At 44.6% G+C, this 57,523-nt stretch carries 55 protein-coding genes, 1 pseudogene, 1 riboswitch and 1 other annotated feature (2 of these 58 only partly in view); of the genes and pseudogenes, 25 read left to right on the top strand and 31 right to left on the bottom strand.

Annotated features, from left to right (window positions below; all coding sequences use genetic code 11):
* Both hcp and R7Z49_RS05725 read left to right on the top strand, forming a co-directional pair.
* A protein-coding gene (hcp, locus tag R7Z49_RS05730; protein WP_064353815.1) for a hydroxylamine reductase crosses the window boundary here: on the top strand, positions 1-281 show its 3' portion. Its footprint begins 1,381 nt before the window's first position; the window shows 281 of its 1,662 coding nt (coding positions 1,382-1,662); its start codon lies off the left edge, out of view; it ends in the stop codon at positions 279-281.
* 81 nt (positions 282-362) lie between these two features.
* Positions 363-1,418: a hybrid-cluster NAD(P)-dependent oxidoreductase gene (locus tag R7Z49_RS05725; RefSeq protein WP_064353814.1), complete on the top strand. Its 1,056-nt coding sequence runs from the start codon at positions 363-365 to the stop codon at positions 1,416-1,418.
* A 213-nt stretch (positions 1,419-1,631) separates the two neighbouring features.
* Here R7Z49_RS05725 and R7Z49_RS05720 read toward each other — a convergent pair whose 3' ends face one another.
* From R7Z49_RS05720 to R7Z49_RS05710, 3 genes are all read right to left on the bottom strand, one after another.
* Positions 1,632-2,573 (bottom strand): class I SAM-dependent methyltransferase, encoded by a 942-nt coding sequence (locus tag R7Z49_RS05720; RefSeq protein ID WP_258489346.1) that lies wholly within the window; start codon positions 2,571-2,573, stop codon positions 1,632-1,634.
* A gap of 31 nt (positions 2,574-2,604) precedes the next feature.
* Positions 2,605-3,297, bottom strand: a complete 693-nt coding sequence (locus R7Z49_RS05715) for a TIGR01621 family pseudouridine synthase (protein ID WP_318111443.1) — start codon at positions 3,295-3,297, stop codon at positions 2,605-2,607.
* Between the two features lie 81 nt (positions 3,298-3,378).
* Complete coding sequence (locus tag R7Z49_RS05710) at positions 3,379-4,749, bottom strand: sodium-dependent transporter (RefSeq protein WP_042522154.1); 1,371 nt, start codon at positions 4,747-4,749, stop codon at positions 3,379-3,381.
* A gap of 430 nt (positions 4,750-5,179) precedes the next feature.
* Here R7Z49_RS05710 and cls point away from each other — a divergent pair, with 430 nt between their 5' ends.
* The 4 genes from cls to R7Z49_RS05690 all read left to right on the top strand — a co-directional run bounded on the left by cls (position 5,180) and on the right by R7Z49_RS05690 (position 10,078).
* On the top strand, positions 5,180-6,634 hold the full coding sequence (gene cls, locus R7Z49_RS05705) for a cardiolipin synthase (protein WP_047100754.1): 1,455 nt from the start codon (positions 5,180-5,182) through the stop codon (positions 6,632-6,634).
* Positions 6,635-6,845: 211 nt separating this feature from the next.
* Entirely contained in the window at positions 6,846-8,051 is a 1,206-nt protein-coding gene (locus R7Z49_RS05700) for a cystathionine beta-lyase (RefSeq protein ID WP_047100757.1), read from the top strand.
* Positions 8,052-8,299: 248 nt separating this feature from the next.
* A complete protein-coding gene (locus tag R7Z49_RS05695) occupies positions 8,300-9,205 on the top strand; it encodes an esterase/lipase family protein (protein ID WP_258489358.1) in 906 nt (301 codons plus the stop codon).
* Between the two features lie 12 nt (positions 9,206-9,217).
* Positions 9,218-10,078 (top strand): lipase secretion chaperone, encoded by an 861-nt coding sequence (locus R7Z49_RS05690; RefSeq protein WP_258489347.1) that lies wholly within the window; start codon positions 9,218-9,220, stop codon positions 10,076-10,078.
* A 24-nt stretch (positions 10,079-10,102) separates the two neighbouring features.
* Here the strand turns inward: R7Z49_RS05690 and R7Z49_RS05685 are convergent, their stop codons facing one another.
* From R7Z49_RS05685 to pspA, 7 genes and pseudogenes are all read right to left on the bottom strand, one after another.
* A complete protein-coding gene (locus tag R7Z49_RS05685; protein ID WP_005378109.1) occupies positions 10,103-10,669 on the bottom strand; it encodes a DNA-3-methyladenine glycosylase I in 567 nt (188 codons plus the stop codon).
* 72 nt (positions 10,670-10,741) lie between these two features.
* Complete coding sequence (gene vmeI / locus R7Z49_RS05680; protein ID WP_258489348.1) at positions 10,742-13,852, bottom strand: efflux RND transporter permease subunit VmeI; 3,111 nt, start codon at positions 13,850-13,852, stop codon at positions 10,742-10,744.
* Positions 13,849-14,953: pseudogene (locus R7Z49_RS05675) on the bottom strand (efflux RND transporter periplasmic adaptor subunit). The gene vmeI and the pseudogene R7Z49_RS05675 overlap by 4 nt, the downstream one beginning before the upstream one ends.
* 1 nt (position 14,954) lies before the next feature.
* Positions 14,955-15,986, bottom strand: a complete 1,032-nt coding sequence (locus R7Z49_RS05670) for an efflux RND transporter periplasmic adaptor subunit (RefSeq protein ID WP_054577943.1) — start codon at positions 15,984-15,986, stop codon at positions 14,955-14,957.
* Positions 15,987-16,147: 161 nt separating this feature from the next.
* The gene (pspC, locus tag R7Z49_RS05665; RefSeq protein WP_025766867.1) at positions 16,148-16,537 is read right to left on the bottom strand and encodes an envelope stress response membrane protein PspC; all 390 of its coding nucleotides are present in this window, start codon (positions 16,535-16,537) and stop codon (positions 16,148-16,150) included.
* Positions 16,530-16,763, bottom strand: a complete 234-nt coding sequence (gene pspB, locus R7Z49_RS05660) for an envelope stress response membrane protein PspB (protein ID WP_005378117.1) — start codon at positions 16,761-16,763, stop codon at positions 16,530-16,532. Before pspB ends, pspC begins: the two co-directional genes overlap by 8 nt.
* 14 nt (positions 16,764-16,777) lie before the next feature.
* Positions 16,778-17,449 carry a phage shock protein PspA gene (gene pspA / locus R7Z49_RS05655; RefSeq protein ID WP_005378119.1) on the bottom strand — a complete coding sequence of 224 codons (672 nt, stop codon included), beginning with the start codon at positions 17,447-17,449 and terminating at the stop codon, positions 16,778-16,780.
* Positions 17,450-17,681: 232 nt separating this feature from the next.
* Between pspA and pspF the strand changes: the two genes are divergently transcribed.
* The 6 genes from pspF to R7Z49_RS05625 all read left to right on the top strand — a co-directional run bounded on the left by pspF (position 17,682) and on the right by R7Z49_RS05625 (position 24,133).
* The gene (gene pspF / locus R7Z49_RS05650; RefSeq protein WP_017820869.1) at positions 17,682-18,689 is read left to right on the top strand and encodes a phage shock protein operon transcriptional activator; all 1,008 of its coding nucleotides are present in this window, start codon (positions 17,682-17,684) and stop codon (positions 18,687-18,689) included.
* Positions 18,690-18,894: 205 nt separating this feature from the next.
* A complete protein-coding gene (locus R7Z49_RS05645) occupies positions 18,895-20,514 on the top strand; it encodes an ABC transporter substrate-binding protein (protein ID WP_258489349.1) in 1,620 nt (539 codons plus the stop codon).
* Entirely contained in the window at positions 20,514-21,476 is a 963-nt protein-coding gene (locus tag R7Z49_RS05640; protein WP_005378122.1) for an ABC transporter permease, read from the top strand. Before R7Z49_RS05645 ends, R7Z49_RS05640 begins: the two co-directional genes overlap by 1 nt.
* Positions 21,463-22,350 carry an ABC transporter permease subunit gene (locus tag R7Z49_RS05635; protein WP_005378123.1) on the top strand — a complete coding sequence of 296 codons (888 nt, stop codon included), beginning with the start codon at positions 21,463-21,465 and terminating at the stop codon, positions 22,348-22,350. Before R7Z49_RS05640 ends, R7Z49_RS05635 begins: the two co-directional genes overlap by 14 nt.
* Positions 22,350-23,345 (top strand): oligopeptide/dipeptide ABC transporter ATP-binding protein, encoded by a 996-nt coding sequence (locus R7Z49_RS05630; protein ID WP_005378126.1) that lies wholly within the window; start codon positions 22,350-22,352, stop codon positions 23,343-23,345. The genes R7Z49_RS05635 and R7Z49_RS05630 overlap by 1 nt, the downstream gene beginning before the upstream one ends.
* The gene (locus R7Z49_RS05625) at positions 23,342-24,133 is read left to right on the top strand and encodes an ATP-binding cassette domain-containing protein (RefSeq protein ID WP_005393308.1); all 792 of its coding nucleotides are present in this window, start codon (positions 23,342-23,344) and stop codon (positions 24,131-24,133) included. Before R7Z49_RS05630 ends, R7Z49_RS05625 begins: the two co-directional genes overlap by 4 nt.
* 79 nt (positions 24,134-24,212) lie before the next feature.
* Here the strand turns inward: R7Z49_RS05625 and R7Z49_RS05620 are convergent, their stop codons facing one another.
* Entirely contained in the window at positions 24,213-24,602 is a 390-nt protein-coding gene (locus tag R7Z49_RS05620; RefSeq protein ID WP_005378129.1) for a DUF2750 domain-containing protein, read from the bottom strand.
* Positions 24,603-24,670: 68 nt separating this feature from the next.
* Positions 24,671-25,576 (bottom strand): manganese-dependent inorganic pyrophosphatase, encoded by a 906-nt coding sequence (locus tag R7Z49_RS05615; protein WP_017634678.1) that lies wholly within the window; start codon positions 25,574-25,576, stop codon positions 24,671-24,673.
* 186 nt (positions 25,577-25,762) lie between these two features.
* Between R7Z49_RS05615 and R7Z49_RS05610 the strand changes: the two genes are divergently transcribed.
* The gene (locus R7Z49_RS05610) at positions 25,763-26,977 is read left to right on the top strand and encodes a putative manganese transporter (RefSeq protein ID WP_318111440.1); all 1,215 of its coding nucleotides are present in this window, start codon (positions 25,763-25,765) and stop codon (positions 26,975-26,977) included.
* Between the two features lie 77 nt (positions 26,978-27,054).
* On the opposite strand, the gene R7Z49_RS05605 is transcribed toward R7Z49_RS05610, so the two are convergent.
* The 4 genes from R7Z49_RS05605 to torE form a co-directional block, all read right to left on the bottom strand.
* Complete coding sequence (locus R7Z49_RS05605) at positions 27,055-28,794, bottom strand: glycoside hydrolase family 36 protein (RefSeq protein ID WP_318111439.1); 1,740 nt, start codon at positions 28,792-28,794, stop codon at positions 27,055-27,057.
* A gap of 199 nt (positions 28,795-28,993) precedes the next feature.
* Positions 28,994-31,456, bottom strand: coding sequence for a trimethylamine-N-oxide reductase TorA (gene torA / locus R7Z49_RS05600; RefSeq protein ID WP_041156583.1), 2,463 nt, complete (start codon positions 31,454-31,456; stop codon positions 28,994-28,996).
* A 25-nt stretch (positions 31,457-31,481) separates the two neighbouring features.
* Positions 31,482-32,666: a pentaheme c-type cytochrome TorC gene (gene torC / locus R7Z49_RS05595; RefSeq protein WP_064368035.1), complete on the bottom strand. Its 1,185-nt coding sequence runs from the start codon at positions 32,664-32,666 to the stop codon at positions 31,482-31,484.
* 50 nt (positions 32,667-32,716) lie between these two features.
* Positions 32,717-32,896 (bottom strand): trimethylamine N-oxide reductase system protein TorE, encoded by a 180-nt coding sequence (torE, locus tag R7Z49_RS05590; RefSeq protein WP_005378141.1) that lies wholly within the window; start codon positions 32,894-32,896, stop codon positions 32,717-32,719.
* A gap of 462 nt (positions 32,897-33,358) precedes the next feature.
* On the opposite strand from torE, the gene R7Z49_RS05585 reads away from it, so the two are divergent.
* Complete coding sequence (locus tag R7Z49_RS05585; RefSeq protein ID WP_318111437.1) at positions 33,359-34,171, top strand: ABC transporter permease; 813 nt, start codon at positions 33,359-33,361, stop codon at positions 34,169-34,171.
* A 354-nt stretch (positions 34,172-34,525) separates the two neighbouring features.
* The gene (locus R7Z49_RS05580) at positions 34,526-34,663 is read left to right on the top strand and encodes a hypothetical protein (protein WP_005378145.1); all 138 of its coding nucleotides are present in this window, start codon (positions 34,526-34,528) and stop codon (positions 34,661-34,663) included.
* Between the two features lie 85 nt (positions 34,664-34,748).
* On the opposite strand, the gene focA is transcribed toward R7Z49_RS05580, so the two are convergent.
* Entirely contained in the window at positions 34,749-35,609 is an 861-nt protein-coding gene (gene focA, locus R7Z49_RS05575) for a formate transporter FocA (protein ID WP_005378146.1), read from the bottom strand.
* 299 nt (positions 35,610-35,908) lie between these two features.
* On the opposite strand from focA, the gene R7Z49_RS05570 reads away from it, so the two are divergent.
* Complete coding sequence (locus tag R7Z49_RS05570; RefSeq protein WP_005378148.1) at positions 35,909-36,142, top strand: TIGR02647 family protein; 234 nt, start codon at positions 35,909-35,911, stop codon at positions 36,140-36,142.
* Between the two features lie 43 nt (positions 36,143-36,185).
* Here the strand turns inward: R7Z49_RS05570 and R7Z49_RS05565 are convergent, their stop codons facing one another.
* Positions 36,186-36,632: a PACE efflux transporter gene (locus tag R7Z49_RS05565; RefSeq protein ID WP_005378150.1), complete on the bottom strand. Its 447-nt coding sequence runs from the start codon at positions 36,630-36,632 to the stop codon at positions 36,186-36,188.
* 89 nt (positions 36,633-36,721) lie between these two features.
* Here R7Z49_RS05565 and R7Z49_RS05560 point away from each other — a divergent pair, with 89 nt between their 5' ends.
* The 3 genes from R7Z49_RS05560 to R7Z49_RS05550 are packed head-to-tail and all read left to right on the top strand — an operon-like array spanning position 36,722 to position 39,081.
* Positions 36,722-37,600, top strand: coding sequence for a LysR family transcriptional regulator (locus R7Z49_RS05560; protein ID WP_025766872.1), 879 nt, complete (start codon positions 36,722-36,724; stop codon positions 37,598-37,600).
* A gap of 18 nt (positions 37,601-37,618) precedes the next feature.
* Positions 37,619-38,446: an NAD-dependent epimerase/dehydratase family protein gene (locus R7Z49_RS05555; protein ID WP_025766873.1), complete on the top strand. Its 828-nt coding sequence runs from the start codon at positions 37,619-37,621 to the stop codon at positions 38,444-38,446.
* A complete protein-coding gene (locus R7Z49_RS05550; RefSeq protein WP_042522048.1) occupies positions 38,443-39,081 on the top strand; it encodes a YdcF family protein in 639 nt (212 codons plus the stop codon). Before R7Z49_RS05555 ends, R7Z49_RS05550 begins: the two co-directional genes overlap by 4 nt.
* 61 nt (positions 39,082-39,142) lie before the next feature.
* Here the strand turns inward: R7Z49_RS05550 and R7Z49_RS05545 are convergent, their stop codons facing one another.
* Positions 39,143-39,721 (bottom strand): thymidine kinase, encoded by a 579-nt coding sequence (locus tag R7Z49_RS05545; RefSeq protein WP_042522050.1) that lies wholly within the window; start codon positions 39,719-39,721, stop codon positions 39,143-39,145.
* 87 nt (positions 39,722-39,808) lie between these two features.
* On the bottom strand, positions 39,809-41,191 hold the full coding sequence (gene cysS / locus R7Z49_RS05540; protein ID WP_005378155.1) for a cysteine--tRNA ligase: 1,383 nt from the start codon (positions 41,189-41,191) through the stop codon (positions 39,809-39,811).
* 202 nt (positions 41,192-41,393) lie between these two features.
* Between cysS and R7Z49_RS05535 the strand changes: the two genes are divergently transcribed.
* The 4 genes from R7Z49_RS05535 to R7Z49_RS05520 all read left to right on the top strand — a co-directional run bounded on the left by R7Z49_RS05535 (position 41,394) and on the right by R7Z49_RS05520 (position 44,602).
* Positions 41,394-41,888 carry a peptidylprolyl isomerase gene (locus tag R7Z49_RS05535; RefSeq protein WP_005378156.1) on the top strand — a complete coding sequence of 165 codons (495 nt, stop codon included), beginning with the start codon at positions 41,394-41,396 and terminating at the stop codon, positions 41,886-41,888.
* Positions 41,889-41,948: 60 nt separating this feature from the next.
* Entirely contained in the window at positions 41,949-42,686 is a 738-nt protein-coding gene (gene lpxH / locus R7Z49_RS05530) for a UDP-2,3-diacylglucosamine diphosphatase (protein WP_005378157.1), read from the top strand.
* Positions 42,687-42,784: 98 nt separating this feature from the next.
* On the top strand, positions 42,785-43,999 hold the full coding sequence (locus tag R7Z49_RS05525; protein WP_017821720.1) for an EAL and HDOD domain-containing protein: 1,215 nt from the start codon (positions 42,785-42,787) through the stop codon (positions 43,997-43,999).
* Positions 44,000-44,086: 87 nt separating this feature from the next.
* Positions 44,087-44,602 carry a YchJ family protein gene (locus R7Z49_RS05520; RefSeq protein ID WP_031812834.1) on the top strand — a complete coding sequence of 172 codons (516 nt, stop codon included), beginning with the start codon at positions 44,087-44,089 and terminating at the stop codon, positions 44,600-44,602.
* A gap of 275 nt (positions 44,603-44,877) precedes the next feature.
* Here the strand turns inward: R7Z49_RS05520 and hisIE are convergent, their stop codons facing one another.
* From hisIE to tet(35), 9 genes are all read right to left on the bottom strand, one after another.
* On the bottom strand, positions 44,878-45,513 hold the full coding sequence (gene hisIE, locus R7Z49_RS05515; protein ID WP_053307441.1) for a bifunctional phosphoribosyl-AMP cyclohydrolase/phosphoribosyl-ATP diphosphatase HisIE: 636 nt from the start codon (positions 45,511-45,513) through the stop codon (positions 44,878-44,880).
* Positions 45,510-46,283: an imidazole glycerol phosphate synthase subunit HisF gene (gene hisF, locus R7Z49_RS05510; RefSeq protein WP_004749837.1), complete on the bottom strand. Its 774-nt coding sequence runs from the start codon at positions 46,281-46,283 to the stop codon at positions 45,510-45,512. The genes hisIE and hisF overlap by 4 nt, the downstream gene beginning before the upstream one ends.
* On the bottom strand, positions 46,265-47,002 hold the full coding sequence (hisA, locus tag R7Z49_RS05505; protein ID WP_053307442.1) for a 1-(5-phosphoribosyl)-5-[(5-phosphoribosylamino)methylideneamino]imidazole-4-carboxamide isomerase: 738 nt from the start codon (positions 47,000-47,002) through the stop codon (positions 46,265-46,267). The genes hisF and hisA overlap by 19 nt, the downstream gene beginning before the upstream one ends.
* 12 nt (positions 47,003-47,014) lie before the next feature.
* Entirely contained in the window at positions 47,015-47,629 is a 615-nt protein-coding gene (hisH, locus tag R7Z49_RS05500; protein ID WP_017821716.1) for an imidazole glycerol phosphate synthase subunit HisH, read from the bottom strand.
* A gap of 26 nt (positions 47,630-47,655) precedes the next feature.
* A complete protein-coding gene (gene hisB, locus R7Z49_RS05495; protein ID WP_005389832.1) occupies positions 47,656-48,729 on the bottom strand; it encodes a bifunctional histidinol-phosphatase/imidazoleglycerol-phosphate dehydratase HisB in 1,074 nt (357 codons plus the stop codon).
* Between the two features lie 69 nt (positions 48,730-48,798).
* On the bottom strand, positions 48,799-49,839 hold the full coding sequence (gene hisC / locus R7Z49_RS05490; RefSeq protein WP_086046628.1) for a histidinol-phosphate transaminase: 1,041 nt from the start codon (positions 49,837-49,839) through the stop codon (positions 48,799-48,801).
* Positions 49,840-49,857: 18 nt separating this feature from the next.
* Positions 49,858-51,150 carry a histidinol dehydrogenase gene (hisD, locus tag R7Z49_RS05485; RefSeq protein ID WP_054577956.1) on the bottom strand — a complete coding sequence of 431 codons (1,293 nt, stop codon included), beginning with the start codon at positions 51,148-51,150 and terminating at the stop codon, positions 49,858-49,860.
* A gap of 5 nt (positions 51,151-51,155) precedes the next feature.
* Positions 51,156-52,052 carry an ATP phosphoribosyltransferase gene (gene hisG, locus R7Z49_RS05480; RefSeq protein ID WP_005378180.1) on the bottom strand — a complete coding sequence of 299 codons (897 nt, stop codon included), beginning with the start codon at positions 52,050-52,052 and terminating at the stop codon, positions 51,156-51,158.
* Positions 52,053-52,105: 53 nt separating this feature from the next.
* Positions 52,106-52,243 (bottom strand) — a sequence feature (His leader region).
* A 180-nt stretch (positions 52,244-52,423) separates the two neighbouring features.
* Entirely contained in the window at positions 52,424-54,025 is a 1,602-nt protein-coding gene (tet(35), locus tag R7Z49_RS05475) for a tetracycline efflux Na+/H+ antiporter family transporter Tet(35) (RefSeq protein ID WP_318111434.1), read from the bottom strand.
* Positions 54,026-54,134: 109 nt separating this feature from the next.
* Positions 54,135-54,317, bottom strand: a riboswitch (Lysine riboswitch).
* 582 nt (positions 54,318-54,899) lie between these two features.
* Here tet(35) and R7Z49_RS05470 point away from each other — a divergent pair.
* On the top strand, positions 54,900-55,307 hold the full coding sequence (locus tag R7Z49_RS05470; RefSeq protein WP_005378185.1) for an H-NS family nucleoid-associated regulatory protein: 408 nt from the start codon (positions 54,900-54,902) through the stop codon (positions 55,305-55,307).
* 128 nt (positions 55,308-55,435) lie between these two features.
* Here the strand turns inward: R7Z49_RS05470 and R7Z49_RS05465 are convergent, their stop codons facing one another.
* Positions 55,436-56,740, bottom strand: coding sequence for an inosine/guanosine kinase (locus tag R7Z49_RS05465; protein WP_005378187.1), 1,305 nt, complete (start codon positions 56,738-56,740; stop codon positions 55,436-55,438).
* A gap of 117 nt (positions 56,741-56,857) precedes the next feature.
* Entirely contained in the window at positions 56,858-57,127 is a 270-nt protein-coding gene (locus R7Z49_RS05460) for a hypothetical protein (protein ID WP_005378190.1), read from the bottom strand.
* Between the two features lie 188 nt (positions 57,128-57,315).
* Here R7Z49_RS05460 and mnmA point away from each other — a divergent pair, with 188 nt between their 5' ends.
* On the top strand, positions 57,316-57,523 hold the 5' end (the start) of the coding sequence (gene mnmA / locus R7Z49_RS05455) for a tRNA 2-thiouridine(34) synthase MnmA (RefSeq protein WP_054576398.1). Its footprint extends 917 nt past the window's final position; only the first 208 of its 1,125 coding nucleotides appear in the window; it begins with the start codon at positions 57,316-57,318; its stop codon lies beyond the right edge, outside the window.

Here is a 57,523-nt window from a genome sequence, read left to right as displayed (position 1 = left end):
GTAACGATGCTTACTCTGCAATCCAGCTTGCACTTGCACTGGCGAAAGAGTTTGACTGTGACATCAATGAACTGCCACTCACGCTTGTGCTTTCTTGGTTCGAGCAAAAAGCGATCGTTATCTTGCTTACGCTATTTGCATTGGGCGTGAAAGGCATTTACACAGGCCCTACTGCACCAGCATTCCTAACGCCAAACCTAATCGCCATCATCCAAGAGAAGTTCGATATGCGCAGTATTGGCAATGTTCAGGATGATCTAAAAGCCATCCTAGCAGCCTAATAAACCTGCTTGTTACGCGCCTCCTTACGCGGAGGCGCTATCTATTTCGAACCAAAAATAGCCACAACCAAAGAGATCGTTATGTTTTTTGAATGGCAAGGTAACCAACCCGTCACACTCCGTTGCATCGACAAATACTTCGAAACACACGACACCGTCAGCATCAAATTGGCCGAACTAACCGAATCACTTCTGTTTCAGTTTAAGCCTGGCCAGTTTATTAACTTGGGCGTCGAAATTGATGGAAAAATGGAGTTTCGTTCCTATTCAATCAGCTCGATCAATGAAGACGATCACCTTCAACTCACCATCAAACGAGTATCTGGCGGTAAAGTATCGAACTACATCGTTGACTCGCTGCTGCTCGGTGATACTGTTCAAGCATTACCACCAGCAGGCGAATTTAACTGCATCGACCATCCACCCGTGTTACGTGATGGCGAAACAAAAGCCTTGCTTATCAGTGCAGGTTGCGGCGTCACGCCCGTATTTTCGATGGCAAAACACTGGCTGAGTAATCAAGATGAAAACGAAAACGATGTGGACATCGCATTTCTTCATATCGCACGCAGCCCAGAAGAGACGATTTACTACGATCAGCTAGAAACGTTAGACGCCGTATATCCCAACTTCCATTTAAAGCTGTTGCTGAAAAACCGTGAAGGAACGTCACACCCACAAGGTCGTTTGAATGCCGACTGGATTAAAGAGCTTGTTCCTGATTTCAAGCAACGCACCGTTTACCTGTGTGGTCCAAGCCAGTTTATGCAAGATGTTCACGGCTATTTGAATGATCTTGGTTTTGACATGACGAACTTCTACCAAGAGAGTTTTACGCCAGCGACTGGCGCAGAATCATCGGTCTCCGATGAGACGGTTAACGTTTTTGTTCCTGATTTTGCTCAAAGCATCGATGCGCAAAAAGGTCAGGTACTGGCCGATGTGCTCGAAGGCGCAGGTTTACCATTAATCGTCGCTTGTCGAAGCGGAATTTGTGGCTCGTGCAAATGCAAGGTTCGTAAAGGCAACGTTTCTTCCACTAGCCTAGAAACATTGACGCCAGAAGAAATTGAACAAGGCTATGTGCTCGCCTGCTCATCAATCATCGAAGCGGATCTTGAAGTGCAGATCGGTTAATGCTGCTGGTATCGATCTTTTATTGTTTCCCGTCATTCCGACGAGCCTAGGCGAGGTCAGGAATCTAATATCAGCGTGTTAGGAATAACTCACTCTGATAATAGACTCTGAATCACACTCGCGTCTCGCTATTCAGATTAACGGGGTATCGTGGAAATGCCAGCCGTACTCAAACGGCTGGTATTATAGATAGGCACAACTTTCGTTTCGTCGTCATTGCTTCTCGCTAAACAGCAACACTTTCAATGCTGCTTCGCTGTCTACGTCCATAAACTCTGGTGGGTTATCCAGACGCTCACGGAATGTCAACTCTGGCGCTTCTTCTTTCATGCTTTCAATCAAGAAGTCGCTTGTCACAGATGGTGAGTTCACACATGCCATCACTTGACCGCCTTCTGCCAACAAATCCGGCAATCGACGTAGAATCTTTTTGTAGTCTTTAGTCAGCGCAAAGCTGCCTTTCTGGAATGAAGGCGGATCGATAATGATCAAGTCATACTGACCAGATTTCTTAATCTTACCCCACGATTTAAAGATATCGTGCCCCATAAAGCTTACCTGGTTGATGTTATGACCATTTAGCTTGTGGTTCTCACGACCTTTAGACAGCGACGCTTTTGCCATGTCGACGTTAACCACTTTATCTGCGCCACCCGCAATGGCAGCGACAGAAAAGCCACAGGTGTAAGCAAACAAGTTAAGCACGTTTTTATGCTTCGCATTTTCCCGTACCCAATCGCGACCGTAGCGCATGTCCAAAAACAGACCGAAGTTTTGATTGCGGCCAATATCCAATTGGTATTTCAAACCGCTTTCTTCAACGACAGGGCGAGCGTCTAATTCACCGACAAGCACTTCTGAAGGCGCACCATCGGCATAACGGTGCTGAAGAACCATAGTGCGACCTTGCTTGTCTGCCCACAGTGGTGATTGTGCCAACGCATTGAGGCCGCTTTTCAGCTCAGCGAGAAACGCGTCGTCGACTTCTTTAAACAAGTTGATAATCAACTGACCTTGTAACCAATCACAGGTGATTTGCTCTAGGCCCTCAAAACGACGGCCACGACCATGAAACAGTCGACGAATTTCGTTAGGAGCTTGCGCGAGCTCGGTTTCTAGATGCTGAAAGAACAGCGGAAGTTGTGATGCTTGCATCGAGTTCTCTTATTAGTTTTCTTTGTGACGGTTATTTGATCGTAGGCCAGTTCAGTTCCCAAGGGGAAAGCCAAGTATCCAAACCCTGGGAGACGGTTTCACTGCGCCATTTGCAACCTAGCACTTGGTATTCTCGTGGGTCGCAAACAAAGCGATATTGCTCATCTCGGTATTGGAAGCAAAGTGAAAATGCATGCAGATAACCGCGATCAGCCTCATTGCCTGCATTGTAAATCGGGTCGCCAACAATACCTGAGCCAACCGATTTTAATGCCACGCGGATTTGATGCGTTTTACCAGTGTGTGGCTTACATAAAAATAGGCGCTCTCCGGGCTCTGCCGTAAGAGAGAAAAACTGGGTGACGGCTGGGTTATTTTTGCTGTTGACCAGCTTCCATGATGAACGGCGCGAACGCTCCATATCACCAATGACCAAACCTTGTTTCTTTTTCGGCTTTTTAGAGCCAATCGCTAGGTAGAACTTTTCTACTTGGCGGTCAGCAAAAGCTTGCGATAACGTACTGGCCGCTTTGGCGTTGCGTCCGAGGAGCAGAATACCCGATGTCATTTTATCCAAGCGATGGATAAGATAGAGCTGCTCATCACCACTCTGCTTAGCCACTTCTTGCAGCAGCATTGTGTCGCCATCGTCTTTATGAACAGAGACGTAGGGATGCTTATTGATGATCAGAAAATCGGGATGGGTATGTAGAATATCGAACATAAAAAACTGGCTCCACGTTTGGAGCCAGCAGTATACATAAGTTACCGGACAAAGCTATCGAGGCATGCCCCAAGGTCTTTGCTAAAGCTTCTTCGAGAAAATGCCAGCAAGGCCAATGATTGCGATACCCAGCAGCATGATTTCACCTTTGCCACTATCAAAGCCAGACTTAATCCCCATGAAGGCAACAATAGCAATCGCAACAGGAATCAGGTATTTAACTAGGTTGTACCACAATCCAAATAGCGGGAAGGATACTTCGCCGTCATTAGTGATCTCTTTTTCTAGCTCAGCACGGCTTAGGCGCCATCCTGCAAAGATACAAACCAACATACCACCAACCGCTAAGAAGATTTTGTCCGTTAGTAAGTCAAAGATATCAAAGGCACCGGTACCAAACAGCGTTGGTCCCATTCCACCTAACGATAGTGACGCAAAAATACATAATGCCGCCATAACTGCACTTGCAGACAGAACAGCGTTAGAGCGCTTCATGCCTTTCTCGTCGATTAGGTAAGACACGACAACTTCCAATAGTGATACTGAAGAAGTTAATGCCGCCACCGTCAAACCGATGAAAAATAGCAATGCGAATAGCAACCCAATCACACCGCCCATTTCAGCAAATAGCTGAGGAACGACAACGAATACAAGACCAGGGCCTGCTGCAGGCTCCATGCCAAAGGCAAACATTGCTGGGAACATAGCAACACCAGCAAGAATCGCGACACCTGTATCCATCGCAGTAACCATACCGGTTGTTTGAACTAGGTTCTCTTTCTTCTTCAGGTAAGAACCGTACGTCATCATACAACCCATACCTAAGCTAAGTGAGAAGAACGCCTGCCCTAGTGCAGCAAGAACTACGTTGCTGTCGACTTTAGAAAAGTCCGGCATGAATAAGAACTCAAGGCCCGCCATTGCACCTGGCAGCATCAAGCCTTTAACAGAAACAACGATTAGGATTAAGAACAGAAGCGGCATCAGAACCTTACCAGCTTTCTCAATACCACCCGAGATCCCTTTCATCACAATCATGACGTTAAGGAACAGGTAAACACCCATCCACATTAAAGGTTGAATCGGATCTGAGATGAAACCGCCAAAGCTGTCGCCAATTGCTTCTGGCGCGCTGAGTAGACCACCACCCACTTTAAAGATGTAGGCCAATGCCCAACCACCAACCACAGGGTAGAAGCCCATGATCAAAAGACCACTGAAGACTCCCATAACGCCAGTGAACGTCCAGCGTCGGTCAGTTGTTTTGAATGCACCTACGGCAGAAAGACCTGTCTTACGACCAATAGCGAACTCTGTCAGCATCACGCTAAAGCCGATAAAAATTACAAAGATAAGATAGATAGCAACGAATGCACCGCCGCCACTCTCACCTGCTGTGTAAGGGAATTTCCATATATTGCCTAAACCGACAGCGGAACCCGCTGCTGCCATTACGAAGCCTAGTTTAGACCCCCACGTATCACGTGGTGCTGCTGTATTAGTTGTAGCCACGCTTTTTCTCCAAAATTAGTTTGTTGTGTATGCATAGAGATAGGCGTCTAAAAAGTTTATGTAAAAATTATTGTACACTTATAAAATAAGCGTTCGACGCACTATGTCTAGAAAGTAAAGCAGCTCCCCTTTAAAATTGGAACCCCAAAAAAGTACATTTATCGCACAAGTGTCGAGTTACGCAGGTTAAATGCTGCTTTTTTGTTCAAAAGTTAAAGAATGACCTTATTTTTCACATTAAAATAACAGAATCAGCTGTTATGAAATTCGTTCCTCATATAAGGTCAATCCCATGTCTAAATGGGAAATCTATTCCCCCAACCCACTTTTATGCTTAATATCCTAGAAGGGCATATTACTCTGAGCGTATATGGACAAGTTTTATCACTTTCTTACTTTAGCTGGCATCGGGCTATATTGGTTATTGGTCGCAGGTGTGACCATTCGTGTCGTTTTAAAGCGCCGTGCAGTGAGCGTGTCTTTAGCTTGGCTAATGATCATTTATATCCTTCCCGTTCTGGGTGTCGCGTGTTATTTCCTCTTCGGTGAACTGAACTTAGGCAGAAAACGGGCCGAACGCGCAAAAGAGATGTTTACACCATTCGAGAAGTGGTTCAGTCAGCTTAACGACTGTAACGCGCACAACCCAGAAACGATGGGAAGGCACATCTACCGAATTGATGAACTATGTAACAACCGCCTTGGTCTTCCCGCATTGAGCGGTAATACATTGTCGCTGCAACAGTCACCTAATGAGATTTTGCATTCCATTATTGAAGACATCGAAAACGCGCAGAGCAGTATTCGAATGGTATTCTACATTTGGCATCCAGGTGGTTTGGCTGACTCTGTCGCTTCTGCACTTATCCGAGCGGCTAAACGCGGCGTAGATGTCAAGCTATTGCTCGATTCAGCAGGTAGCCCGCGTTTTTTCAGAAGTCCTTGGTATCGAATGATGCAGGATGCTGGAATTGAAGTTATTCAAGCGTTAGAAGTGAAGATGTGGCGTATTTTCTTACGTCGTCTTGATCTTCGCCAGCATCGCAAGATCATCGTAATTGATGATGAAATTGCTTATACAGGTTCAATGAACTTGGTTGACCCGGCTTACTTCAAGCAAAATAGTGGCGTTGGGCATTGGGTGGATATCATGGTTCGTATTACAGGACCAACGGTAAACGTATTGAGTGCCATCCACTGTTGGGATTGGGAAGTCGAAACTGGCGAACGTCATTTACCAAGACTACCTGAATGCAAGATCGATGAGAGTGAATTCCAACACCCTATTCAGGTTGTGCCTTCTGGCCCAGGTATGCCGGAATATCTGATCTATCAAGTATTAACATTGGCAATAAACCAAGCCAATCGCTCGGTACGAATCACAACACCATATTTCGTGCCCAATGCTGATTTACTCGAAACGTTAAAGATGACAGCACAACGAGGCATTGACGTTGAACTCGTTATTCCACATAAAAATGACTCTATGATGGTGCAATGGGCGTCACGCGCTTTTTATAGTGAGCTCTTGAGTTCAGGGGTCAAGATTTATGAGTTTTATGGTGGTTTGCTGCATACAAAATCTGTCGTAATTGACGACCAATTCTGTTTAGTTGGCACCGTAAACATGGATATGCGCAGCTTGTGGCTGAACTTCGAAGTGACCCTCGCCGTTGACGACGAAGAGTTCACCAAGCAAATGTCTTGGTTACAAGATAGCTATATTAAGCAATCTCACACTGTTGTATTGGAAGAATGGGAGAAAAGGAGCCTATTTTCTCGGTTCTTAGAGCGAGTGTTCTATCTCTTCAATCCACTCCTCTAATACCTCAAATACACAGGCTAAAAAACCTCCAGCGCTACATGCATCCTGCTGGAGGTTTGTTCTTTTAGCTCCCTATCTACACGATACCTCTCGACATCATTACCTGTTCATCTTGGCTGTTATTGGCTGATAGTTGACTTTTCCCTTGCATAACCTACGTCGTCCATGTTTTAAATATTCCAAACCGCAATATTTAAGACAGGGAACTTTTATGTCAGAGGGAAAAAAAACCAAACTCATTACCGCTGGCCGCGATAAAAAGTGGACAAATGGTGTTGTAAACCCACCCGTTCAACGCGCTTCAACTGTGGTATTCAATACCGTTGCAGAAAAGAACCAAGCCACCATTAATCGTGCAAACAAAACGTTGTTTTATGGTCGCCGAGGCACCAACACGCACTTTGCTTTCCAAGACGCAATGGTTGAGATTGAAGGTGGAGCTGGTTGCGCGCTTTACCCTTGTGGAACGGCAGCAATTTCAAATGTCATCCTCTCTTTCGTTGAAACTGGCGATCACATTCTAATGGTGGACACTTGTTACGAACCAACTCGTGACTTTTGTAACACCATCATGAAAAAGATGGGCATCGAAACCACCTATTATGACCCAATGATCGGTGAAGGTATCCGAGACTTGATTCAGCCGAATACCAAAGTCCTTTTCTTGGAATCTCCTGGTTCAATAACCATGGAAGTCCAAGATGTACCTACATTAGCGCGCATTGCCCACGAGCAAGATATCATTGTGATGCTTGACAACACATGGGGAGCTGGCGTGAACTTCTCTCCTTTCGAGCATGGCGTAGACATTTCCATTCAAGCGGCGACTAAGTATATCGTTGGACATTCAGATGTCATGCTAGGTACTGCTGTGGCTTCTGAAAAGTATTGGGATCAGCTTCGTGAACAAAGCTACCTGATGGGTCAGTGCGTTTCTCCTGACGACGCATACCTAGGTCTTCGAGGTATTCGCACGTTGGATGTTCGCCTAAGACAGCACGCAGAAAGCAGTTTAAAAGTCGCTCAGTGGCTCGCTTCTCGCCCAGAAGTTGATCATGTCCGCCATCCAGCTTTAGAAACAAGCCCTGGCCATGAGTTTTTCAAACGAGACTTCACAGGTGGAAACGGCTTGTTTTCATTTGTTCTCAAAACGTCTTATCCAAAAGCGACGACGGCTCTGCTTGATGGTATGAAACACTTCAGTATGGGTTACTCTTGGGGCGGTTATGAAAGCCTCATTCTAGCTAACGAACCTAAGAGCTTTAACAGCCTGAGAACCGTAGCTCACCCACACTTTGAAGGTACTTTGGTTCGTATTCATATTGGCTTAGAAGACGTAAATGACTTGATCGCTGATTTAGAGGCTGGTTTTGCGCGTTATAATGCCTTAATGCTTGAAAAAGAAGCCTCCCTATAACAATGATTGAATCGCCCTGCATTGCGGGGCGTTTTTATAACCCTCTGACTTAATTAGAATTAACTAACATTCGCCCGAACCATTAATTAATGTTAATCATTTGTGTTGTTTTTCAATTGAGCAGTCACAGAATGAAATAATGTGCCATAAATAGGCTTTTCAAATTTAGAGTTTCTCTCCTACTTTTTATCATTCATAAGAGGTCATACCACAAGGAGATAGTTTTGAAACTCAAATTTATAGCGCTAATGCTTTTTACCTTAGTTACCGTCCCAATAACCTCCGTATACGCTGCAACAGGTTATACCCAAACCAAGTATCCGATTGTCTTGGTTCACGGTTTGTTTGGTTTTGATACCCTGGCAGGCGTTGATTACTTTTTCGGAATACCACATTCCTTAACAAAAGATGGCGCTAAAGTTTATGTTGCACAGGTATCCGCGACCAATAGCAGCGAAGTTCGAGGGGAGCAACTGCTTGCTCAAGTAGAAACCTTACTTGCAGCAACAGGCGCAGAGAAAGTCAATCTCATTGGTCACAGTCATGGTGGTCCAACAACGCGCTATGTTGCCTCTGTCCGTCCTGACCTAGTCGCATCAGTTACGAGTATAGGTGGCGTTAATAAAGGGTCTAAAGTGGCAGATTTAGTTCGTGGCACCGTATCTGAGGGTTCGGGTAGTGAGCAGCTCGCGGTAAAACTGGCGCAAGGCTTAACTACTCTTATTAATCTTCTATCAGGTGGTTCTGATCTCGACCAAGACCCTTTAGCCTCACTAGCAGCATTAACCACGGAAGGATCATTAGCGTTTAACCAACGCTACCCGGAGGGAGTCCCTACCAGTGAATGTGGTAATGGCGACTTGCTAGCTTCAAATGGCGTTTATTACTACTCATGGACCGGATCATCCACTTTTACAAACGTTTTCGATCCGACTGACGCTGCCATGATGGTACTTGGCTTAGCCTTTGATGGGCCGAATGATGGCTTAGTTGGTGCGTGCAGCACACATTTAGGCAAAGTCATACGTGATGATTATCAAATGAACCATTTGGATGAAATTAACGGTCTACTCGGTATTCATCATCTTTTTGAAACCGATCCAGTCACGCTTTATCGCCAACATGCAAATCGTCTCAAACTTCAAGGTTTATAAGAGGTCATCACAATGAAGAAAGTCGCTCTCACCACTTTTATCCTGCTCTCGATATTTGGCGTGGGAGCGCTTTCTCTGTTGCAAAGCGACAAACAACAAGAGATAACCTCTAACCATTCGCCATCTCAGCAAGATATAGCCGCCGATGTCTCTTCCCCAAAAGACTTCTTCGAATATTCTCTTAGCCGGCTGGGCGAAGAAGATCTCGATACGATCAAAGCGGAAGTCAATGATGACACTTTAGCAAAGCAAACTCTGAATATTGATGCCACACTTTTTCAAGCCTACCTTTCCTACAAGCAAGCACTCACTGCATTAGAGCCTTTTGAGCACAACCACCTAACGCTTGAACAGTTAACCATGCTGAATGAAGCAACACTGAACTTACAGCTTCAATACTTTAACGAGGTGCAGATAACCCAATTGTTTGACGAAGAAAACCGACTTCGCCAACTTGCTTTAGAAAAGCTGACGATTAAAACACAGGCATCGGATATCGAGAGTCAAGCACACCTTCTCAATCAAGCGTTATCAGAACAACCGGATTACATACGAGAAAGTGAACGCAATAACGCATTAGCAGAGCAGCTCGAGCAAGCTTCTCAGCTTGATTCACAAGATAAGTACATCGCCCGTGTTGCTCTGGTAGGAGATGCCGGAGCGCAGAGGCTGCAAAAGCTTGATGAGCAAAGAGCATCATTTGAGACTCAACTCGCCACTTACTTAAAGCAGCGTCAAAATATTCTGAATAGAGATTTTCTAGGGCAAGACGAAAAACAGGCAGAAATCATTGCTTTAAGAAAACAAAGCTTCAATGCCACTCAATGGCGTCGAATCGAAGCTTTGGAACGTATTCATGATAGCCAGAACTAACAACATTAGCTTAATCGCCAAACGTTACTTATTCTGCTTTTTAGGACATCCAACGATATGGTCATCCACCATGCCGACGGCTTGCATGAAAGCATAACAGATGGTTTCACCGACAAACTTGAAGCCTTTCTTTTTTAGGAATTTACTCATGGCTTTGGATTGCTCTGTCGAAGCTGGTACGTCACTCATATGTTGCCATTGATTGACGATTGGTTCACCGTCCACGAACTGCCACAACGCGTCTGATAAACTCCCGTATTCAGCAATTAACGCTTTGGCCGCTTTGGCATTACTGAATACCGAGTTAATCTTTCCGCGATGTCTCACAACATCGAAGTTTTCCACGATGTATTCAGCGCGTTCTTCATTTCTTTGTTCCAACGCATCTAGATCGTAATTCTCGAACGCTTCTCTGTAACCTTCGCGCTTTTTAAGGATGGTGATCCAACTAAGACCAGCTTGCGCACCTTCCAAAGTAATAAATTCAAACAGGACTTGGTCGTCATATACTGGCACGCCCCATTCGGAATCATGATATTCGCGCTCTAATGGGTGATTCATCGCCCACGCACACGTTTTTTGTTCTGTCATTATTCTTCCTTAAAAAGCGCCTCTAACTGATGAGCTAGAGGCGCGATATTTTTCATCGTTATATCAGTAGCACTAAGCCTGTTTCGGTACTGCCACTTTATGGAACAAACGATACAACACTGGCACGACAATCAGTGTCAGGACTGTCGCAAAACCCAAACCAAACATAATCGTAACCGCCATTGGTTTGAAGAAAATATCTGGCAACAGTGGGATCATACCAAGGATCGTCGTGATAGCAGCCATACAAACGGGACGGACGCGACTTACCGCAGCATCAACGACCGCGTCATAAGCCTCTTTACCGGACTTCATTTCAATTTCAATTTGGTCAAGTAATACGATGCCATTTTTGAGCACCATTCCCGATAAGCTTAAGAAGCCGAGCAATGCCATAAAGCCAAACGGCGTGTTGAGTGCCAACAAACCGGTGGTGACACCAATTAACGCCAGCGGCACGGTAAGCCAAACAATGAGTGGTTCTTTGATAGAGTTAAATAGGAATACAGTGATCAAGAACATGAACAAGTACCCCATTGGCATGGTAGTAAACAGTGACTCTTGAGCATCACCTGAAGATTCGTATTCACCACCCCACTCTAAGGAATAACCTGGTGGTAATTGAATCGCTTCGATTTGGGGCTGTAAGCGTTTTTGCAACGTCGATGCGGTTTCTTCACCTAGAATATCAGGGTCTGCCATCACAGTGAGCATACGCTTACGGTTCTTACGCACAATAATAGGATCCTCCCAACGCATGTCGTAACCCATTGTGACCTGTTGAAGTGGAATAAACTCACTCTGTGCTGGACTCCATATTTTCATGCCTTCGATGTTACGAATATCAATGCGCTCATCTTCTGGTAAACGAGCCACGATAGGCATGAGCGTCGTGCCGTCTCGGTACAAGCCTATCGTCATTCCAGAGAATGACATGGACAAGAAATCATCGACGTCCGATTTGGTAATGCCATAGCGACGTGCCTGACTCTCGTTAAACTGAGGTTCAAGAACTTGGGTTCGTTCACGCCAATCATGCCTGATATTTGTTGCCTGAGGGTCGGCGTACATGATGTCCTTGACCTGAGCGGCTATCGTACGAAGGACGGTTGGATCTGAGCCAATAATACGCGCTTCAATTTTTGCACCACCACCAGGGCCTAACTCAATCTGTTTGAGCTTGTAATTGATTTCTGGATAGTTGGCTTTTAAATACTCTCGAAACTTCGCCATTAATGGTTTCAACGCTTCGTAATTTTCCATACGAGTGGTTATCTCACCATAAGCCGCATAACTTTTCTCTGGCGCGTACGTTAACATGAAGCGCTGTAAGCCTTTACCCGCGGTCGTCGTGATATGGTCAACATGCTCTTGCTTAGCTAACCAACTTTCTAACTCTTTAAGCGTTGTGTTGGTTGCTCGAATATCAGTTCCTTCTGGCATCCATACATCTAACTGAAAAATCGGCGTTGTCGAAGATGGGAAAAACGCTTGCTTCACAAAGGTGAACCCGTAAACACTTGCCGCTAATCCCGCAATCAGCACCACAACGGTAAACCAAGCACGACGCATACAAAACTGAAGAAACTTTTTATAAATAACGAAAATAACCCCGTTATATGGATCATTTTCTTCCCCTTCACCTTGTTTAATCTTCTGGCCTTTAAAGAAGATGTCAGCAAAGAATGGTGTCAACGAGATAGCGGTAAACCAGCTCAACATTAAAGAGATCAGCAGAACCGTAAATAAAGTGCCACAGTATTCGCCCGTCGAGTCTTCAGACAGTCCAATTGGCGCAAATGCAGTTACCGCAATCACAGTTGCCCCAAGTAATGGCCATTTTGTTTGGGTAACAATGTCGGTCGCTGCTTGGAGTCGAGTTCGCCCTTTTTGAGTACCAATCAAAATCCCCTCAACCACAACGATGGCATTGTCCACCAGCATACCTAACGCGATAACCAAGGCACCTAATGAAATCCGCTGTAAATCTATCGCGAGATACTTCATGAAAATGAACGTACCCAGCACCGTCAGCAGCAAGATTAAACCGATTAGTAGCCCAGAACGTAGCCCCATAAAGAACAGAAGTACGATAATGACGATACCGACAGCTTGAGCCAAGCTCACAACAAAACCGCTAACCGATTTATCCACTTCTTTCGGCTGACTGTAAATTTCCGAAATTTCGATACCGACAGGTTGCTGGTACTTTAGCTCGGCAAGGCGATGATCAAATGCTTTTCCGACTTCAACGACGTTGACGCCTTCAGCAAAAGAAACGCCGACGTTTAGTGCAAGACTTCCGTTAAAATTAATAATATTACTCGGTACTTCTACATACCCGCGTTTTATTTCCGCCACATCTTTCAAGAAAATGAGCCCCTGAGCGCCCGACTCAGTAATCAACAAATCACCCAGCTCCTCCACACTCTGGAACTCGCCAGTCGGCTGAATTCTGATGTACTCGTCACCAATTCTGATCGCCCCTGCGTCAGAAACCACGTTTTGCGTCGAAAGAAGATTAAACACGGTATCCGGAGCAAGACCTATACTGCTCAGCTTTTTCATCGATACTTCGATGAAAACTTGCTCTTGCTGTTGCCCGGATACCGAAACTTTACTCACACCATCAACCAGTTCGAGCTCTCGGCGTAAGTAATCGACGTAATCCAGTAGCTCTTTATAGCTATAACCGTCGCCAGTCACCGCTAACAAAATCCCGTAAACATCACCAAAATCATCGATCACTTGAGGTTCATTCACACCTGGAGGCAACGTCCCTTTAAGGTCGTTCACTTTACGGCGCAACTCATCCCAAATTTGTGGTAGATCATCAGGGCCATAATTGTTCTTCATCGTGACCGTGATTTGAGATAATCCCCGGCTAGAAATCGAATTTACTTCATCAACATAAGTAAGCTGCTGAATCGCTTTTTCGATTGGATACGTCACTTCTTCTTCGACTTGTTGCGGTGTCGCACCAGGGTAAGAGGTCACTACCATCGCATCTTTAATAGTAAAAGCAGGGTCCTCAAGACGCCCTAAACCAAAGAATGCGGCGATACCACCAATCAAAAATATCAGTGCGACCATCCAACTGATGACGCGATTTCGGATGAAGTACGCAGCAATACCGGTCACATCATCATCACTTTGAGGCACTGATTTATTAAGATCGCTCATAGACCGACCTCCTGCGTAGCCATTTCCTGTATCACTTCCACTTTCATGCCATCCCTTAATCGAGAAACACCGGCAATCACGACTTTGTCTTTGAGCATGAGACCATCAAGGATTTGAATGGACGTTTTAGATGCCTTACCTGCTCGCACCTGTTTGCGCGATACCGTATTGTCGTCATTCAGTACCCAAACAAATTTGTTTTCGCGCCCCAGCTCGTCACCATCCGCATTAAAAATGGCTTCGATAGGAACATTAATTCCTAGGTTGAGATCAAGCCCAACATTCTCGTCTTTAGAAGTTACCTCAACACTCAACAGCCATACCATCTAGGATGTACTCTTCTTCCGGCATAGGAAGCGACAGTGTGACAGTAAACGTACCTGTTGTTGGGTCGGGTTCGGTTGTAAATTCTTTTACCGTCGCGTTATATTCGTTACCACTGGGCACGCGCACTAATGCTTTGATCGCGGTAAGCCTTTCTTCCGTTGGCGGTTGGTTCACATAGAGGCGGTCAGGAAGCTGAATCAACACTTCGACTCGCTCCAAGCTGTGAATATTAACGATATGCTGTCCGACTTGAACATTTTCGAATTGGTCGATATTAACTCGCGAAATAATCCCATCCACGGGCGCTTTTAAGGCAGTAAATGATAGACGAAGTTTGGCTAACTGAAGCTCAGCTAAGGCGATTTGTCGTTGTGCTGCAATTTCATCAAACTGAGACTTAGCTAATAGGCCTTTATCAACCAAAGGGCGTGAGCGGCGATACTGACTGTCGACAACAGAAAAACGCGCACTCGCATTATCTACATCCAACTCATAGTCAGTGGGATCTAGTGTTGCAATAACATCACCCTTCGTGACTTTGTCGCCCTCTTTTACCATGATGCTGCTGACTTCTCCTGCCACTCTAAAGCTCAAATGAGAGCGATCCGCTGCATTCGCAACCGCAGGGAAGTACAAGTTGTCGTCCACCTTGTTTCCCGCTAATGACGTAACCCTAACTCGTGGCGTTTCGAGCTCTTTTTCTGGCGCCTTATCCCCACAGCCGACGAGAAAAAGCGTTGAAAGTAAAGTCGCTAGAGAGATGATTCCTTTCATATTACAACCCTCTTTCCTTAATCCACGCTCTTACCTTAATTCCGGGTTCAATTACACTGACACCCGAGATAATGATTTGGTCGCCATCGTTAAGCCCAGCTAACACTTGATTTTTGTCATTCATCTCAATTGCGGCTTTGGACACAATGCCTTGCTCATCGACACGCCAAACGTATGTTTTGCCGTTCTCTACTAGCAGCGCAGAGTTAGGAATCTTTGTCGCTCCTGCACTTTTGGACAGGAGGTAAGCATTGCCAGACATTCCCGGCAAAAGGCCTATTTCTGCTGGCCGTTCCATGACCATCGTGACTTTGTAACTGCCCGTTTTAGGATCGGCTTCTGTATCGATTTCCTGAAAGGTTAAATCAAAGGCTCGCTCGGGGAACGCATCAAATATCATTCTGGCAGAGACATCGCTCCCCTGCGTGTAACGATTTAGAAGATAGTCTGGGATTTGGAATATCACTTTGAGGAGTTGGTTGGACTGAATATTCATCACCCCTTCTTTCGCGGCAACATATTCATGGTTTTCTGCTGGAATGTACGAAATGGTGCCATCATATGGCGCGACAAGTTTGGTATACCTTAAGTTTGCCTTTGCTTGATTCCATTGAGCTTTTGCCGAGTTGTGATTCGCTTTTGCCTCATCAAAATCTTGCTCAGATACTACTTGGTCTTTACGTAGCTTTTGGTATCGCTTGTATTGCACATCTGCGAGCAAAAAATTTGCCCGAGCTTGCTGTTCGAGCAGAGAATATTCATCTGGGTTTAATGACGCCAAAACATCACCTTTACTGACGACTTGACCTTCATTCACTTCTATCGTTTGAAGAAGCCCAGGAACTCGAAATGTCAGTACTGCTCTATCGCCAGCTTCCGTCGTGGCAGGAAAATGTCGCTCAAACTGGGCATTGCCAACAGATACTGTAAATAGCTTCGCAGGGCGCGATTCAGGTTCAGGAACAGGAGGAAGTTCTTTACCGCACCCCGACAAGACAGCCGAGATGGCAATAGGAATGAGCAATTTTCTCATTACATTCATCCATAAAAATTGGGGGATTATTTTTAAAGTAGATGAATTTTGAACGAACTTCCAGAGCAGAAAAGATTAATAGTGCTTTAAAATTAGTAATTTGTGATAAAAAAGCAGGCTTTATGCCTGCTTCAGTTAAATCTTCTTTGGATACAAAATGCCTAGAGCTTACTGAATTCTCTGTTCACCCTATATGTATCAGACGTAACATAAGCTTCCATGTTACGAATTTTGCCATCAAGACGGTCAAAATCCCTTTCCAACACACTGAGCAGTTGATCAGGGCTTTGCCCTTTCTGCCAAGGCTTACTTTTGAGCGTATGCTCTTGCTGAGCTCTGATATTTTCAGAATACGTTACTGGTTGCTTTTCTAACATAAACGCCATCGCGATGTACGCTAACAATACCAAAAACGTACCACCTAACAGCGCTGCAGAAATCACTACAATACGAATCAACCAAACTTCTGCACCAAAGTAGTTGGCAATTCCGGCGCAAACACCGGAGATTTTGCCATTTACTGGATCACGATACAGTTCTCGATTATTCATACTTTCGTCTCCATGTTGGTGACTCAGCATCCAAGATGCGCTCCAATGTATCAACTCGGGACTGCATCGCTTCCGCTTTTTCAGATAGTACCTGAAGGCGCTCTAAATCTTGGCTCGACAGTGCACTATCTGTTTTGCGTTTGCTGCGATAGTGTAAGAAGAGCCATAGTGGAGCGACAAAGATTAAAAAGACAATCACTGGTCCTGCTATAAAAAATGCCGACATAAATGGCTCCTTTCTTATTTATCTTTCGATGACATCTGTTCTTTCAGTTTTGCCAACTCTTTTTCAATTTCGTCTTGTGCCTGCAACTCTGCAAACTCTTGTTCTAGCGATTTAGCATTACCAGTTTGAGCATACAGGTCTGCTTCCGCTTCCATTTCATCCACTTTACGTGAGTACTGCTCAAATTTCGCCATCGCTTCATTAGTACGGCTAGTGTGCAGGTGTTTTTGCACATCACGACGGTTAGATGCAGTTTGGTTACGAATTGCTAGTGCTTGCTGTTTTGCGCGCGTTTCAGCAATTTTGCTTTCCAACTTACCAATCTCGCCAGTAAGCTTATCGATCGTTTCTTCCACTAAGGTTTGCTCAGTGTGGAGGCCCTTAATCACTTGCTCTAGCTTTTGCTTTTCAATTAACGCTGCACGAGCTAGATCTTCACGCTCTTTAACTAATGCTAAGCTCGCTTTTTGGCCCCATTCGCCAATTTGCTCTTCTAACGTTTCAACCTTACGAGCCAACTCTTTCTTGTCTGCAATCGCTTTAGCCGAGTTAGTACGCACTTCAACAAGTGTGTCTTCCATTTCTTGAATGATAAGACGGATCATTTTTTCAGGATCTTCCGCCTTGTCCAGTAATGCACTGATGTTTGAGTTAACGATATCTGCAAATCGAGAAAAAATACCCATAACGGAACTCCTCTTTTTTCCTATTAAAACTCGACAAGGTGGTGATTAACCTTGTGTCTCCCTGAATATATAACAAGTAACGTGCCAACTTATAATTTTCTTTTAAATCAGATTGTTATTCATTTTGTTGTCGTTACACACTATTGTGCTATGATGTTTTTCACCAACTGTTGGTGAAATTTACCAACTCTATCTCTAAATCATGGCTCGGCTGTTAAATAAGAAGGACTTTATGAAGCAAAACCTGATTGGTGAATCACCTGCTTTTCTCGCTGTACTAGATAAAGTATCACAACTTGCACCCATTGAGCGCCCTGTCCTCATCATTGGTGAACGAGGTACGGGTAAAGAACTCATCGCTCAGCGTTTGCATTATTTATCAAGACGTTGGGATAAACCACTACTATCACTCAACTGTGCGACATTAAGCGAAGGGCTAATAGATTCCGAATTGTTTGGACATGAATCCGGCTCCTTCACGGGCTCTAAAGGTAAACATAAAGGGCGTTTCGAGCGTGCCGAGGGCGGTACTTTGTTTCTTGACGAACTGGCAACCGCACCACTTTTAGTTCAAGAAAAGCTATTACGTGTCATTGAATATGGTGAATATGAGCGAGTTGGCGGTCATACCGCTCTCAATGCGGATGTTCGACTTGTTTGTGCAACCAATGCCGACCTACCAAAATTGGCAGAGCAAGGTGATTTTCGTGCAGATCTGCTCGACAGGCTAGCCTTCGATGTCATTATGTTGCCGCCTCTTCGCGAGCGCAAAGAAGACATTCTCTCTTTAGCAGAGCACTACGCGATGAAAATGTGTCGTGAACTGCAACTGGAATACTTTGTCGGTTTTACCCCAAAAGCGCAGCAGTCGCTTATTGAATATGAATGGCCCGGTAACGTCCGCGAACTAAAAAACGTGATTGAACGTGCGATTTACCAACATGGTCTGAATGCTCACCCAATTGATGAACTGGTTTTCAATCCCTTTGAAACGGTTTGGCACAGCGCGCTTGGCCATAGTGCAAAACAAGCAGAACAACAAGAAGAGGAAGCATCAAGCAACACCATCCAATTCCCTCTAGACTATAAACAATGGCAAGAGGAACAAGATATCCATTTACTCAATCGTGCATTGGAAGAAGCCAAGTTTAATCAACGACAAGCAGCCGAGCTACTTGGCTTGAGCTATCACCAATTACGAGGGATGGTTAGAAAATATGGTTTGGTCGGACAAAGCTAACTTGACCGAGAGAACTCAATCAATACACGAGCTCTTGACTGCGCTCTAATTCGCATGCATTTATGGCATAACACCTTACAGTGTATGGATTTTATGTTTGGAGCGAGTTCACAAAGGTGATAAATTAGCGAGATCATTTTCGCTTGTTAGCTTTGAAAGAGTAAGATCAAACGAAACGAGCAAGATCCAATGAACATTTCATATTATGAATGCTTTTATAAGATTATCGCTGAGCCTTATTGGGATTAGCCTACTTACCGCTTGTGGCGATGAAATTGACCACAATGATATTCGCAAAGCTGGCTTTGTGTTTTGCGGACAGGGTAAGCCGACCACGTTTAACCCTCAGCTTATTGATAGCGGTATTACCGCAGAGGCTCTGAGCCCACAGCTGTACGATACGCTGCTCACGCTCGATCCTAAATCACATCAGCCCGTGGCAAGCATCGCCGAGAGTTGGTCAGTAAATGAATCAGGGACGGAATACACGTTTAAGCTTAAACGTGGTGTTCAATTCCAAACCACGCCTTGGTTCGCACCCACTCGCCCATTGAATGCAAAAGATGTGGTATTTAGCTTCAAGCGAATCATCGATGTAGACCATCCTTTTCACCAAGTAGGTGGTGGTTTTTATCCATGGTTTGCAGGGTTAGATTTTCAAAACCTACTCCAAGACGTGGTTGCAATAGATGAGCATACGGTAAGGTTTACGTTATCTCAGCCAAACTTTTCTTTCTTGGCCAATATTGCCACCAGCCATGCGGTTATCTTGTCTGCGGAGTACGGACAGCAATTGGCAGCAAAAGATCATAAAGAAGAAATCGACCAACTTCCTATCGGTACCGGCCCTTATCAAATAAAAGAGTACCAAGTGAACGATTTGATTCGATTAGAGCGTCATTCTAATTACTGGAAGTCACCAGCAAAAATGGAACAAGTGGTGTTCGATATCTCTCACAGAGGCACGGGTACATTAGCTAAACTTTTAAGAAACGAGTGTGACGTACTCTCTTCACCTATTTCGAGCCAAATACCTGTCATTCAAGAAAATGACAACCTTGAGCTGACGGCTACACCAGCTAACAACGTTTCCTTTATTGCGATAAACACAGAAACCACCGCGCTGAGTGATGCTCGAGTTCGCCAAGCTCTTAACTTAGCGATCAACCGTCAAAATATTTTAGATTCGGTTTACTACGGAACTGGCTCCCAAGCTTATACCTTGCTACCACCTAATTCATGGGCTTATCAAAAAGACAGTGTAAAAATTCGTTATGACCGGAATTATGCATTGGCACTACTTCGAGATGCAGGCTACGAAGACGGCCTAGAATTGACCATGTGGATACCACTTGAACCACGTGCTTTTAACCCAAGCCCTCGCAAGACCGCGGAGCTAATCCAAGCGAATTTTGCCGATATTGGGGTTAAATTAACGCTACTTACCGATGATAGGTTTGAACGTGTGGATTTGGAGAACATCAACGATATCGATTTACTTTTAACAGGTTGGATTGGTGATACCGGGGATCCTGACAACTTTTTCCGCCCTTTATTATCTTGCGAGTCTGACCGCGTTGGCCTTAACGTGTCCATGTGGTGTAACGATGACTTCGATTTCTTGCTCGATTTGGCGTTAGAAACTCAAGAACCGCGTTACCGTTTGAACCTATATCGCCAAGCACAGAACATTTTGAATCAAGAGTTCCCGGTTATTCCTCTGGCGCATGGCGTGCAGTTCCGTGTGCACGACAAATCGCTGACAGGCTTCAAATCAAGCCCTTTCAATGCCCAACCGTTTGATAGAGTTGAGAGAATTCACTGATGTTTTGGTATACCGTTCGACGCTTTAACCTATTTATCATCACTTTGATGATCCTTACATTAGTGGGTTTTTCTCTGCTTCGCCTTGACCCTCTCTCGCACTGGGCAAACGTTGATTTTTGGTCTGGCTGGCAAACTTACTTGATCAACCTTTCTCAACTCGATTTTGGCATAAGTAAAAACGGCAATGCGATTTACGACGAGCTCGCCGTTGTATTCCCAGCCACTTTGGAATTGTGTTTCTTTGCCTTTTTGGTGTCCCTTTTGATCGGCATTCCACTTGGAACCGTGGCTGGGATGAAGCAAGGTAAATGGCTCGATACCAGCATTTCATTCATGTCAATGTCTGGTTATTCCGCCCCAATCTTTTGGGTAGCTCTGTTACTTATCATGGTCTTTTCATTGGAATACCAACTCTTTCCCGTTGCGGGACGGTATGATTTACTTTACGAAATTGATCATGTAACCGGGTTTGCCATTATCGACGCATTCATGGCGAAAGGCGAATACCGCGCTCACGCACTGCAAAGCGTTATTGAGCATATGGTACTGCCATGTTTGGTGCTCGCTTTGGCTCCAACCACCCAGGTTGTCGGACTAATGCGCTCCTCGGTAGCGGAAGTGATGAGCCAAAACTACATCCGTGCAGCGAGAATCAAAGGTCTTTCTAACCGCGAAATCGTAACTCAACATGTATTGCGGAATGCGATACCGCCTATCATTCCCAAAGTTGGTGTTCAACTTTCGAGTATGATTACCTTAGCTATCATCACGGAGTCTATTTTTAACTGGCCAGGTATTGGTCGTTGGCTTTTAGATGCGCTAGCAAGCCAAGACTATGCATCTATCCAAGCTGGCGTGATGGTACTTGCGACTTTGGTTCTTACCGCTAACATTCTCTCGGATTTGATTGGCGCGATGATTAACCCTTTAGTTCGAAAGGAATGGTATGCTAACAAATAACGTTTATCAGGAAGAACGCATTCCAACTCAGTTTGAGCGATTTTGGCGAAGCTACCGTGCCAACGGACTAGCCATGTTTGGCTTGTGGTGCTTGGTGTTTATCGTCCTTATTACCATTTTTGCCCCCCTACTTGCACCATTTGACGCCCAAGCACAGTCAGGTGAGTTGCTTGTGCCGCCATCATGGGCCCCAGCAGGAACGGTTGATTACTTTTTGGGGACCGATGACTTAGGTAGAGATATTCTTTCGCGCCTGATTATGGGCTCTCAGCTAACATTTGGCGCTGCTGTCGCCATCACCGCAATTGCTGCCGTTGTAGGCTGTTTAATTGGCGTATTGGCAGGTATGACGAAAGGCTTACTTTCGAGTACTCTCAACCACTTGCTCGATACCGTCATGTCGATCCCGTCGCTCTTATTAGCAATCATTTTTGTGGCATTTCTAGGCTTTGGTGGGTTCAATATTTTACTCGCAATCTGCTTGGCTTTGATTCCGCGTTTTATTCGCTCCGTTTATATCGCAGTCCACACCGAAGTTGAAAAAGACTACATAATGGCAGCACGCCTTGATGGCGCTAATGATTTCTACTTACTGTGGAGTTCAATTCTTCCTAACATTCTGACGGTCATTGCCGCTGAAATCACACTCGCGCTCTCTGCTGCGATTTTAGATATTACGGCACTGGGTTTTCTTGGCCTAGGCGCACAGGCACCAAGCACCGAGTGGGGAGCAATATTAGGTGACTCTGTCGAGCTTATTTATATTGCACCTTGGACAGTGACCCTACCCGGCCTGACCATCATGTTTACTGTTATTACCCTAAACTTAGTAGGTGAAGGTGTACGTCAAGCGCTTAATGCGGGGATCGAATAATGCCGTTGTTAGATATTCGACATTTGACCATTGAGATCGAAACACCTCAAGGGTTGGTCAAAGCCGTTGACCGAATGAGCCTAACTTTGAACGAAGGCGAAATTCGTGGTCTTGTAGGTGAGTCTGGTTCAGGGAAAAGCTTAGTTGCAAAAGCGATTGTCGGGGTAAGTAAAGATAACTGGCGCATCACCGCAGACCGTATGCGCCTTGGCAATATTGACTTGCTTCAGCTTACACCAAAAGAGCGTCGGCGCGTCATTGCTCGTGATATTGCGATGATTTTCCAAGAGCCTTCAACTTGTCTTGACCCTTCAGAGGAAGTCGGGCGTCAATTGATTGAATCCATTCCATCTCGCGCATTTGAAGGGAAATGGTGGGAGCGATTTAAATGGCGTAAAAAACAGGCCATCGCGCTTTTGCATAAAGTGGGTATTAAAGATCACAAGCGTTTAATGGGTAGCTACCCTTATGAACTGACTGATGGTGAGTGTCAAAAAGTCATGATTGCCATGGCGATAGCGACCAAACCAAAGTTGCTGATCGCAGATGAGCCAACCAACGACTTAGACCCGATTACTCAATCGCAAATTTTGCGTCTGTTGAGCCGCATGAACCAACTTAATAACACAACCATTTTGCTTATCGGCCACGACTTAGCGACCATAACACAGTGGGCAGGGCGTATTACGGTAATGTATTGTGGTCAGTCGGTGGAGTCTGCCGATACCAGTAAAATCATTGCGGCACCCAAGCACCCGTACACCGATGCCTTGCTTAAAGCGATGCCTGACTTTAATGATTGGGTACCACACAAGCAAAAACTCCAATCCCTACCGGGCTCGATTCCGCCATTGCAGCATCTGCCTATCGGTTGTCGCCTCGGACCACGTTGCCCGTATGCGCAGAAACAATGTGTAGAAATTCCACACACCAGACGAATTAAGAATCATAAATTTAACTGTCACTTTCCATTGAACACGGAGAAAAAGTCATGAGTGCGTTACTTGAAGTCGATAATTTATCGAAGCAATTTGTTACGCGCTCCCGTCTGTTCAAACGTCAGGTTAATGAGGCAGTTAAACCGGTAAGCTTTACTTTAGAGCCAGGACAAACTATTGGTTTTATTGGTCAAAACGGGTCAGGAAAATCCACACTAGCTCGTATGCTTGCTGGCGTTGTTGAACCAAGCTCCGGAGAGATCCGTGTGAATGGCGAACGATTGGAGCACAAAGATTACGCGACACGCTGCAAGCTCATCCGCATGATTTTCCAAGATCCAAACACATCGTTAAACCCACGAATCCAGATTGGTCGTATTTTAGAAGGTCCGCTAAAGCGAAATACCAACATGCCGCCAGATGCACGCATGCAGCGTGTAAAGAACACCCTGCTCCGCGTAGGATTGCTGCCTGAGCACGCCTATTTTTATCCACAAATGCTAGCTGCCGGTCAAAAACAGCGCGTGTGTTTGGCTCGTGCACTTATTCTTCAACCTTCCATCATTGTCGCTGATGAGGCGTTAAACGGTTTGGATATGGCAATGCGCTCGCAGATCATTAACTTATTCCTCGAGTTGCAAGAAGAGATGGGATTGTCATTTGTGTACGTGTCTCAGCATATTGGCATTGTTAAGCATATTACTGATAAAGTGATGGTGATGCATGAAGGTGAAGTGGTCGAGTTTGGCGAGACCAACCAAGTATTGACTCATCCCGAGCATCCTATTACTCAACGACTAGTCGAAAGCCACTTTTATAAAGCGCCAAGCCATCAAACAAAATAGCTTATCAAAGATGTAATCGTGCAATAAAGAAGCCTGCTTTAACGCAGGCTTCTTTATTGCATGGGTACTAATCAAAAAACTAACGGCGGCTCGCTTGTTTGCGCAGTTCAAAATCAAACTCGTCAGGAAACAATACGACCCCTTCTTCATTTTGATTTGGGAATACAACAATCGATAGCTCGTCATCCTCTAGACCAGAGGTCCAACGGCTGTGCCACTTGTTTAAAGAGATCGCCTCAGGCTCGCAATCTTCCCAATCACCATTCGCCCATTGCAAAGCAAATTCTTCGTTTGGCCATACTGGTACACAATCATCATCTTCTGTATTTAACATGACACAGCCATGTTCGTCTTTCAGAATCCAAACCTTACGATTCGCCACAATCTCTTTTACGCAGTACTTTAAACGTTGCTCTTCGTTGTAGCGATTAATGGTATCCATCTGCTCTTGGGTCAGTTGCTCAGACATATTCGTCTCCTATTTCCCATAGAAAAATGCCCGCAGCTAGGCGGGCATTTAAAGTATATGCTAGAAAATTAAGCTAGCTCAGTTTGAAGCCAAGGCCAACCTTGCTTCTTACGGCTTAGCGTGTTTTCCATCATTAGCATGCCGTCTTTTTCGTGCTTAACAAGCTTCTCAGCCCACTCACCTTTGTATAGAAGACGAGTTTGAGCAGTCGTGATGTCTGTTAGCATTACAGCAGCGAACGCTAGGTTATCTTTCTCACAACGAGATTCTAGGTCTGCTTCTAGTGCTTCGATCATACCGTCAACTTGCTCAAGAGTTGCAAGTTCAACCTGACCAACCACTACGTCACGACCGTTGAATGGGTAACCTTTAAGGTCTTTCTCAACAAGCTCAGCCGCTGATAGACCTTCGATGTTTGTTTTAGCAATTAGAAGATCTTTAGTGAACGCGTCAACATCTTGTACGTCTGCGATTGCCGCTAGTTCAGCAACGGCATCTTTGTCTTTTTGTGTACAAGTTGGAGAAGCAAAACCTACTGTGTCAGATAGAATTGCTGACATCATTAGCTTAGCAATTTGTGGAGTAATCGCGTGACCTTCAATCTTGAACATGTTGAATAGAACAGTGTTGGTACAACCAACAGGCCAGATCCATGCTTCCATTGGGTTTACTGTCATCACGTCACCTAGACGGTGGTGGTCAACAATACCCGCAATTTCAGCTTCTGCGATATCGTCTGGTGCTTGTGCTAGATCTGAGTAATCTACTAGCCAAACGGTCTCACCCGCAACTGATGTGCGAAGCTCAGGAACTTCAGCGCCAGCAACTTCTAGGATGTGCTGAGTTTCACGGTTGATTTCGCCTTGGCGAATTGGCATAGCTTCAACGCCACGCGCTTTTAGAAGTTCAGTTGCAACGAGTGCACTACAAATACTGTCACTGTCTGGGTTCTTATGACCTACAACTAGAATCATGTTTCTTCCTATTCAAGTCAATTTTATACGCCGCCTAATACAGTTAATTAGGGCGTGTTTGCTCACAAAGGCCGATACTTTACCTGATTTCAGAGAGTTTGACACGAAGAAAAGTTCACAATGCTATTGCGAATAAATCTCATTTACATATAATGACAATTATTCCTATTTGCATTTGAGTAAACGATGAACGCGACCCAATTATTACACTCTGCACAACAGTTGTTTCAGCCTACTCAGTTTCGTTTAGCTTATAAGCGATTGCTGATCCCTATCGTCATGCTCATTTTGCTAGGCAATGAAAATACACGTGACGTAGCCGTACAGACGCTATCCGACTCATTCTGGGCAGTGTCATGCTATGTTGCTGCCACATTGGCTATTTATCATTATCTTTCAAACTTTATGTCGAAAACCAATCGAATTACCGAGCTATATCATCGCTCGCGTAATCATCAGGTTTTCTTTGCTTCTTTATTGGGTGCTTTGCCTGGCTGTGGTGGCGCTATTGTTGTGACAACGCAATTTATTAGTGGCCGAGTGGGATTTGGTGCGATTGTCGCGGTACTTACTTCAACAATGGGTGACGCTGCCTTTTTACTTCTTGCCGCCAAACCAAGTGTTGGATTAGGCGTGGTTGGATTAGGCATTATCGTGGGTACTCTTTCAGGGTTAGTCGTTAATGCTTTTCATGCTGATAACTTTCTGCGACCAGAACCAAAAGAAGCACCTCAGACACATGCTTGTTGCCAACACCAGACAGACCGACACACGCCTCTTGAACAACGTGCAATCAATCTACAAGGCGCATTTTGGAAATGGCTTATTGTACCTGTCAGCGTCGTTGCTGTGTTAATGTCTTTCCAAATCGATATTAATCAGCTGTTGTCTTTGCAGGCCAATACCATTGAATGGCTGGGCGCTATCTTCGCGGTGATCACAATGTCGTTGTGGGCGATGACAAAAGAGCTCGGCGATTATCAGTCAACGGTCTCTGAAGATGAAAAAATTGTGGACTCGCACCCAATTCAAAAAGCGGCTCAAGACACAAACTTCGTCAGTGCTTGGGTGATCGTGGCGTTTCTGGCGTTTGAACTGACGACCTATTTTTCTGGAATCGACCTCGTAGAAACCTTTTCTCATTGGGGGATATGGATGCCATTAGCTGGCTTAGCCATTGGTATGCTACCTGGTTGTGGTCCGCAAATTTTAGTCACCAGCCTATACATTTCTGGTGCTGCTCCACTTTCGGCGCAGCTGGCAAATGCGATTTCCAATGATGGTGACGCCCTATTCCCCGCCATTGCTATGGCACCGAAAGCCGCTTTGGTCGCGACTATTTATTCGTCCATTCCTGCTTTTATCGTTGGATACGGGTATTACTTCTTATTCGAGTTCTAACGCTCAGGACGTCAAAACAAGAAAGGAGCCACAGTAAGCTCCTTTCTTGTTTTTATAATCGAACGATTTGCTGCACGTTATGCCGTGACGATCGCTTTCGCATTTAGCCCTTTATCCACGCTCACCATTAATAACTGACAAGGTTCTTGGTTTAGCTTTTCTCCTGTCCAGTAATCATACCAATCCATCGGTTGATCAGACGTCAGCGTAAATTCCATCGCCCCGTAGCTGGCATAGTTAAACAAGCAGTGAAGGTCATTCTTCGTCGTTAGTTTTAAAAACGCATGATTTAAACTCAAAGCCGTGAACTTTGCTGACTCTTGGTTACGTTGTTGACGTAGCATGAGCTTAGCCAATGTCTTCTTTGCAAATGGCGTAATCTCAGGGAGCGGATCGCCAGACAGCAGCAAACCACCACACGCCAATAACACCGTGCGATGAAATTCATACTCTTCTCTGGATGCGGCTTGATTAGCTAATGACGTGAATGTCGCGCAATCCGGATCAATTTGCCACAGTTTTCGATGCTGCCAACTACGGTAAAAGGTTTCTTTGGCTATCTGCTCGAAACGACGACTATGGCGTTCTACGTCATCAGAAACACGCATTGCATCCACAAGCCCTAGAGATGGCCACATTGGCGCGTTGCAACCTAAAAGCCACGCATCACCAGCGCCTTTAGCAATCGCTTCCATTCCTAAGCGATACGCCTCAACGCCTGTAATACCAGATTGTTTACGCACACCTTTCAAGGTTCCCCAATAGTTCGCGTCTAGCTTGAACAATTCAACGCCCCACTCTTGTCTCATGACAGAGACCACATTCGTCAGATGGTCTTGCACTTCTGGGTTTGAGGTATCGAGTATGTACCAAGGCGTGCAGCGCCAACCACCGTATGTGACATCTTCTGCTTTAAGTAAGCTTCCATCTTTGTGACGAACAAACCACTCTGGGTGTTGTTTGAAGATCTCCGACTCAGGTTGAGCAATAAAGGGTGCCATCCAAATCGCCGGCTTTTTGCCTTTTGCACGGATACTATGAATGAGCTCTTTCACGCCACCAGAAAACTTATCCGATGGGATTAACCAATCGCCCATAAAGGCTTGATAGCCATCATCCAGAAGTACCCACTCTAGGTCTTCAAGCTTATCTTGCATGCAATCAACGTTCTGCATGATGTTTTGCTCTGTCACGTCTGCGTAGTAGGCATACCACGAACACCAACCGACAGGCGCATCTTGTGTCACACCTTGGCGAACAGGATGATGCTCTGCAATCATCTCGCCATAGATTTGATAAAGCTCAGACAGAGATTGGCCACAGAGTACCGCCACGGACTCAAGTTGATTACTTTCCCAATCCGCCACTTGAGTAAACTCACCATCAATCGCGGCAGATAAAACCCAATGTCCATCACGCAGGACAACATCAAAATAGCCCGCAAAACGGTGACATGAAGTAAAGCCAAACAAGGTATAGCCAGCCGAGCCTTCCATCACTAAATAGTTGTAGTAACGCTTAGGGGCATCTTTGGGATAGATTCGATAAGAAGGGTTGTTGTCTGGACAGCGACCAATCTCAACGGGATGGCTAACCGTTCCCGCTGTTTGCGCCAGCATTTGGAAGCCATCGCCAATCACATTGGCCTCGTGCTCGTATAAAAACGGCATCTCAAACAACACTTCACGGTCGGTAAACGTTTTATTGTGAAGCCCAGCAAAAGAAAAATGTAATTGATTACCCTCAACTTCAACTTGGAAGTCGTTGTTATTCACAGTGATCTCAATGTGATTTGCCAATTGAATGCTCTGAGCCATAAAGAGTCTACTCACTTAATTATTATTGTTTAGCTTGGTTCATTATCCCCTGCTTGTCCCACCCAATTCGTTATCGACGTCACGAATCCTACTGTCGTTTAGCGTCACAAATTTATTATTGAGATAACGCTCACTGAAATTTTGGTTAAAAAAATACCAGCCCGAAGGCTGGTATTTCGATTGATGTGAATTGCATTAATTAAGCAACTTCGATTGGACCACCGAATGAAGTCACTGGCGGTACTTTGCCGGTGAACTTCTCGAAGTCTACGATACATGTGTTCGCAGAAGTCGCCTGCGCAAGTTCAGAAGAGCCAATGTCTTGCGTTAGCGTGTTAGGGTCACCGTAAGTACAGATTGCGCCCTCTTTCTCGTTTAGAGGACCGTACCATGCACCTTCTTCGATACGAATAACGCCACGTGGGTAGCTGTCAGTAAGAACAGCACCAGCTAATAGCTGACCACGACCGTTGAATACGCGCACTAAGTCACCGTCTTTGATGCCTTTCGCTTTCGCATCCGCTGGGTTGATGTAAACAGGCTCACGACCTTGCACCGCGTAAGTTGCACGGAACTCTTCAGATTCACACATTTGAGAGTGCAGACGCTTGTCTGGGTGACAAGACTGCAACCAGAATGGGTATTTATCTGAACCAGGGCCACCGTGTGAACGCTCTGATTTTTCGAACCACATTGGGTGTTCTTGACAGTGTTCGTAGCCGTAACGGCCGATCTTACGAGACGTGATCTCGATGAAACCAGATGGCGTACCTAGTGGGTTAAGCTCAGGGTCTTTACGGAAGTCCGCATGACGAACCCAAGGTTTACCTTCACCGAAGTCTAGTACGCTCTTCTCCCAGAACTCGTTGAATTCTGGCATTTCAAACTTACCTTCGTTCGCTTTCTTACAATCGTTGTAAAGGCTTTCGATCCATTCCATCTCGCTCATACCACGAGTGTATTCTTCGCGGCGACCAAAACGCTGAGTGAGTTCACTCATGATTTGGAAATCAGGCTTAGATTGGAACAATGGATCGACGAGACGATGCATCGCAATCAGACCTTTGTTCGAGTATGAACCGTATACGTCGATGTCGTTACGTTCCCATTGCGTACACGCAGGTAGAACGATATCCGAGAAACGACATGTTGCAGTCCAAGCAAACTCGATCGTTACAACCGTTTGAAGTTTGCGGAACGCTTTCTTCATGCGGTTACGATCTTGATGGTGGTGCCATGGGTTACAACCCGAGATCACCATCATCTTGAAGTCTGGCAGTTTCACTTTACCGCCGTTGTAGTTGATCTCTTTGCCTGGCTCAAGCAGACAGTCGATCCAACGTGCAACTGGGATAGTACGGCTGTAACCGTTAAAGTCGTTGTTGTCCCACTTCGGCTTCATACCTTGGTCAAGGTTACGAGGGAAACCACCAGGGCCCGCGAAACCAGTAGAAGGCACACCGATACTTGAGTAGTGGTGACCGTAAGAGATGCCACCGCCAGGTAGACCGATTTGACCAACCATTGCAGCAACCACAGCCGCCGCCCAGTATGGTTGCTCACCGTGCTCTTGACGCTGGATACACCAACCCATCAGGATCTGTGTACGGCCACTTACTAGCATACGCGCGAATTCGCGAATCTTGTCCGCTTTCACGCCACAGATAGCCGCAGCCCACTCTGGTGTTTTCTCTACTTTGTCTTTTGTCTTACCTTGAACGTATTGAATAAACTCTTCAAAGCCTAGACAGTAAGTATCAATGAACTTCTTATCGTACAAGTCTTCGTTGTACAGCACGTGCGCCACAGCAAGCATGAACGCTACGTCTGTCAGCGGGTTAATGTACAAGTGATCGTTCTCTAAGTAGCGCTGAGTCTTGTTCTTCACTGGATCTACAGATAGAACGTTGATCTCACCTTTCGCTACTTTTTCTTTTAGTTGTGCTAGGTACTTGAACGACTCATGCGTTTCACAGTTCCAACCTACTTGAAGGTTTTTCACTGGGTCGTTAGCCCAAAGAACGATGTTGTCAGAGTTCTCTAGGATTTCAGACCAAGACGTACCTTGTGCGTAAACTTCGGTTGAACCAAGTACGTAAGGCATGATGGTTTGACCTGCCCCCGTCGAGTAGTCACCTACTTTCGTGATAAAGTTGCCGTGCATACCCACTGCACGTTGCATGTGCGCGGTACAGTTGTTGAATGAACCTGTTTGGTTCCAACCCGTTTGACCTGCGTGTAGCGCCCATGGACCGTAGTCTTTTTGAATACGTTCTAGTTCACGGTAGAACAAATCTAGCGCTTCATCCCAAGTCACGCGGATGAAACGGTTGTTACCGCGAGTATCCGCGCTATATTTGTGTTTCTTCAACCAATCTAGACGAACCATTGGGTAACGCACACGTGAAGGGCTGTAAATAATGCCCTTGATGCCGTTTAGCATTTCAGTTGGGTTTTTGTCTAGCTCTAGCGGTTTGATCTCTTGAACTTTACCCGCGTAGATGTGGGCGCGGAACGCGCCCCAGTGAGAACCTGTTACTTTCCAAGTACCTGTCGTCTCAACAGCATTGGCAGAGGCTGACGCCAATAAGCTAGGACCAATAACTGACGCTGCACTTGTGGTTGCTACACCTTTAAGAAAACTTCTTCGTGTAATAGCCATTTAAATTACTCCAATCCGACGCTTATTAGTGGTGACCTTCAGCATAATCTGAAGAGTGTTTCTGTAGATACTTCAAGATCAGGGCTTCACTGTCTGTATCTAGGTTAACGAACGCCAACATACCGTCGAACATACCTGGCCAGGTGTTCGCGTCGAAGTGCGCTTCCGCAGGTTGCGTGTGACATACTGAACAGTTGGTTTTGTACGCTTCACGAGATTTTTCCCAAACAGGATTGATGTCGTTCAGCATAGACTCTTTCTTAATCCATACTTTCGCCGCTACTTTTTCCCAAGGAAGGCCTGTTAACTCATCCACTTTTTTCTCACCAGTCGTCACAATGTTGCTGTCTGTTGCTGCTTCTTTCATCAGAGACGCAGTCGCAATGTTCTTACCGAAGTCTTCTTGAATTACACGACCAAAACCTTTTGCTTTGCGCCAACCGTCAATTTCGATCTCAACAAACTCGCCTTTGTCTTCAAGAACTTTAACGGTCGATGCAGGATTAAGAAGACCAGCTTCTTTACTGCCTTGCGCATCAAAGTAAATTGGTAGGTGACGAACGCTCACGAGTTGCTGACCAACGCCGTAATCAGTGTTAGAAGTCATACCCTCTAGATCACCCACGATACCGCCAATGCTTTCCATGCCTGCTGGTAGGTTGTGCGCAATACCCTTGTGACAGTCAACACAGCTTTGATCTTTCTCAGCGGCTTGCTTCATTTGGATACGAGCCGTAGGAGACATTTGCTCGAAATCCATCGATTCGTAGTTGTGACAGTTTTTACACTCCAGAGATTTGTTTGCCGAGAAACGATCCCATTCGTGTTTAGCAAGTTCGATACGACGCTCTTCGAACACACCCGGTTCGTCGTAGTTGCCAAATACTTGTGCAAATACTTCTTTAGAAGCTTGCATCTTACGAGCGATCTTATCTGTCCAGTTATGTGGAACGTGACAATCAGGGCAGGTAGCACGAACACCAGAGTGGTTTTTCCAGTGCACCGTTTCTTGTAGCTCAACGTACACGTTGTCACGCATTGTGTGACAACTAATACAGAATTCTTCTGTGTTGGTTGCTTCTAGAGCGGTGTTAAAGCCACCCCAAAAGATAACACCAGCAATAAAGCCGCCCATAGTCAGCACACCTAGGCTGATATGTACAGCTGGGCGCGTCATGGTACGCCACAGTTTAATGATTAATGATTTCATTATTTGCTCTCTTAAAATCTTTTCAAAAGTGTGGTTATGAGCTCACTGGCTTACATGCCGTGCGCGCCTGGAGGTCCAAAGAAGAAGACTTGCAACATCCAAACGATGAACCCGTAGCCGCCAACAAAGGCCACACTCAGAATTGGGAAGAGAACAACTGCAATGAAGAGGAACGACTTCCACTCCAGGGAGCGTTTTTCACCACTCTCAATTTTATTAACATCACTCATACATTTGCCTATTTTGTATCTAGTGTTATTGAAAAGCCCGCGTAACCAAGCTTAAGTTTTTTACAATCTCTAATGGAAAATGTTAGACCATACTAATAGTAGGGTTCAATCAAATAAGCGACCTCAGACCTTGTAATTCAACACTTTTTTGAGCTCATCCAGAGATATGATGGATTGATGTTATTTATTAAAAAACATGAACAGATGTGACAAAATAAGTCTTTTAAGGAGTTGTTAAATAACCAACATTTAAGAAACATCGATCACATTTAAATCGTAATTACCATGCCATAAATCGACTTAAAAACTCCGAAAAAGATAACCGTTTGTAAACAAAATGCTGCGTATTAATGTCGAAAATAGCACTCAAGATTTACTTTAAGAACAGCAAAAAGTGCACGTAGTGGTTCATATAAAGGGGAGGCTTAGATACAATTATTCGCGTATTTTCAAGGAGCGATTATGGACAACGTGGTGGATATAAGCTGGGTCAAACTGGCACTGTTTGGTTTGATTTTATTGGTCCCCTTCTTTATCAATGCCCGCTACAAATTAGGGATAGCAAAAGACACCATAATCAGTGTTATCCGAATGACACTTCAGCTCATATTGATTGGCGTGTATTTAGAATATCTTTTTCAATTAAACAGCTTACTTGTCAATATACTTTGGCTTGCCATCATGCTACTGATTGGTGCCAGCTCAATTGCGGGAAAAGCTCGCTTACCTAAAAAGCCACTTATGCTTCCGCTACTAACGGGCCTTACCTGTGGTCTAATACCACTTCTGATAGCAATTACAGCAGGCTTAGTGCAACCATCCCCTATTTACAATGCGCAGTACATGATCCCACTTGCTGGTATGTTATTGGGTAACAGCTTGAGTAGTAATATCATCGCTCTTCAGAATTTGTTTACGGCTTTTGAGCAGAGACAAGTAGAATATGAGGCTGCAATCTCACTTGGAGCCTCTCCTCGCTACGCATCCTTCCCCTTCATTCAGGAGGCTCTTAGAAAGTCCCTTGCCCCGACTTTAGCTTCTATGGCCACTACAGGGCTGGTTACCTTACCGGGTATGATGACCGGTCAAATTCTAGGTGGCGCGAGCCCGATGGTTGCGATTAAATACCAGTTAGTAATTATGCTGGCTATTTTCGTCATGTTGAGTGCCTCCGTAACCATAACGTTAGAAATGACATTGCGCTGGGTACAAACCAAAGAAGGCCGAATAAAGATAAAAATCGAGCAACCCGAATCGACCAAAACTCATGGTTAGCTGGCGCTTGTGGGTAAAGACCGTTAAACAACTTATATTGCCAAGTCGAACATACTTATAACTGAATAACTCAACTATTCTTCGAGCACTCATCAAGACGCTTTCAGATGAAAAGTCAGGCAGAATTCTTTTTGATATAAGCCTCTAATTTTATGAAATTTTCTTTGCAAGTTTAGATACGCACGACCTTTGATACAGGTTATCCACAGAAAATGTGGATAAGCCCCCAAAACCCATACGCAACCAGAAACATAGCAACATAAGTGATCAATCGAATCGTCATGCATTGATCACGTGACTAACATGTTCTAATTTTAAAGTAAAGGCAGTGACCACAAACTTGGAGAGACGTACATGGATGTCTTAATGATCAAAGAAAATTACGATGAACTCCTGTCCGATGCACCTCTGGATTGGCTCGTTCAAGAACCAAAGGAAGTAACTTCTCATTGGCTCCCAACCGATTTTGGCATCAACGAAGAGTTGATTTAACATGACTCGACTTATTTGACATTTGCAGAGACAAATAAAAAGAAAGGCGAACCATCTGGTTCGCCTTTCTTGTGATCTTCTAAACTTATCGCAAATGGTTATCTTCATCGCGTAGATAAATCATCCAATACCACATGCCAACAAATACGCCACCACCAATAATGTTTCCTATCGTAACAGGAATTAGGTTGTTTACGATGAACCCCATCATGTTTAAGTCCGCGTAGTTTGCAATATCTGCCCCTGTCATTTGCCAAAACGCTTCTGGCGCAAAGTACTTAATACCAATCGCCATAGGTACTTGGAACATGTTCGCAATACAGTGCTCAAAACCTGCCGACACGAACATAGCCACAGGCAAAATCATGACCGCTATTTTATCTGTCAATGTTCGCCCACTAAACGTCATCCAAACTGCAATACAAACTAATACGTTACACATAATGCCAAGCGCAACAGCAGCAAAGAAACCATGATGTAATTTGTGTTGGGAGATCGCCATCGCGTTAAGACCAACTTGGCCATGATCAAACATATATTGCTTGGTAACTAGCATACAGGCCACGAGCAAAATGGCCCCAACCATATTGCCAAAGTAAACCACCAACCAGTTTTTGATAAGTGCTTGCCAAGAGATTTTTCCACTCGCACGCGCAACTAGTGTCAGCACAGAGCTAGTGAAAAGCTCGCCGCCAGTAACCACCACCAAAATCAAACCAAGGCTAAATGCCAGACCACCAATGAGTCGTGTAATGCCCCAAGGCAGCTCGCCTGCGCCTGTCGTTACCGTGGTATAGAAGATGAAAGCAATACCAATATGAAGCCCCGCAGAAATGGCGAGCAGAAAAGATTTGATTGGAGCTTTCGTTGCTTTGCCTACCCCCACTTCAGCCGCGCGTTCCGCAGCTTGTGGCGGTAATAGTGAGTCAAACTGATTAAAGTTCATTCTGGTGTAACATTTAGAAACATTTAAAGAGGCGCGGATAATCGCTCTATTTCCCTATTTTTTCAAGTGCTATTTGGCGTGTTTACTAAAATCGTTGTTATTGGGAGATCAAGCAATAAATAGCGCCTATCATTCGCTACCGTAAGTATCATTGATACTTAACAAGTATTCGGCCTTTCGAACAAAGATTCTGCGTTATATCAGCCTGATAGCGCCATACTTAACACTTCTTGTCGTTGAATGTTGCCCAACGCTACTTTTCAGACTAGCTTGGTAAAAAAAGCGCAAAGGAATCATTTATGAAATATTCAGCTGAACATATCGCCGAATTGAATCTACTTCTTCAGTTCGACCTAAGTAGTGCTGCAACTGGTATTAAAGTTCATACAGACGCGTCAGAAGAAATGCAGGCAGCCGTTGCTCGTCTATATGAGAAGCAACTTTGTACACAGCCTGACGGTGGTTATCTAACAGACGAAGGCATTGAAGTTGCAGAACATGCAGATAAGATTTTAAGAGTTTTGTCTGTGTAATTTGAACAAAAAACGCCACCGAACTCGGTGGCGTTTTTTAGTCCTATATTTTTCCTGTCGATGCCTGCGGCAATAATCGCTTTTTCATTTTGCTAAATGGTTGAACCTTGTCATACAACCAGTTAAAACCAGTAGCATAAAATAGGAAGAAAACGAGGAAGCCGGCTTCCAGCATCAGAGCTTGAAGAAGCGTAATTTCTAAGAACCAGGCAATCACAGGTAGAGAGATAAAGATCAATCCTCCCTCGAAACCAACAGTGTGTCCAAGCCGCATCGCTAAACTTCGCTCAGCTCGATTGCCACCAAACCACTTATCAAAGTACAAGTTGTAGATGTAGTTCCATATCACGGTATACATGCTCAACCCGACCCCAACCAACGCAAGATCACTAGAGCCCTTTCCAGTGATCAATGAAGCCGCTGGTACAATAATCGCGAGTGCGATTAACTCAAAAAGTACTGCATGAAAAATTCGTTCGTTACGAGTCATATTTCTCTGTCCAAATAGTTCTACTCAATGCTTAGAATTTTATCTATTATTTAGATAACCAAAAGTTAGATACCATCGGTTTAAGCGATATGTTTACCATCGAACAACTGCAAGCTTTTATTGCTACATCAGAAGCAGGATCATTTTCAGGAGCAGCTAGAAAACTGGGGCGAGCTCAATCTGTAGTGAGCCAGCACATCATGAATATGGAGATCGACTGTGGTGTTGAGCTTTTCGATCGATCAGGCAGGTACCCTAAATTAACTGAGAATGGCCTCGCTCTCGTACCCTATGCACAAGCAACAATCAGCCAACTCGACCGCCTAAACAATAGGGCATCGCAGCTCTTTTCCACGCCAACGAACAAATTAGCCTTAGCTATTGATGAAGGGATTCCTCTGACTCGCTTGCCGGATGTGCTAAAGAAGTTAGAGCAACGCTTTCCACACTTACAAGTTGAATGCTTAACGGCATCAAGCCCTGATATCATTGAATTGGTTAAGTCGGAACGCGCCACGACTGGGATTATTTTGAGTGATTTACAAATGCCAAGGCACATCGATTTCACCAATCTTGGCAATATTGCATTTGATGTCTATGTCTCTTCAACGCATCCTTTAGCAAAGCAGCAAATCACTCACATTGATCAACTAAAACAACATCGTCAATTGGTCATACGATCCAAAAGTGCAGAGCCATGTGGTCTCAATCAAGCATTTAGCCCAGATATCTGGTACGCTGATAACTACTATATTTTGTTGGAATTGGCGAATAAAGGGTTTGGTTGGTGCTTTCTACCACAGCATTTAGTCGCGTATTCACCTAATACATTAAAAAAAGTTGGGGATGATTTCACAAAACTGGCTTGGCAAGTCAATGTTGACCTTATTCAGCACCAGAAATGGCATTCAGATCCCCTCCATCAACAAGCCAAAGCAGAACTGCTCAACCTATTCGGGCAGACATAAGTAAGTAGGAAGACCCAAATGGCAAATACATTGATCGTAGGTGCAGGCTGGCTCGGAACTCCGCTAGCAGAAACATTGATGAAAGATGGACACTATGTTGTCGTCACTCGTCGTAGCCAAACTCGATTAAAAGAGTTACCCACCTCATTAACTCACTCCGCATTGTTCGATTTCAATCAATTGAACGCCACAGCACGGCTAGATGAGCTGCTCAAACAGCATCAAATTACGCACGTTATCGGTGCTTTTCCTCCAGGATTTCGTAAAGGACGCGGTCAAGAATATGCACAGCAATGGCAAATACTTGCCAACGCAGCTAAGCAAAACAACGTTGAAAAACTTCTCATGATCAGCTCTACCACGGTTTACCCTAACCTTGCTTCCGATATGGAAGAAGCTGACGCGTCACTCTCTTTAGCAGCCGAAAGCCCTTATTTCTCTGACAATGCACGTATTATGCTTCAAGCAGAGCAGCATGTTATCGACTCGAATATTAACTTTGTTATTCTACGTTGTAGCGGATTAATCGGGCCAGATAGACACCCATCTCGCTTTGCAGCAAGGCTTCAACAAGTTAGTCGTAAAGCACCAGCTAATATGCTTCATCAAGATGATGCTGTCTCGGCTGCGAAATTTGCCTTAGGCAATTTAAGCAACCAAGTCATTAACGTTACTACACCTCATACTGTCAGCAAGGCTGAGTTCTACCAAGCTGCCATAAACAAAATCGGAAGTGAGATACCTCTTCCACCCGTCACAGAGCAAGCTGACAAGCGTATTCTTGCTGACAAACTACTCTCACTTGGTTATCGATTTCACTTCAATTCAACTTTGGATGCGCTATGAGGCTCTATAGACATATAGAAACGCTTTGGGATTACATGCAACTCAAACATGAACTGAAACCTGCGGACTGTTTGTTTGTGATGTGCAGTAATGATGTGCGTGTAGCGGAGCACGCTGCCAAGCTCTACCACCAAAAGTTGGCACCTTTGATTGTATTTTCAGGGGGTGAAGGTCGCTTCACAGATGGACTGTTTGAAAAAAGCGAGGCAGAAACCTTTGCCGAGATTGCAAAGTTGTCGGGCGTTCCAAGTGAAGCAATTTTGCTCGAGACTAAATCCACAAACAGTGGAGAAAACGTTCGCTTTACTGAGCAACGATTAAAAGAGGAAGGAAAACAGTGTTCCTCGTTTATTCTGGTACAAAAACCGTTTATGGAGCGTAGAGCAATCGCGACATTTGAAAAACAGTGGCAGTCACCCTACACTCAGCTCCAAGTAAGCTCTGCGGCTCTTCCATTTTTTGAGTACATTAATGAAGACATGCCATTAATGATGGTGCTAGAAGCACTAATGGAAGATTTCTCTCGCGTGAAAAGCTATCCAGAGAAAGGATTTCAAACCGAGCAGAACATCCCTCAGCAAGTCGAATCTTCTTACCAGGCTTTACTCGAGCGATTTGGTTTTGACTTAGTCTAGCTTTTTCTAACCGACAAACAAAAAGCCACCAAGTACGGTGGCTTTTCTATATCAATACGGCTTATTTACCGAGCGCTTCTTTGTAATGTTGGCGGCATACGGAGACATACTTATCGTTACCGCCGATCGCAACTTGATCGCCTTCTTTAATTGCCACGCCGTGTTCATCGGTACGAATAACCATATTCGCTTTGCGGCCGCAATGGCAGATTGTTTTGAGCTCAACCAGCTTGTCTGCCCAAGATAATAGATACTTACTGCCTTCAAAAAGTTCGCCTAGAAAATCGGTGCGAAGGCCGTAACACAATACTGGAATATGCAACTTATCAACGACTTCAGTAAGTTGATAAACTTGTTCTTTCGACAAGAACTGACACTCATCAACAAGAATACAGTGACGTTTTTCAACCTCATTCAGATCTGCGATCTCTTGATACAAATTGGTATCCTGACGAAATAAATGTGCGTCAGATTGAAGACCAATACGAGAGCTCACTTTACCGACACCAAAACGATCATCTAGCGCAGCCGTAAAAATAACTGGCGTCATGCCGCGTTCTTGATAGTTGAAAGAGGATTGAAGAAGCGTTGTTGATTTACCCGCATTCATTGCTGAGTAATAGAAATACATCTGAGCCACAGAGCATTACCTAAAGTTAAAGTTTTAATTTATGGAAATGGAAAATAAAAGGGCTGAATTATCAGCCCTTTAAAAATGAAAATTCAATTACTTACGACGCCACGTTGTGCCTTCTGGACCATCTTCCAGAACAATGCCCATTTCGGTCAGCTTGTCACGAGCCATATCTGCATTCGCCCAATCTTTCGCAGCGCGAGAGTCATTACGCAGCTTGATCAGAGCTTCAATTTCAGCCACTTCATCATCGTTACCCGCATCACCTTTTAGGAAGGCTTCAGGATCTTGGTGAAGAATACCGATCACGTCAGCTAGTTCACGCATTAGCGCACCGAGTTCGCTCGCTTTCTCTAGGTTTTCTGTCTTCAGACGGTTAACTTCTCGCGCCATGTCGAACAGTACTGAGTAAGCTTCTGGTGTGTTGAAGTCATCGTTCATCGCTGCAGTGAAGCGAGATACGTATTCTTCACCACCAGCAGGCGCAGCGTTTAGGTCTAAACCACGTAGAGATGTGTACAGGCGCTCAAGCGAAGCACGTGCTTGGTTTAGGTTATCTTCGCTGTAGTTTAACTGGCTACGGTAGTGACCAGACATTAGGAAGTAACGCACTGTTTCAGCATCGTAGTGACCAAGAACGTCACGGATAGTAAAGAAGTTACCTAGAGATTTAGACATCTTCTCACGGTCTACCATTACCATGCCGCTGTGCATCCATGTGTTCACGTATTGTGTATCGTGTGCACAGCATGATTGTGCGATTTCATTTTCATGGTGTGGGAACTGAAGGTCAGAACCACCGCCGTGAATGTCGAAGTGGTTACCTAGGATTGAAGAGTTCATTGCTGAACACTCAATGTGCCAACCTGGACGACCAGGACCCCATGGTGACTCCCACGTTGGTTCACCCGGCTTTGACATCTTCCAAAGTACAAAGTCTAGAGGGCTGCGTTTTGCTGTTTCGATATCAACGCGCGCGCCAGCTTGAAGCTGATCAAGGTCTTGCTTAGAAAGCTTGCCGTATTCGTTGAATTTACCTACTTCAAACATTACGTCACCGTTATCTGCAACGTATGCAAAACCGCGCTCGATTAGCTTCTCAACCAATTCGATGATTTCAGCAATAAACTGTGTCGCACGAGGTTCAACGTCCGGACGTTTCATGTTCAGCGCATCAAAATCAGCGTGCATTTCACCAATCAAACGCTCAGTCAATGAATCGCAAGACTCACCATTTTCTGCGGCACGTTTGATGATCTTATCGTCGATATCTGTGATGTTACGTACAAACGTCAGATCGTAGCCCAAGTAGCGAAGGTAACGTGATACAACGTCAAAAGAGACGAAAGTACGACCGTGACCAATGTGACAGAGATCGTAGATGGTAACTCCACAGACATACATACCGACTTTGCCAGCTGTAATTGGTTTGAATTCCTCTTTCTGTCTTGTGAGTGTGTTATATATCTTTAACATGATCTCTATCTATGATTGTGAATGAATAAAAGAAGATGAGTATATCAACTCCAACCTAGTTAGGTAATAGCAATTAACCGATAAAACGATAATCGGCTAAACTTCAAGCACAAAACGAAGAATTTCCTCTTCCTGAGTTTTTAAAGCACTAGAACTTAGGCTAGAATCTCGGGCTCAACACAACACAGTAAAGGAAAGTAGCATGATCACCCTTCACACTAATTTTGGTGACATCAAGATTCAACTAAACGAAGAGAAAGCGCCAGAGACAAGCGCAAACTTCCTTCAGTACTGCCGCGACGGTTTCTACGACAACACGCTTTTCCACCGTGTTATTGACGGCTTCATGATCCAAGGTGGTGGTATGGAGTCTGGTCTACGTGAAAAAGCGACTCGTGCACCTATCAAGAACGAAGCAAACAACGGCCTAAGCAACAAAGTGGGTACACTTGCTATGGCACGTACTATGGAGCCGCATTCAGCAAGCTCTCAGTTCTTCATCAACGTAAACAACAACACATTCCTAGACTTCCGTAGCGAAAGCCTAGATGGTTGGGGTTACTGTGTGTTCGGTGAAGTAATCGAAGGCATGGACATCGTAAATAAGATCAAAGGCGTTAGCACTGGTTCTTACGGCATGCACCAAGACGTACCTCTAGAAGACGTAGTAATCACTGGTACAACAATTGAAGAGTAATTCTTAGGAATTATTTTTAAAAGATAAGTTAATGGGGAGGCATAGCTTCCCCTTATTTCTATGACGACATTATTTATTTCCGATCTTCACCTTACCCCATCACGTCCTGATATCACGGAATGTTTTGTGACGTTCATGCGAACAGAAGCAACAAAAGCTGATGCACTTTATGTACTCGGCGATCTGTTTGAGTTCTGGATTGGTGACGATGACAACACCCCTTTTGCAGACCAAATCCGTGCAGAATTTAAAGCACTGACGGATGCGGGTGTGCCAACTTTTTTCATCCAAGGCAATCGAGATTTTTTACTCGGCAAACGCTTTTGCAAAGAAACCGGTATGACATTACTCGACGATGTCTGCACGATTGATCTTTATGGTCAAAAAGCCGTAATCCTACATGGCGATACGCTCTGCATTGACGATGTGAAATACCAAGAGTTTAGAAAAACCGTTCACAAGCCATGGCTACAATGGTTGTTTAACCGTATTCCTTGGTTCATTAAGAAGAAAATTGTCTCAAAAGTTCAATCCGATATTCGTGATGATAAAATGAGCAAGTCATTAGATATCATGGACGTTAACCAAAATGAGGTCGAGAAAGTGATGTCTCAGAACTGCGTCAACATAATGATTCATGGTCACACACATCGCCCGAACACACATTTTTTTGACGTCGATGGCATTAAAAAGACCCGAATTGTTTTAGGGGATTGGTATACGCAAGGCTCAGTTTTAAAAGTAAATTCTGATAGTTTTGACCTGCAAACGAGACCGTTCATACAGAATTTGCGTTAAGCATGTAGAGCGTGTAGAAGATTCACGCTCAAGTCGTAGATATTTTGTAAAAAATCGCTATTATCATAATACTAAGTTAAACAGAACGAAGTACCTAATTGAAGTATTCTTACGTAGCTCGCCAACCGATTCTGGATAGAGAAAAACGAACCATAGGTTACGAACTCCTCTTTCGAGACGGCCCTAAAAATACCTTCCCTGAAGTAGAACCAGAGCTGGCTACTAGTCGACTGCTATCCGATCATTTTTTGTCGACGCATTACAACACATTAGGAAACAAACTTGGCTTTGTTAACTTTCCGCATCAAAGCTTGGTGAACTTGGTCCCAACTTTGTTTCCTAAAGAATCTCTCGTCATTGAAGTCCTTGAAGACTGCCAACCGACAGAAGAACTGTTAGAAGCCATCAAGCACCTTCATGAGTGCGGGTACAAAATTGCTCTGGATGATTTTGTTCCGACGAAAGCTTGGAAGCGTTTTCTTCCATACGTTTCCATGATCAAGTTTGATATTAGACTTGTGCCGATCAAGAAAGCTGCCATTTTTATTCAGGCGTTGAGCCCATTTAAAATCGACTTTCTTGCGGAAAAGGTAGAGACCTATGAAGAGTTTGAGCAAGCTCTAGAAGCCGGTTTTAACTATTTTCAAGGGTATTTTTTTAGCAAACCTGAGATGATCCAGAAAAAACGGTTGAACCCCGCGTTTCTTACCGTCATCCAACTTTGTAAAGAGATTGCAGATAAGCCCATCGACTTCAATGAGGTTGAACGTCTGTTTTCGATTGATGTGACGCTGTCATACAAGCTGCTTACTTACGTAAATTCAGGATATACATTAACGACTAAGATCAAATCGTTCAGACAGGCGCTTATTTATCTGGGTGAAGAGCGACTACGACGCTTTATTTCCTTAGTTGCAATTGCCTCCGTTCAAGAAGATAAACCTGACTCTCTTTACTCTTTAGCGATTCAGCGTGCACGAATGTGTGAACTGCTACTTAGTCAAATGAACACTAGGTATGACCCTGGGCAGGCTTTTTTGACAGGCATGTTTTCTTTGCTCGGATCTTTGCTCGATCAACCGCTCTCGGATGTCATTGAAGATATCCCCGTTGACGAAGATATAAAACTCGCATTAACCAGTCGAAAAGGCGTACTTGGTCACTTACTTTCGATGACGATCGCCTACGAACAAGCGGACTGGGAGTTAGCCGAGCGATATTGCACCGTTCTTAAATTAACCGAACCTCAATTAGCAGACGCTTTTAATCAATCGACGGAATGGGCTCAAGAACTGCTGTCTCAAACGCCCTAAACGGCTATAATGCCCCAAAGAATACCTGCGACCTCACTTATGTGGGGTTGTTTGTTTTTACCGCTTAATTAATCGAGATTTCATTTTATGGCTTCTTCTTGTCCTTGCGGCTCTAACCGCACCTACCAACAGTGTTGTGAAATTGCCCACAATAACCACGCTGACGTCACCACTCCGGAGCAGCTAATGCGCTCTCGTTACAGCGCGCATGTGTTAGGTCTAGTGGATTACGTGGTGAACACATACCACCCAAGCTGTAATGCAGAAGAGCAACGTGAAGGCATTGCCCAATCTATCGACAGCGATTGGTGCAAGCTTGAAGTTGTAAAAACAGAAGCTGGCAGTAATGACAATGAAGGCTTTGTAGAGTTTAGCGCTTATTTTGATGAAGACGGCAAACGCTACTGTATGACAGAGCGTTCTCGTTTCGTGAAAGAAAATGGGCTTTGGTACTACATTGACGGCACGTTTCCAGAAGAAGAGCTAGAAGAAGAACCAGAACAAGATCCTCGCCTAAACCAACCAGTGAGTAGCCTAAAAGTAGGTCGTAACGACCCGTGTATCTGTGGAAGCGGTAAGAAATTTAAGAAGTGTTGTGGGTAAGATCATCCACTCCTAGCTTATTGAGCTCGATTTAATTGGATTCTTGACTTCGCCTAGGTTCGTTGGAGTGACGTGAATATATGTACCTATTTGAAGTAAATAACTCTACTGCAAGTACCATTAGAAAATATACCGTCATTCTGAACAGCGAGGGACGAGCGTGATTCAGAATCTAATCGCCACCAGCACTGTTGCCGGTTTTTGCCCCGAATCAAGAACACTAAAGTAAAAAGCCCCTAGGCTCGAGAGCATAGGGGCTTTCACTTATCGCAAGCTTACTTATGACGCTCTTTCAGTTTGTTCACTACGTCATTCATCGATAAGCCTTGGTCTTGAAGCAATACCATTAAGTGATAAATCAAATCTGCAGATTCACACACTAACTCCGCCTTATCGCCCGACGTCGCCGCAAGCGCGACTTCAACGCCTTCTTCGCCCACTTTTTGCGAAATACGCTTGGTGCCACGGGCATAAAGACTGGCAGTATAAGAGGAATCTGGGTCGGCACTCTTGCGGGCAGCCAATAGCTGCTCAAGTTGATGAAGCCACACCATTTGTGACTCCTCTTGAGGGTCCACATCCCAGCAAGTTGTGTTACCCAAGTGACACGTAGGACCAATGGGATTCACTTTCACCAGTAGCGTATCGTTGTCGCAATCGAGCTGAATGTTCACTAGTTGCAATACGTTGCCGGAGGTCTCACCTTTCGTCCAAAGACGCTGCTTGGTACGAGAGAAAAACGTCACTTGACCTGTTTCGCCCGTTTTTGCCAACGCATCTTGGTTCATATAACCCATCATCAGCACTTGGCTTGATTGGAAATCTTGTACGATAGCAGGTACCAGACCATCCACCTTTTCCCAGTTGATTCGCTCAACTAGCGAACTTACTTCGGCGGCTTTCACACTCATAGTCGTACCTCAATGCCTTGTTGTTTCAAATACTGCTTTAGTTCACCAATATTGATGACTTGTTTGTGGAATACCGATGCGGCAAGCGCGCCATCCACATTTGCTTTTTGGTATGCTTCCGCAAAGTGCTCCATAGCACCTGCCCCACCCGATGCAATCAATGGCACGTTACACACTTCACGCACCATGTTAAGTTGTTCAATATCGTAACCGTTACGTACGCCGTCTTGGTTCATCATGTTCAGTACGATTTCACCAGCGCCACGCTTTTGTACTTCTTGCACCCAATCACGTGTTTCCCATTGAGTTGCTTTGGTGCGTTCTTCATCGCCAGTAAACTGGTAAACCTGATACTTGCCTGTCTCTTTGTCGTAGTATGAATCGATACCAACGACGATACATTGCACACCAAACTTATCAGCAAGGTCAGTAATCAGTTGCGGGTTAGCCAATGCAGGTGAGTTAATAGACACTTTGTCTGCACCAAACTCAAGAATGCGCGCTGCATCTTCCGCTGATTTAATACCACCAGCGACACAGAAGGGAATATCAATCACTTCAGCAACGCGAGCGACCCAACTTTTGTCAACAACACGCCCATCACTTGAAGCGGTAATATCGTAGAACACAAGCTCGTCAGCGCCTTCTTCCGCATAACGCTGCGCCAGAGGAACGATGTCGCCAATGATTTCGTGGTTGCGGAACTGGACGCCCTTCACCACTTGTCCATCACGAACATCAAGACATGGAATTATTCGCTTTGCCAGCATGCAAATGCCTCCTCTGCTGTGAATTTACCATCTAACAGCGCACGACCAACAATCACACCAGCCACACCGCTGCCTTTTAGCGCTTCGATATCTGCTAATGAGCCAATGCCACCTGAAGATTGAAACTGCACTTGTGGGTACTGTTTACATAGGTCGACATAAAGCTCTACGTTTGAGCCTTCTAGCGTACCGTCACGAGAAATGTCCGTACAAAGCACGTGCTGCAAACCTACCGTCAGGTAATCGTTGATCAGAGCTTCGATAGTCACGCCTGAATCTTCTTGCCAACCAGAAATCGCTACTTTACGTGTGCCGTCTTGATCGATGTTGATGTCTAGCGCGAGAACGATTTTCTCTGCACCGTATTTTTCCATCCAACCTTTCACAAGCTCTGGCTGTTTTACTGCTGTTGAGCCAACGACAACACGCTGAGCCCCCGCTTCTAGCAGCTCAATCACGTCTTGCTCTGTGCGCACTCCGCCACCGATTTGGATGTTCGCTGGCGTGCTTGCTAGTAGCTTTGCAATTAAATCAAGTTGACGTGCTGTCGTGTCTTTCGCGCCAGTTAAATCCACCAAGTGCAGCCAGTTAGCACCAGCTTGGTGGTACAAGTTGAACTGCTCTGCTGGGTCGACTTTGTACTCAGTTACTTGGCCGTAATCACCTTGATAAAGGCGAACCACCTGTCCTTCAATTAAATCAAGAGCTGGAATAATCACACTAAATCCCTTTTATAATTCTAAGAAGTTTTGAATAAGCTTCGCGCCCGCTTTTGAAGAACGCTCAGGGTGGAATTGCACGCCGTAATAGTTACCGCTTTGTACTGCTGCTGTGAACGGGTTGCCGTATTCACATTCCGCAATCGTGTAATCCCCAACAGGCATCGCAAAGCTGTGCACGAAGTAGAAATACTCTCCTTCTTCAATATCTTTGAAAAGTGGATTACCTGCTTTTGCAGAGACCGTGTTCCACCCCATATGCGGCAACGGCAAATCGCCAGTTTGTAGTAGCTTCACTTCGCCATCACAAAGTCCAAGACACTCAACTAACTCGTCGGCTTTCTGCCCTTTCTCTTGAGACACTTTGCCCAACAGTTGCATGCCTAAACAGATACCTAGTAATGGCTTTTCTACCTGTTTTACCAAGCTGATCAGATCGCGCTCTTCTAGGTTCTTCATCGCTTCGCTGGCGGTTCCCACACCCGGTAGGAATAGCTTATCTGCGGATAATACGACTTGCGGATCTTTTGAAATCGTTACGTCATAGCCTAGGCGTTCAATGGCAAACTTCACCGAAGAAACGTTGGCACAGCCAGTATCGATAATGACAACTTTCTGTTCTGTCACTGTTTTTCTCCTTGCTAACGTTAGCCTTAAAGCACGCCTTTACTACTTGGTAGCTCAGTGCCTTCTACTTTGATTGCTTGGCGTAACGTACGACCAAACGCTTTAAATAGACTTTCAATGATGTGGTGATCATTGTTGCCCGCAGAAGAAAGGTGCAACGTACACGCTAATGTGTCAGTCAGAGAGCGGAAGAAGTGAACCACCATCTCTGTTGAAAGATCACCCACTTGCTCACGACTAAACTGCGCGTCGAACTTAAGGTAAGGACGACCTGATAGGTCTAGTGCGCATTGCGCCAAACACTCATCCATTGGCAAGCTAAAGCCAAAGCGACCAATACCACGCTTGTCACCCAGTGCTTCTTTCAACGCTTGACCCAACGCAAGAGCGGTATCTTCTACTGTGTGGTGATCATCAATGTGCAGGTCACCTTCCACTTTGCACACCATTTGGAATCCACCGTGCGTCGCAATTTGATCCAGCATGTGGTCAAAAAAGCCAAGACCTGTAGAAATATCGTTACCGCCTTGCTCGTCAAGATTAACGAATACTTTAATGTCTGTTTCTTTTGTGGTGCGAACCACTTCAGCAACGCGAGCCTTCACCGTGAGATCTTTTAGGATCTGTTTCCAACCCATGGTTTCTGGGTTGTATTGAATGCCACGAATTGCCATGTTTTCTGCAAGTTGAAGATCGGTTTGACGATCGCCAATCACAACAGAGTTTTGAAAATCCACTTTGCCACCTTGAAGGTACTCTTTTACCAAGCCCAATTTAGGCTTACGGCAAGAGCAGTTATCTTCATCGAAGTGAGGACAAATCAGCACATCATCAAACTTCACACCTTGAGATTCAAAGATCTCCATCATCATGTTGTGTGGTGCATCAAAATCAGCTTGTGGGTAGCTGTCGGTACCCAAACCATCTTGGTTCGTGACCATCACTAGACGGTATCCTGCATCCTGCAACGACAGCAGGCTTGGGATAACAAATGGTTCTAGTTTTAGCTTATCTAAACGGTCTACTTGAAAATCAATCGGCGGCTCAACAATTAAGGTGCCATCACGGTCGATAAAAAGGATTTTTTGTTGTTTGCTCACTCGAACTTCCTTATTGCTATTCTTTTGGCGCTCCCGCTATTTAGCGAGAGCGATAAATTCTGTCTCTATTTATGCGTAGTAGTTTCTGATAAATCCAAGCGTTTTTTCGCACTCGTCACGGTTACCCACACTGATACGCACACAGTTTTCAATTGGCGAGTTACGCAAAATAATGCCCGTATCCCAAGCCGCTTTGAAAAGGTCATCGCCATCTGGGAATTTCACCAATAGGTAGTTCCCCCACCCTTCAAACACTTCCAAGCCCGGAATCATTGAAAGGCCAACTTGCAAGTAAGCACGGTTTGCATTCAAATCGAGAACTTGAAACTTCGCTCGCGCTAAACCAGCTTCCGAAAGCGCCTGAGTCGCAATTTCTGCCACTGGAACTGGGACTGGGTAAGGTGCGATAACTTTAAGAAGTACATTAATCAGCTCTTCGTTCGCAAGCGTAAATCCACAACGTAGACCTGCAAGCGCAAAAGCTTTCGACAGAGTACGCAGAATTGCAAGGTTCGGGTATTGCGCCAGTAGGTCTACCGTTGACGCTTCTGGACAAAAATCGATGTACGCTTCATCCATCACCACGATTGCACGGTCTTTTGTCATCTCAAGCAGAGACACAATGTCCTCACGCTTAACCAAGTTACCTGTTGGGTTGTTTGGCGAACATACAAAAACCAGTTTCACGTTATCCAGATTAGCTTCGATGCCTGCAAGGTCTAGTTGCCAATCTGACGTTAGCGGCACGGTTTTGCACTCTACACCGATGGTTTCTGCACTGATGGCGTACATACCGTAAGTCGGTGGGCAGTAAAGAATCGCATCTTCACCCGGCTCACAGAATGCACGAATCAGTAGTTCAATACCTTCATCCGCACCACGAGATGTTAATGTTTGCTCTGGTTTCACACCCGCATAGGCTGCGTAAGCAGAAATCAGTTCTTTAGGCTGACATTCGCTGTAACGATTAAGACGAGCAAAGTCTGTTTTGTATTCATTGTTAAATGGTGATTCGTTGGCATTTAGCCATACGTCACCCGTACCACCGATTCGGCGAGCCGACATATAAGGGGTAAGCTGTTGGACTTGTTTACGCGCTAGCTTTTCCATCTCATTACTCTCTTATTCTTACTTACTTGCTAATTTTTCTACGCGGATAGTAACAGCACGTTTGTGAGCGTCCAGACCTTCTGCTTCAGCCATCGTGACTACCGTTGGTGCAAGGTTCTTTAAACCATCAGCAGAAAGCTCCTGAACCGTCATTCGTTTAGAGAAATCCGCCAAACCTAAGCTTGAATAAGTACGTGTGTAACCGTAAGTAGGAAGGACGTGGTTAGTCCCCGATGCGTAATCTCCCGCAGATTCAGGAGACCAATCCCCAAGGAAGATAGAACCTGCGTTATCTAATAGAGGTAGAAGCTCACGAGGGTTCTTAGTCTGAACAATCAAGTGCTCAGGACCGTAGTAATTGGAAATAGAAACTGACTGCGTCATCGACTCGGAAATAATGATCAAGCTTGATGCCAGAGCCTTTTCTGCGATGTCTGCACGAGATAGCTCCTTAAGCTGACGTTGAACCGCATCCGTCACTTGATCAGCAATCACAGGAGAAGGAGTCACCAATACCACTTGAGAATCAGGACCGTGTTCCGCTTGGCTCAAAAGATCCGCAGCGATAAAGTCTGCATCTGCGGTTTCATCTGCAATCACTAGCACTTCTGATGGCCCTGCTGGCATATCAATCGCAGCACCGCGGAAATCATTGCTAACCTGTCGTTTTGCTTCGGTCACGTAAGCGTTGCCCGGACCAAAGATCTTATCTACTTTCGATACAGTCTCGGTGCCATAAGCCATTGCAGCAACTGCTTGGCCACCACCGACGTTGTACACTTCATCAATGCCACACAGCTTCGCGACATAAAGGATCTCATCAGCGATTGGCGGTGGAGAACAAAGAACGACTTTACGACAACCTGCAATTTTTGCAGGAACGCCGAGCATCAAAACAGTCGATGGCAAAGGCGCACTGCCACCAGGAATGTACAAACCCACTTTTTGAATTGGACGTGTTACTTGTTCACAAAGAACACCTGGCTGCGTTTCCACCTTGAGCGGTTGCGGCTTTTGCGCTTTGTGGAACTTAGAAATATTGGCGTAAGCTTGCTCTAGTGCGCTCTTCATTGACTCTGACAAACGCTCTGACGCTGCCTTAATTTCCTGAGAAGAAACACGAATGGATTCAGGCTTAACACGGTCAAACTTTTCTGTCAGCTCAATAAGAGCAGAGTCACCTTCTTCTCGAACTTTAGCAATAACTTCGGCCACAGCAGTGGTGATATTGGCACCTTCTGCAATAGCAGGGCGCTCCAAAATAGAGTCTTGCTGATTCTCACTTAATGATTGCCAAACGACTGTTCTCATGATGCTTACTCCATCATTTTTTCAATTGGTAGAACGAGAATTGAACTTGCGCCCAACTCTTTCAGCTGTTCCATTGTTTCCCAGAATAGGTTTTCAGAACTCACTAAGTGAACAGCCATTTTCTGCTTATCTGCAGAAAGAGGAAGAACAGTTGGGTCTTCAGCACCTGGCAGTAGTGCTTTAATTTGATCTAACTTCTCTGCTGGGGCGTGAAGCATAATGTACTTAGATTCTTTCGCTTGCTGCACGCCTTGCATGCGAGTTAACAGCTTTTCGATTAGCGCCACTTTGTCTGCGTCGAACTCACCTGTTCGTTGAATCAATGTCGCTTTTGATTTGAAGATAATTTCAGCTTCTTTAAGGCCGTTCGCTTCCAGTGTTGCACCTGTAGAAACCAAATCAGCGATAGCATCAGCGAGACCCGCGCGAGGCGCAACTTCTACAGAGCCTGTCAGCATACATGTAGAGAATGGAACGCCGGCTTCATCCATGTACGCTTTTAGAAGTTGAGGATACGTTGTAGCAATACGCTTGCCAGCTAAGTCTTGTGGACCGTTGTACTCTTCGTCCTTGTCGATTGCGATAGATAAACGACAGCCACCAAAATCAAGTCGACGAAGCTGAACAAACTCGCAGGGTTCACCTAATGCTTTGCGGTCAAGGCGAACTTCTTCTAGTTCATTTTCGCCAATAAAGCCAAGGTCAACCACGCCATCCATAATTAAACCTGGGATGTCGTCGTCACGAACCAAGAGTAAATCAATTGGCATATTTTCAGAATGGACAACTAAACGCTCGCCCATTACGTTGAACTTTACGCCGCACTGTTTTAGTAGAGCTTGACTCTCTTTGCTAAGACGACCTTTTTTCTGAATTGCGATTCTTAAACGTTGTGTTTGCATTGCTTTGTCCCTATGCAAGATTTTGATATCTAAGTATTTTTCAAACTAATAAAACTAAAAAACCCTCGGGAGATTGAAGTCTCCCGAGGGTTTAAAATCTGCTTTTACTTTGATTTTACCTCCGGGAGTTTCCTGCCTCCCGGGTATGCGTACATCGCCCGAAAGACTAGATTGGGTGATGATGGTGATGAATGTTCATTACAAAATTACGCATACTTATTTCAAGGCTCTTCTCATTTGCTTTGTTACCAACCACACTAACCAAGCTGATTACTTTTTTCAACCCTTAATTTTAAAAAAATTCGAATTGTATAACACAAATAAAAAAGGAGGCCGAAGCCTCCTACAATTTCACCTTTTAAATCAGTGAATTACGCACTCTGGCAAGACGCTATTTTAGACTTTGAAAGCCATGACAAAATAGCGCAAACGATAACGAATGTTATCGACGCTGCAATAAACGAAAACGCAATTGAAGCAGTCATACCAAGGGCAATAAAGCCCACGCATGAAACAAGCGCGACTGATAATGCATAAGGTAGCTGTGTTGATACGTGATCAATGTGGTTACAACGTGCACCCGTCGATGACAAGATAGTCGTATCTGAGATTGGTGAACAATGGTCACCGAATACCGCACCAGCTAAAACCGCACTCAGCATCGGTAGCATTAGCGCTACGTCTGTTGCGCCAGCCATGTCACCCGCGATTGGTAGCATAATGCCGAACGTACCCCATGAAGTACCTGTTGAGAACGCCATTAGGCCAGACAACAAGAATAGGATAACTGGTAGCCAGTGTGGGTTAATGTTGCCCTGCGCCATTGTCGAAAGGTAAGTACCAGTCTTCATATCACCGATAACAGAACCAATGGTCCAGGCAAATACTAAGATTAGAATCGCACCAAACATAGACTTAGCACCAATCCAAAGTGTACGTGCGATCTCAGCCATTGGTAGACCTTGCTTCACAACAGTAAACAGTGCAACAGCTAAGCCAAGCAAGCTACCGTAGATTAGTGATGTACCTACATCTGTATTTTCAAAAGCACCAAGAAGCGCAAACTCCTTACCATCAGCAGCCAATGCTTGGCCACCCGTGTAAAGCATTGAAGCGATAGTCGCGATAATCAGCGTTACGATAGGAAGTATCAAATCTGACACTTTACCCTTTTCACTTTCACGGATATCTAGCTCTTCGTTTAGGTCATGCGCTTCTTGCGAGTCATTTTCTTTGTCTTTATCAAAGCCGCGGCCTTGAGATGCAGAGATTTCATGCTCACGCATCTTACCGATATCGAGGCCAAACCACGCCACAGCAAACACCATAAGCAGTGCAAAAACTGCGTAGAAGTTCATTGGAATAAGACGAACGTACGCGCCAAGAGCCGAATACTCAGTGATCCCATGTGAGACTAAGATACCGCCGATAATCGTAATAATGTAAGCACCCCAGCTAGAAGCAGGCATGATCACACACATTGGTGCAGCAGTTGAGTCTAGAATGTATGCAAGCTTCGCGCGAGACACATAAAAACGATCGGTTACTGGACGAGAAATGGCACCAACAGCAAGACTGTTAAAGTAATCGTCGACAAAAATGAATACGCCTAAAAAGGCAGCAAGAAGTTTGGAGCCGCGTTTACTCTTCACTCGAGATTGTGCCCATTCGGCAAATGCACGAGTACCACCAGATAGCGTTAATAATGCAGTTGTCATACCTAATAAGATTAGGAAACCAACAATGCTCATGTTCCAAGTGTTAATTCCGCCATCTTCAATAAAGACAGAAGAAACTTGAGAACTCACGTAACTAACGGTATCACCGATAGACCAGCTATTAAGTAGAACCGCACCCAGCACGATACCTACACCTAAGGAAACTAATACACGTCGAGTCAGAATCGCCAAAGTCAAAGCGACAATAGGTGGCAATAATGAAACAGGAGAACTAGAAAAATCTATTAAATTCATGATCTTCAAAAACCAAAGTTTGGCTAGAGATCTACTGCAGACAAGTCACGTAGCATACGATACGTGCTCATGTTGAACTTAGCGACAGGGAAGCGAACACTCCACCCAACCCTACAGTAGCGCTCCATAGTTTAATGTGAATATATACTATGGCAGTGTTGTTCCTTTCAGATACAACCCCAGCAAGTAACTTTGATGAGTTACTTACTTCGGCAATCTTCGCCTTCCACTATTATTCATTGGCATCACCCCAATAATAGCTACTCTTCGAGACCGCGCCTCTACGGCAACAACAAACAATTAACCACTAACTGTACAAATTAACAACAAATTGTCTGCGATATTGCATCAGGTGGCAGCCATTGTACTTATGATGAGAGTCAATGCAACACATCAAACTAAATTAAACAAATAAATAATGACTGAGATAATTTATAAACCTTGCCTACTTCCATAAGTTTTGTGCAACTGAAATCACATCAATCATGTTATTTATGAAACATTATTACTACCTTAGAAATATCATGGTTTATCTTATATCAATAAATTAAGGATATATGACACAGCATTAAAGATGGATGCTTCATATTTTTAAGTAATAACTCAAATTTTTTTATAAAAAACCAAGCTATCACTCTCTCTATACAATAATGATTGTTGATTTTAGTTCTCATCTAATAATGATTTATTTCGAGTGTAATAATATTAATTGCTTTAAAAAATAGTCAAATTTAAACAAAATCTTGATTTAGCATTTGCACATAAGGAAAAGATAAAGTTAAATATAAGGACTCTTTGTTTATTTATAGATTGGCATTATTTAATCGTAACGATAAAAAGTGCCCAACACATTAACCTTTTAATAGGAATCGTTATGTCAGAGCTGACTAAAACCCTTCTAAATATCCGTAGCCTTCGTGCATTTTCTCGTGAGCTGACTCTAGAACAATTGGAAGAAGCTCTAGATAAACTCACTACTGTCGTAGATGAGCGTCGTGAAGCAGAAGAAGCAGAACGCGCAGCACAAGCAGAGCAAGAAGCTAAGCTTGCAGAGATTGCTGAGAAAATCGCTCAAGACGGTATTGACGTAGAAGCACTTATTACTGCGCTATCTGGCGAAACTAAGACGAAAGGCAAAGCGAAGCGCGCACCTCGCCCTGCTAAATACAAATACACAGATTCAAACGGTAATGAGAAAACTTGGACTGGCCAAGGTCGTACACCTTCGGCGATTCAAGAGCAACTTGATGCAGGTAAATCTCTGGATGAGTTCCTAATCTAGATCCGTGCTATTTTTTAAAAGGCTCCCATAGGGAGCCTTTTTTATTTAAACCATTACAAATAAAAAAGGCACATTTCTTAATGTGCCTTTTACTTTAGTTACAGAATAGTTAATTAAATCGCTTCGTATTAACGTTCCCAGTATGCTTCTTCTAGGCTATCTTCTCGCTCAGGAAGTCCGCGCGACAATCGTGGTGAATGTTGCACGAGAACTTCGTAGCTAGCACGGTTTGCGTATTTGCAGACTTGAGAAAAAGAAGAGTAAGTTAAATACTCGTTACTGTGCTTGCTTGAATTAGGCACATTTTCTTTATGGTATTTATTTGCTGCCATATCATGAAGAACAGCAGATAACGCAGCATCACCTGCGCCATTTGTATTCTTAATTTTTTCTGGGCCACCCATATATGGCGAGATATGCGAGTACACTTTTATTGGCGTCTCGCATGAGTCTTTTTTCGCCGGACGACTGAATTCATAACGATTAAATTCAGCAATTGACCCTGGAAGTAATGGCAAAGAAGTTTCGCGCTTCGCGCTATCCTCCGTATACCCAGCCATAAATAGACCTACAGGACCCGCCGTGCACAATACTAGATCAGCCCACTCCAATGTTTTATCAGACGCAGCAAGTGGATCAGATTCCCCCGTCAGTGCTTCTGCTTCATCTTCATTCATCGCAACGACTGAAACGTTATCTCGAATGAATTCTTGCCAATATTTAGGGTCATCTTGAATAACAAACTTTGTGCCTAAAGTCAGAACAACAGGCACATCATTCTTTTTCGCGTACTCAATTGCTTTCATTGTTGCTTCCGGCATTGGGTCGCCGTCTTTGCAACGTACTAGATATGACGTCAGTACAAGTGCTGATGCATTTTTAAAGATTTTCTCTGGAATGCTATCAGGATGGAGTTGGTTCATTTGCCCTTCGCTGATAGCAAAAGTACGTTCACCGTCTTCTGTGATAAGAGCAAAACAACGGCCAATTGCACCATCTACACCTTGTAGGTAGTTCAAGTCCATGCGGCTTGATGTATTACAAAGATAACGGTAACCGTAGCTGCCAATCTTAATATCCTGGCTCATCACTCCAAGTAGTGTGGAGCGGTCATCCGCTAGCACGGAGTAGTTATGTAGCGTGTTACCAATTGTACCGCCCGCATACTCATTGGTAATCAAGTTCTCTTCTTTCAGTTGCTGGTATAACTCTTCTGCTCTTTCGTCATCGATAACCAGAGAGTGACCTTTACTCAGACCGTACTTTTCAATCACATCCGTTGTAACTTTTGCTTCAATATCAACCAAGGTTTGGTCAATACCAATGATGTGAGTGCGCGTCATCTTCTTGCTTTCTTGTGCTTGGCTCACCAGCGGGTCACGAGCATGAACAGGAAAATAGTGCTTCGATTTGCGTTGTCCAGGAAATTTCATATTGTCAGTCTGAGTAAGGGGATGAAAAGGAGAGCGGATTCTATACCGCTAATAATAAAGCAGCAATAAAAGCGATTATAGCAAACGTTTGCTGACTACTTTTTTCTTTTAGGTGGCTTATTCACCTTCCATAAAGCTGAGATCTGGTAGTTGCTCAAGGTGCTCGCTATAACGCTTTAGGTTGAACTCACCCTCATTCTTCATTACATCAAAAATCTCAATTGACATCGCACATGCCATCATCGCAACCGCATCTTCACGTGGTGTGCCAGTCATCATTAAACGCATAAGGGTTTCTTTTACTTTAAGCGGGTTACCATCTTCGAGCTGATTTTCAACAATTTCAATCAACTCACTTTCTTGCATAAATTGGTTTTCTTCTGTCATTTGATGTTTCCTCTTGGATTTTGGCCAACTATGCCATATATACCTCTTCTATACTTGCGAAATTACTCGTTCGAATCTTTGTTGAAGAAAAATCCAGCGAAACGAATTGTGATTTCGATCTCGGATCTGTCACCGGTCTGTGGATTCTGATAGAATCTGCATCCCGTTTATTTAAGTGGTGTTTAGTAATGTCTGATAACAGCCAAAAGAAAGTCATCGTCGGTATGTCCGGCGGCGTTGATTCATCTGTTTCCGCGTATCTTCTAAAGCAGCAAGGCTACCAAGTAGAAGGCCTTTTCATGAAGAACTGGGAAGAAGATGACAACGAAGAATATTGTACAGCGGCAGAAGATCTTGCTGACGCTCAGGCAGTATGTGACAAGCTAGGCATCCACC

The sequence above is a fragment of the Vibrio sp. 1562 genome, assembly GCF_033340155.1.
Taxonomy (GTDB): Bacteria; Pseudomonadota; Gammaproteobacteria; order Enterobacterales; family Vibrionaceae; genus Vibrio; species Vibrio alginolyticus.
Note: the sequence above shows the minus strand (reverse complement) of the source record. Positions and strands in the feature narration are given on the sequence as shown.

Bases quoted from the DNA above. Each gene is read 5' to 3' on its own strand.
- R7Z49_RS05725 (WP_064353814.1), top strand. From the start codon at position 363: ATGTTTTTTGAATGGCAAGGTAACCAACCCGTCACACTCCGTTGCATC.
- R7Z49_RS05720 (WP_258489346.1), bottom strand. From the start codon at position 2,573: ATGCAAGCATCACAACTTCCGCTGTTCTTTCAGCATCTAGAAACCGAG.
- R7Z49_RS05715 (WP_318111443.1), bottom strand. From the start codon at position 3,297: ATGTTCGATATTCTACATACCCATCCCGATTTTCTGATCATCAATAAG.
- R7Z49_RS05710 (WP_042522154.1), bottom strand. From the start codon at position 4,749: ATGGCAGCAGCGGGTTCCGCTGTCGGTTTAGGCAATATATGGAAATTC.
- cls (WP_047100754.1), top strand. From the start codon at position 5,180: ATGGACAAGTTTTATCACTTTCTTACTTTAGCTGGCATCGGGCTATAT.
- R7Z49_RS05700 (WP_047100757.1), top strand. From the start codon at position 6,846: ATGTCAGAGGGAAAAAAAACCAAACTCATTACCGCTGGCCGCGATAAA.
- R7Z49_RS05695 (WP_258489358.1), top strand. From the start codon at position 8,300: ATGCTTTTTACCTTAGTTACCGTCCCAATAACCTCCGTATACGCTGCA.
- R7Z49_RS05690 (WP_258489347.1), top strand. From the start codon at position 9,218: ATGAAGAAAGTCGCTCTCACCACTTTTATCCTGCTCTCGATATTTGGC.
- R7Z49_RS05685 (WP_005378109.1), bottom strand. From the start codon at position 10,669: ATGACAGAACAAAAAACGTGTGCGTGGGCGATGAATCACCCATTAGAG.
- vmeI (WP_258489348.1), bottom strand. From the start codon at position 13,852: ATGAGCGATCTTAATAAATCAGTGCCTCAAAGTGATGATGATGTGACC.
- R7Z49_RS05670 (WP_054577943.1), bottom strand. From the start codon at position 15,986: ATGAGAAAATTGCTCATTCCTATTGCCATCTCGGCTGTCTTGTCGGGG.
- pspC (WP_025766867.1), bottom strand. From the start codon at position 16,537: ATGAATAATCGAGAACTGTATCGTGATCCAGTAAATGGCAAAATCTCC.
- pspB (WP_005378117.1), bottom strand. From the start codon at position 16,763: ATGTCGGCATTTTTTATAGCAGGACCAGTGATTGTCTTTTTAATCTTT.
- pspA (WP_005378119.1), bottom strand. From the start codon at position 17,449: ATGGGTATTTTTTCTCGATTTGCAGATATCGTTAACTCAAACATCAGT.
- pspF (WP_017820869.1), top strand. From the start codon at position 17,682: ATGAAGCAAAACCTGATTGGTGAATCACCTGCTTTTCTCGCTGTACTA.
- R7Z49_RS05645 (WP_258489349.1), top strand. From the start codon at position 18,895: ATGAATGCTTTTATAAGATTATCGCTGAGCCTTATTGGGATTAGCCTA.
- R7Z49_RS05640 (WP_005378122.1), top strand. From the start codon at position 20,514: ATGTTTTGGTATACCGTTCGACGCTTTAACCTATTTATCATCACTTTG.
- R7Z49_RS05635 (WP_005378123.1), top strand. From the start codon at position 21,463: ATGCTAACAAATAACGTTTATCAGGAAGAACGCATTCCAACTCAGTTT.
- R7Z49_RS05630 (WP_005378126.1), top strand. From the start codon at position 22,350: ATGCCGTTGTTAGATATTCGACATTTGACCATTGAGATCGAAACACCT.
- R7Z49_RS05625 (WP_005393308.1), top strand. From the start codon at position 23,342: ATGAGTGCGTTACTTGAAGTCGATAATTTATCGAAGCAATTTGTTACG.
- R7Z49_RS05620 (WP_005378129.1), bottom strand. From the start codon at position 24,602: ATGTCTGAGCAACTGACCCAAGAGCAGATGGATACCATTAATCGCTAC.
- R7Z49_RS05615 (WP_017634678.1), bottom strand. From the start codon at position 25,576: ATGATTCTAGTTGTAGGTCATAAGAACCCAGACAGTGACAGTATTTGT.
- R7Z49_RS05610 (WP_318111440.1), top strand. From the start codon at position 25,763: ATGAACGCGACCCAATTATTACACTCTGCACAACAGTTGTTTCAGCCT.
- R7Z49_RS05605 (WP_318111439.1), bottom strand. From the start codon at position 28,794: ATGGCTCAGAGCATTCAATTGGCAAATCACATTGAGATCACTGTGAAT.
- torA (WP_041156583.1), bottom strand. From the start codon at position 31,456: ATGGCTATTACACGAAGAAGTTTTCTTAAAGGTGTAGCAACCACAAGT.
- torC (WP_064368035.1), bottom strand. From the start codon at position 32,666: ATGAAATCATTAATCATTAAACTGTGGCGTACCATGACGCGCCCAGCT.
- torE (WP_005378141.1), bottom strand. From the start codon at position 32,896: ATGAGTGATGTTAATAAAATTGAGAGTGGTGAAAAACGCTCCCTGGAG.
- R7Z49_RS05585 (WP_318111437.1), top strand. From the start codon at position 33,359: ATGGACAACGTGGTGGATATAAGCTGGGTCAAACTGGCACTGTTTGGT.
- R7Z49_RS05580 (WP_005378145.1), top strand. From the start codon at position 34,526: ATGGATGTCTTAATGATCAAAGAAAATTACGATGAACTCCTGTCCGAT.
- focA (WP_005378146.1), bottom strand. From the start codon at position 35,609: ATGAACTTTAATCAGTTTGACTCACTATTACCGCCACAAGCTGCGGAA.
- R7Z49_RS05570 (WP_005378148.1), top strand. From the start codon at position 35,909: ATGAAATATTCAGCTGAACATATCGCCGAATTGAATCTACTTCTTCAG.
- R7Z49_RS05565 (WP_005378150.1), bottom strand. From the start codon at position 36,632: ATGACTCGTAACGAACGAATTTTTCATGCAGTACTTTTTGAGTTAATC.
- R7Z49_RS05560 (WP_025766872.1), top strand. From the start codon at position 36,722: ATGTTTACCATCGAACAACTGCAAGCTTTTATTGCTACATCAGAAGCA.
- R7Z49_RS05555 (WP_025766873.1), top strand. From the start codon at position 37,619: ATGGCAAATACATTGATCGTAGGTGCAGGCTGGCTCGGAACTCCGCTA.
- R7Z49_RS05550 (WP_042522048.1), top strand. From the start codon at position 38,443: ATGAGGCTCTATAGACATATAGAAACGCTTTGGGATTACATGCAACTC.
- cysS (WP_005378155.1), bottom strand. From the start codon at position 41,191: ATGTTAAAGATATATAACACACTCACAAGACAGAAAGAGGAATTCAAA.
- R7Z49_RS05535 (WP_005378156.1), top strand. From the start codon at position 41,394: ATGATCACCCTTCACACTAATTTTGGTGACATCAAGATTCAACTAAAC.
- lpxH (WP_005378157.1), top strand. From the start codon at position 41,949: ATGACGACATTATTTATTTCCGATCTTCACCTTACCCCATCACGTCCT.
- R7Z49_RS05520 (WP_031812834.1), top strand. From the start codon at position 44,087: ATGGCTTCTTCTTGTCCTTGCGGCTCTAACCGCACCTACCAACAGTGT.
- hisIE (WP_053307441.1), bottom strand. From the start codon at position 45,513: ATGAGTGTGAAAGCCGCCGAAGTAAGTTCGCTAGTTGAGCGAATCAAC.
- hisF (WP_004749837.1), bottom strand. From the start codon at position 46,283: ATGCTGGCAAAGCGAATAATTCCATGTCTTGATGTTCGTGATGGACAA.
- hisC (WP_086046628.1), bottom strand. From the start codon at position 49,839: ATGGAAAAGCTAGCGCGTAAACAAGTCCAACAGCTTACCCCTTATATG.
- hisD (WP_054577956.1), bottom strand. From the start codon at position 51,150: ATGAGAACAGTCGTTTGGCAATCATTAAGTGAGAATCAGCAAGACTCT.
- hisG (WP_005378180.1), bottom strand. From the start codon at position 52,052: ATGCAAACACAACGTTTAAGAATCGCAATTCAGAAAAAAGGTCGTCTT.
- R7Z49_RS05470 (WP_005378185.1), top strand. From the start codon at position 54,900: ATGTCAGAGCTGACTAAAACCCTTCTAAATATCCGTAGCCTTCGTGCA.
- R7Z49_RS05465 (WP_005378187.1), bottom strand. From the start codon at position 56,740: ATGAAATTTCCTGGACAACGCAAATCGAAGCACTATTTTCCTGTTCAT.
- R7Z49_RS05460 (WP_005378190.1), bottom strand. From the start codon at position 57,127: ATGACAGAAGAAAACCAATTTATGCAAGAAAGTGAGTTGATTGAAATT.